The organism is Clavibacter vidaverae (assembly GCF_047529985.1).
Taxonomy (GTDB): Bacteria; Actinomycetota; Actinomycetes; order Actinomycetales; family Microbacteriaceae; genus Clavibacter; species Clavibacter nebraskensis_A.
The window spans coordinates 110,535-166,253 of sequence record NZ_JBLJAM010000002.1; the positions used below are offsets into that span (position 1 = coordinate 110,535).

The 55,719-nt window shown below is 72.9% G+C and carries 54 protein-coding genes (1 of these 54 cut by a window edge); 27 read left to right on the forward strand and 27 right to left on the reverse strand.

The genetic code is table 11. From position 1 onward, the window contains the following. Together ACMT9T_RS13255 and ku are read right to left on the reverse strand one after the other, a co-directional pair. Positions 1-8 carry the beginning of a hypothetical protein gene (locus ACMT9T_RS13255; protein ID WP_414745990.1) on the reverse strand. It extends 196 nt beyond the left edge of the window, so 8 of the gene's 204 nt are visible here — the first part of the coding sequence; the start codon lies at positions 6-8; its stop codon lies beyond the left edge, outside the window. Positions 9-115: 107 nt separating this feature from the next. After that, positions 116-1,141, reverse strand: a complete 1,026-nt coding sequence (gene ku, locus ACMT9T_RS13260) for a non-homologous end joining protein Ku (RefSeq protein ID WP_414745991.1) — start codon at positions 1,139-1,141, stop codon at positions 116-118. A 37-nt stretch (positions 1,142-1,178) separates the two neighbouring features. On the opposite strand from ku, the gene ACMT9T_RS13265 reads away from it, so the two are divergent. The 4 genes from ACMT9T_RS13265 (at position 1,179) to ACMT9T_RS13280 (ending at position 5,879) form a co-directional block, all read left to right on the forward strand. Next, the gene (locus tag ACMT9T_RS13265) at positions 1,179-3,680 is read left to right on the forward strand and encodes an ATP-dependent DNA ligase (protein WP_414745992.1); all 2,502 of its coding nucleotides are present in this window, start codon (positions 1,179-1,181) and stop codon (positions 3,678-3,680) included. A gap of 87 nt (positions 3,681-3,767) precedes the next feature. Beyond that, complete coding sequence (locus ACMT9T_RS13270; RefSeq protein WP_414745993.1) at positions 3,768-4,646, forward strand: fumarylacetoacetate hydrolase family protein; 879 nt, start codon at positions 3,768-3,770, stop codon at positions 4,644-4,646. A 29-nt stretch (positions 4,647-4,675) separates the two neighbouring features. After that, positions 4,676-4,813, forward strand: coding sequence for a hypothetical protein (locus ACMT9T_RS13275; protein WP_414745994.1), 138 nt, complete (start codon positions 4,676-4,678; stop codon positions 4,811-4,813). A 43-nt stretch (positions 4,814-4,856) separates the two neighbouring features. Continuing rightward, positions 4,857-5,879, forward strand: coding sequence for a hypothetical protein (locus ACMT9T_RS13280; protein ID WP_414745995.1), 1,023 nt, complete (start codon positions 4,857-4,859; stop codon positions 5,877-5,879). Positions 5,880-5,952: 73 nt separating this feature from the next. On the opposite strand, the gene ACMT9T_RS13285 is transcribed toward ACMT9T_RS13280, so the two are convergent. Further along, a complete protein-coding gene (locus tag ACMT9T_RS13285) occupies positions 5,953-7,470 on the reverse strand; it encodes an aspartate ammonia-lyase (protein ID WP_116056133.1) in 1,518 nt (505 codons plus the stop codon). 104 nt (positions 7,471-7,574) lie between these two features. Between ACMT9T_RS13285 and ACMT9T_RS13290 the strand changes: the two genes are divergently transcribed. After that, positions 7,575-8,426, forward strand: a complete 852-nt coding sequence (locus tag ACMT9T_RS13290; protein WP_414745996.1) for a DUF429 domain-containing protein — start codon at positions 7,575-7,577, stop codon at positions 8,424-8,426. 30 nt (positions 8,427-8,456) lie between these two features. Here ACMT9T_RS13290 and ACMT9T_RS13295 read toward each other — a convergent pair whose 3' ends face one another. After that, entirely contained in the window at positions 8,457-9,203 is a 747-nt protein-coding gene (locus ACMT9T_RS13295) for a polyprenol monophosphomannose synthase (protein WP_414745997.1), read from the reverse strand. A gap of 196 nt (positions 9,204-9,399) precedes the next feature. Between ACMT9T_RS13295 and ACMT9T_RS13300 the strand changes: the two genes are divergently transcribed. Then, positions 9,400-9,897, forward strand: coding sequence for a GtrA family protein (locus tag ACMT9T_RS13300; RefSeq protein ID WP_414745998.1), 498 nt, complete (start codon positions 9,400-9,402; stop codon positions 9,895-9,897). A 6-nt stretch (positions 9,898-9,903) separates the two neighbouring features. Here ACMT9T_RS13300 and ACMT9T_RS13305 read toward each other — a convergent pair whose 3' ends face one another. From ACMT9T_RS13305 to ACMT9T_RS13330, 6 genes are all read right to left on the reverse strand, one after another. Further along, positions 9,904-11,181 (reverse strand): Nramp family divalent metal transporter, encoded by a 1,278-nt coding sequence (locus tag ACMT9T_RS13305; RefSeq protein ID WP_414745999.1) that lies wholly within the window; start codon positions 11,179-11,181, stop codon positions 9,904-9,906. A gap of 96 nt (positions 11,182-11,277) precedes the next feature. Next, complete coding sequence (locus tag ACMT9T_RS13310) at positions 11,278-12,753, reverse strand: NCS2 family permease (protein WP_414746000.1); 1,476 nt, start codon at positions 12,751-12,753, stop codon at positions 11,278-11,280. Positions 12,754-12,874: 121 nt separating this feature from the next. Continuing rightward, positions 12,875-13,126, reverse strand: a complete 252-nt coding sequence (locus tag ACMT9T_RS13315; protein ID WP_414746001.1) for a hypothetical protein — start codon at positions 13,124-13,126, stop codon at positions 12,875-12,877. Further along, the gene (locus ACMT9T_RS13320; protein ID WP_414746002.1) at positions 13,123-14,304 is read right to left on the reverse strand and encodes an inorganic phosphate transporter; all 1,182 of its coding nucleotides are present in this window, start codon (positions 14,302-14,304) and stop codon (positions 13,123-13,125) included. Before ACMT9T_RS13320 ends, ACMT9T_RS13315 begins: the two co-directional genes overlap by 4 nt. A 118-nt stretch (positions 14,305-14,422) precedes the next feature. Next, on the reverse strand, positions 14,423-16,156 hold the full coding sequence (locus tag ACMT9T_RS13325; RefSeq protein ID WP_414746003.1) for a carboxylesterase/lipase family protein: 1,734 nt from the start codon (positions 16,154-16,156) through the stop codon (positions 14,423-14,425). Between the two features lie 22 nt (positions 16,157-16,178). After that, positions 16,179-17,762 (reverse strand): CYTH and CHAD domain-containing protein, encoded by a 1,584-nt coding sequence (locus ACMT9T_RS13330; protein ID WP_414746004.1) that lies wholly within the window; start codon positions 17,760-17,762, stop codon positions 16,179-16,181. 91 nt (positions 17,763-17,853) lie between these two features. Between ACMT9T_RS13330 and ACMT9T_RS13335 the strand changes: the two genes are divergently transcribed. After that, positions 17,854-19,041 (forward strand): YihY/virulence factor BrkB family protein, encoded by a 1,188-nt coding sequence (locus ACMT9T_RS13335; RefSeq protein ID WP_414746005.1) that lies wholly within the window; start codon positions 17,854-17,856, stop codon positions 19,039-19,041. Here the strand turns inward: ACMT9T_RS13335 and ACMT9T_RS13340 are convergent. The 4 genes from ACMT9T_RS13340 to ACMT9T_RS13355 form a co-directional block, all read right to left on the reverse strand. Continuing rightward, positions 18,986-20,005 carry an NADP-dependent oxidoreductase gene (locus ACMT9T_RS13340; RefSeq protein ID WP_414746006.1) on the reverse strand — a complete coding sequence of 340 codons (1,020 nt, stop codon included), beginning with the start codon at positions 20,003-20,005 and terminating at the stop codon, positions 18,986-18,988. The two genes, ACMT9T_RS13335 and ACMT9T_RS13340, sit on opposite strands and share 56 nt — an antisense overlap. Positions 20,006-20,183: 178 nt before the next feature. Next, on the reverse strand, positions 20,184-21,128 hold the full coding sequence (locus tag ACMT9T_RS13345) for an NmrA family NAD(P)-binding protein (RefSeq protein WP_414746007.1): 945 nt from the start codon (positions 21,126-21,128) through the stop codon (positions 20,184-20,186). Next, on the reverse strand, positions 21,125-21,718 hold the full coding sequence (locus tag ACMT9T_RS13350) for a MarR family winged helix-turn-helix transcriptional regulator (protein ID WP_414746008.1): 594 nt from the start codon (positions 21,716-21,718) through the stop codon (positions 21,125-21,127). The genes ACMT9T_RS13345 and ACMT9T_RS13350 overlap by 4 nt, the downstream gene beginning before the upstream one ends. 114 nt (positions 21,719-21,832) lie before the next feature. Then, positions 21,833-22,525 (reverse strand): SDR family oxidoreductase, encoded by a 693-nt coding sequence (locus tag ACMT9T_RS13355; protein WP_414746009.1) that lies wholly within the window; start codon positions 22,523-22,525, stop codon positions 21,833-21,835. A gap of 129 nt (positions 22,526-22,654) precedes the next feature. On the opposite strand from ACMT9T_RS13355, the gene ACMT9T_RS13360 reads away from it, so the two are divergent. After that, on the forward strand, positions 22,655-23,005 hold the full coding sequence (locus tag ACMT9T_RS13360) for a hypothetical protein (RefSeq protein WP_414746010.1): 351 nt from the start codon (positions 22,655-22,657) through the stop codon (positions 23,003-23,005). Positions 23,006-23,127: 122 nt separating this feature from the next. After that, entirely contained in the window at positions 23,128-23,586 is a 459-nt protein-coding gene (locus ACMT9T_RS13365) for an Hsp20/alpha crystallin family protein (RefSeq protein WP_116056117.1), read from the forward strand. 89 nt (positions 23,587-23,675) lie between these two features. Here the strand turns inward: ACMT9T_RS13365 and ACMT9T_RS13370 are convergent, their stop codons facing one another. Genes ACMT9T_RS13370 through ACMT9T_RS13380 form a run of 3 tightly spaced genes read right to left on the reverse strand, consistent with a single transcriptional unit; the run spans position 23,676 to position 29,121 of the window. Beyond that, the gene (locus ACMT9T_RS13370) at positions 23,676-26,162 is read right to left on the reverse strand and encodes a GNAT family N-acetyltransferase (protein ID WP_414746011.1); all 2,487 of its coding nucleotides are present in this window, start codon (positions 26,160-26,162) and stop codon (positions 23,676-23,678) included. Then, the gene (locus ACMT9T_RS13375) at positions 26,159-27,535 is read right to left on the reverse strand and encodes a lysine N(6)-hydroxylase/L-ornithine N(5)-oxygenase family protein (protein ID WP_414746012.1); all 1,377 of its coding nucleotides are present in this window, start codon (positions 27,533-27,535) and stop codon (positions 26,159-26,161) included. Before ACMT9T_RS13375 ends, ACMT9T_RS13370 begins: the two co-directional genes overlap by 4 nt. Further along, a complete protein-coding gene (locus ACMT9T_RS13380; RefSeq protein WP_414746013.1) occupies positions 27,532-29,121 on the reverse strand; it encodes a pyridoxal phosphate-dependent decarboxylase family protein in 1,590 nt (529 codons plus the stop codon). The genes ACMT9T_RS13375 and ACMT9T_RS13380 overlap by 4 nt, the downstream gene beginning before the upstream one ends. A 211-nt stretch (positions 29,122-29,332) precedes the next feature. Between ACMT9T_RS13380 and ACMT9T_RS13385 the strand changes: the two genes are divergently transcribed. The 5 genes from ACMT9T_RS13385 (at position 29,333) to ACMT9T_RS13405 (ending at position 31,431) form a co-directional block, all read left to right on the forward strand. Continuing rightward, positions 29,333-29,647: a hypothetical protein gene (locus ACMT9T_RS13385; protein ID WP_414746014.1), complete on the forward strand. Its 315-nt coding sequence runs from the start codon at positions 29,333-29,335 to the stop codon at positions 29,645-29,647. 1 nt (position 29,648) lies between these two features. Continuing rightward, positions 29,649-29,804, forward strand: a complete 156-nt coding sequence (locus tag ACMT9T_RS13390; RefSeq protein WP_414746015.1) for a hypothetical protein — start codon at positions 29,649-29,651, stop codon at positions 29,802-29,804. A 102-nt stretch (positions 29,805-29,906) separates the two neighbouring features. Then, positions 29,907-30,191, forward strand: coding sequence for a hypothetical protein (locus ACMT9T_RS13395; protein ID WP_063070610.1), 285 nt, complete (start codon positions 29,907-29,909; stop codon positions 30,189-30,191). Then, on the forward strand, positions 30,188-30,487 hold the full coding sequence (locus ACMT9T_RS13400; RefSeq protein ID WP_414746016.1) for a hypothetical protein: 300 nt from the start codon (positions 30,188-30,190) through the stop codon (positions 30,485-30,487). The genes ACMT9T_RS13395 and ACMT9T_RS13400 overlap by 4 nt, the downstream gene beginning before the upstream one ends. A 47-nt stretch (positions 30,488-30,534) precedes the next feature. Next, on the forward strand, positions 30,535-31,431 hold the full coding sequence (locus ACMT9T_RS13405; protein WP_414746017.1) for a glucose 1-dehydrogenase: 897 nt from the start codon (positions 30,535-30,537) through the stop codon (positions 31,429-31,431). A 51-nt stretch (positions 31,432-31,482) separates the two neighbouring features. On the opposite strand, the gene ACMT9T_RS13410 is transcribed toward ACMT9T_RS13405, so the two are convergent. Next, entirely contained in the window at positions 31,483-32,085 is a 603-nt protein-coding gene (locus ACMT9T_RS13410; RefSeq protein ID WP_414746018.1) for a DUF1453 domain-containing protein, read from the reverse strand. Positions 32,086-32,155: 70 nt separating this feature from the next. Between ACMT9T_RS13410 and ACMT9T_RS13415 the strand changes: the two genes are divergently transcribed. Together ACMT9T_RS13415 and ACMT9T_RS13420 are read left to right on the forward strand one after the other, a co-directional pair. Continuing rightward, complete coding sequence (locus tag ACMT9T_RS13415) at positions 32,156-32,632, forward strand: MarR family winged helix-turn-helix transcriptional regulator (protein ID WP_414746019.1); 477 nt, start codon at positions 32,156-32,158, stop codon at positions 32,630-32,632. A gap of 9 nt (positions 32,633-32,641) precedes the next feature. Beyond that, on the forward strand, positions 32,642-33,373 hold the full coding sequence (locus tag ACMT9T_RS13420) for a hypothetical protein (protein WP_414746020.1): 732 nt from the start codon (positions 32,642-32,644) through the stop codon (positions 33,371-33,373). A gap of 105 nt (positions 33,374-33,478) precedes the next feature. Here the strand turns inward: ACMT9T_RS13420 and ACMT9T_RS13425 are convergent, their stop codons facing one another. The 6 genes from ACMT9T_RS13425 to ACMT9T_RS13450 form a co-directional block, all read right to left on the reverse strand. Beyond that, complete coding sequence (locus ACMT9T_RS13425; protein ID WP_414746021.1) at positions 33,479-33,907, reverse strand: hypothetical protein; 429 nt, start codon at positions 33,905-33,907, stop codon at positions 33,479-33,481. A gap of 299 nt (positions 33,908-34,206) precedes the next feature. After that, entirely contained in the window at positions 34,207-34,638 is a 432-nt protein-coding gene (locus ACMT9T_RS13430) for a hypothetical protein (RefSeq protein ID WP_414746022.1), read from the reverse strand. A gap of 264 nt (positions 34,639-34,902) precedes the next feature. Continuing rightward, positions 34,903-35,334 (reverse strand): hypothetical protein, encoded by a 432-nt coding sequence (locus tag ACMT9T_RS13435; protein ID WP_414746023.1) that lies wholly within the window; start codon positions 35,332-35,334, stop codon positions 34,903-34,905. Positions 35,335-35,504: 170 nt separating this feature from the next. Beyond that, positions 35,505-35,726 (reverse strand): hypothetical protein, encoded by a 222-nt coding sequence (locus ACMT9T_RS13440; protein WP_414746024.1) that lies wholly within the window; start codon positions 35,724-35,726, stop codon positions 35,505-35,507. A gap of 309 nt (positions 35,727-36,035) precedes the next feature. Beyond that, a complete protein-coding gene (locus tag ACMT9T_RS13445) occupies positions 36,036-36,719 on the reverse strand; it encodes a hypothetical protein (protein WP_414746025.1) in 684 nt (227 codons plus the stop codon). Between the two features lie 298 nt (positions 36,720-37,017). Beyond that, positions 37,018-37,740 (reverse strand): hypothetical protein, encoded by a 723-nt coding sequence (locus ACMT9T_RS13450; protein ID WP_414746026.1) that lies wholly within the window; start codon positions 37,738-37,740, stop codon positions 37,018-37,020. Between the two features lie 370 nt (positions 37,741-38,110). On the opposite strand from ACMT9T_RS13450, the gene ACMT9T_RS13455 reads away from it, so the two are divergent. Continuing rightward, positions 38,111-38,992 (forward strand): Rieske (2Fe-2S) protein, encoded by an 882-nt coding sequence (locus ACMT9T_RS13455; protein WP_414746027.1) that lies wholly within the window; start codon positions 38,111-38,113, stop codon positions 38,990-38,992. A gap of 94 nt (positions 38,993-39,086) precedes the next feature. Here ACMT9T_RS13455 and ACMT9T_RS13460 read toward each other — a convergent pair whose 3' ends face one another. From ACMT9T_RS13460 to ACMT9T_RS13470, 3 genes are read right to left on the reverse strand one after another with little or no spacing between them, the layout of a single operon-like run. Then, the gene (locus tag ACMT9T_RS13460) at positions 39,087-40,280 is read right to left on the reverse strand and encodes an MFS transporter (protein ID WP_414746028.1); all 1,194 of its coding nucleotides are present in this window, start codon (positions 40,278-40,280) and stop codon (positions 39,087-39,089) included. Positions 40,281-40,329: 49 nt separating this feature from the next. Continuing rightward, positions 40,330-41,781 carry an SPFH domain-containing protein gene (locus ACMT9T_RS13465; protein WP_414746029.1) on the reverse strand — a complete coding sequence of 484 codons (1,452 nt, stop codon included), beginning with the start codon at positions 41,779-41,781 and terminating at the stop codon, positions 40,330-40,332. 31 nt (positions 41,782-41,812) lie between these two features. Further along, positions 41,813-42,301, reverse strand: coding sequence for an NfeD family protein (locus ACMT9T_RS13470; protein ID WP_414746030.1), 489 nt, complete (start codon positions 42,299-42,301; stop codon positions 41,813-41,815). A gap of 181 nt (positions 42,302-42,482) precedes the next feature. Here ACMT9T_RS13470 and ACMT9T_RS13475 point away from each other — a divergent pair, with 181 nt between their 5' ends. The 10 genes from ACMT9T_RS13475 to ACMT9T_RS13520 all read left to right on the forward strand — a co-directional run bounded on the left by ACMT9T_RS13475 (position 42,483) and on the right by ACMT9T_RS13520 (position 55,672). After that, on the forward strand, positions 42,483-42,743 hold the full coding sequence (locus ACMT9T_RS13475; RefSeq protein WP_116056226.1) for a zinc-ribbon domain-containing protein: 261 nt from the start codon (positions 42,483-42,485) through the stop codon (positions 42,741-42,743). 111 nt (positions 42,744-42,854) lie between these two features. Further along, a complete protein-coding gene (locus ACMT9T_RS13480) occupies positions 42,855-44,207 on the forward strand; it encodes an ABC transporter substrate-binding protein (RefSeq protein ID WP_414746031.1) in 1,353 nt (450 codons plus the stop codon). Then, entirely contained in the window at positions 44,204-45,190 is a 987-nt protein-coding gene (locus ACMT9T_RS13485) for a carbohydrate ABC transporter permease (protein ID WP_414746032.1), read from the forward strand. Before ACMT9T_RS13480 ends, ACMT9T_RS13485 begins: the two co-directional genes overlap by 4 nt. Further along, positions 45,187-46,155: a carbohydrate ABC transporter permease gene (locus ACMT9T_RS13490; protein WP_414746033.1), complete on the forward strand. Its 969-nt coding sequence runs from the start codon at positions 45,187-45,189 to the stop codon at positions 46,153-46,155. Before ACMT9T_RS13485 ends, ACMT9T_RS13490 begins: the two co-directional genes overlap by 4 nt. Before the next feature lie 135 nt (positions 46,156-46,290). After that, positions 46,291-49,359: a glycoside hydrolase family 2 TIM barrel-domain containing protein gene (locus ACMT9T_RS13495; RefSeq protein WP_414746034.1), complete on the forward strand. Its 3,069-nt coding sequence runs from the start codon at positions 46,291-46,293 to the stop codon at positions 49,357-49,359. Between the two features lie 134 nt (positions 49,360-49,493). Beyond that, positions 49,494-50,780 (forward strand): D-arabinono-1,4-lactone oxidase, encoded by a 1,287-nt coding sequence (locus tag ACMT9T_RS13500; RefSeq protein WP_414746035.1) that lies wholly within the window; start codon positions 49,494-49,496, stop codon positions 50,778-50,780. A gap of 112 nt (positions 50,781-50,892) precedes the next feature. Beyond that, complete coding sequence (locus ACMT9T_RS13505) at positions 50,893-51,162, forward strand: mycoredoxin (RefSeq protein WP_012038801.1); 270 nt, start codon at positions 50,893-50,895, stop codon at positions 51,160-51,162. Positions 51,163-51,165: 3 nt separating this feature from the next. Then, the gene (locus ACMT9T_RS13510; RefSeq protein ID WP_414746036.1) at positions 51,166-52,635 is read left to right on the forward strand and encodes a maltokinase N-terminal cap-like domain-containing protein; all 1,470 of its coding nucleotides are present in this window, start codon (positions 51,166-51,168) and stop codon (positions 52,633-52,635) included. A 154-nt stretch (positions 52,636-52,789) separates the two neighbouring features. Continuing rightward, complete coding sequence (locus ACMT9T_RS13515) at positions 52,790-53,152, forward strand: hypothetical protein (RefSeq protein ID WP_147362366.1); 363 nt, start codon at positions 52,790-52,792, stop codon at positions 53,150-53,152. 354 nt (positions 53,153-53,506) lie between these two features. Further along, a complete protein-coding gene (locus tag ACMT9T_RS13520; protein ID WP_414746037.1) occupies positions 53,507-55,672 on the forward strand; it encodes a S9 family peptidase in 2,166 nt (721 codons plus the stop codon). Positions 55,673-55,719: the final 47 nt, after the last annotated feature.

The following is a 55,719-nucleotide window of genomic DNA, read 5'->3' on the forward strand; positions in this document are numbered from 1 at the left end:
TCGGACATGGGGCTCCTGGTGGCGTGGGCGCCGCGGGATGCCGCGGTCCCCTCGAGCGTAGGCGCGCCCGGTCCCGACACCCACCGGATCGCGCGGACGCCGGAGTGCGCTCCGGCTACGCGCTCTTCCGCTCGGCGGCGGGCTTCTTCGCGGCCGTCGACTTCGCGGCCGGCTTCTTCGCCGCGGTCGACTTCGCGGACGCCGACTTCGCCTTCGACGCCGTCTTCGGCTTCGCCGCCGCCTTCTTCGCGGTGCTCGACTTCGCGGGTGCGTCGTCCTCGTCGTCGTCCGCCGCCGCCTTCCCCTTCTTCGCGGCCGGCTTCCGCGCCGTCTTCTTCGCCCCGGATCCCCCGCCCCGGCTCCGCTCGATGCTCCGCTTCAGCGCGTCCATCAGGTCGAGCACCTCGCCGCCCGAGTCCTCGTCGTCGTCGGACTCCCCGAAGGTCGCGTCGGTGTCGAGCGAGTCGCCCTGCGCGAGCTTCGCGTCGATGAGCGTCTTCAGCTGCTCCTGGTACTCGTCGCTGAACTTGGACGGGTCGAAGTCCTCCGCGAACCCCTCCACGAGCTGCGCCGACATCTTCAGCTCCCGCGGCGACACCTTGGGCGCGGCATCCAACGACGGGAAGTCGGCCTCGCGCACCTCGTCGTCCCAGAGGAGCGTCTGCAGCATGAGCACGTCGCCGCGCACGCGGAGCGCCGCGAGCCGGGTGCGCTGGCGGAGGGTCACGTGCACGATCGCCGTGCGGTCGGTCTCCTGCAGCGTCCGGCGGAGGAGCGCGTACGACTTGGGGCTCGACGAGTCCGGCTCGAGGAAGTAGCTGCGGTCGAGCATCACCGGATCGACCTGGTCGCTCGGCACGAACTCGACGACGTCGATCTCGCGGCTCTTCTCCTCGGGGAGGGAGGAGAGGTCCTCCTCCGTGATCACGACGGTGCGGTCGCCGTCGTCGAACGCCTTGTCGATGTGCGCGTAGTCGACGACCTTGCCGCACACCTCGCAACGGCGCTGGTAGCGGATCCGCCCGCCGTCGGCGTCGTGCACCTGGTGCAGCGGGACGTCGTGGTCCTGCGTCGCGCTGTAGACCTTCACGGGCACGTTGACGAGGCCGAAGGTGACGGCGCCCTTCCAGATGGCTCTCATGGATCCAGTGAACACCGGCCCGGGCCATGCTGGAGCGATGGCGGGAGCGAAGCAGCAGGTGGAGGTCGAGGGGCGGCGGATCACGCTGTCGAACCTCGACAAGGTGCTGTACCCGGCGACCGGCACGACCAAGGGCGACGTGATCGCGTACTACGCCGCCATCGCGCCGCACATGATCCCGCACCTCCGCGACCGGCCGGTGACGCGGAAGCGCTGGGTCGACGGCGTCGGCACCGACGAGCACCCGGGGAAGATGTTCTTCCAGAAGGACCTCGACGCCCACACGCCCGAATGGGTGCTCCGCCGCGCGATCCAGCACCGCGACCACGCCAACGACTACCCGCTCGCGAACGACGTCGCGACCCTCACCTGGCTCGGGCAGATCGCCGCGCTGGAGCTGCACGTGCCGCAGTGGCGCTTCGGCCGCACGGGCGACGTGCGCCGGCCCGACCGGCTGGTGCTCGACCTCGACCCGGGACCCGGCGCCGGCCTCCCGGAGTGCGTGGAGGTCGCGAAGGCCGCGCGCGCCATCCTCCGCGACATGGGCCTCGAGCCGTACCCGGTGACGAGCGGATCCAAGGGCATCCACCTCTACGCGGCCCTCGACGGCAGCCACGACGCCGACCAGATCTCCGAGGTCGCGCACGAGCTCGCCCGCGCGCTCGAGGCCGACCACCCCGACCTCGTGGTCAGCGACATGAGGAAGGCCCTGCGGGCCGGCAAGGTGCTCGTCGACTGGAGCCAGAACAACCCCAACAAGACGACGGTCGCGCCGTACTCGCTGCGCGGGCGCTCGCGGCCGACGGTCGCCGTGCCGCGCACCTGGCGCGAGCTCGCGTCGCCGGCCCTCCGGCACCTGGAGATGGACGAGGTGATCGCCCGGATGCGGAAGCGCCAGGATCCGCTCGCCCCCGTCGAGGAGGGCCACCGCGAGAGCCTGGAGCCGACGCCCGAGCGGCTCGCGGGCTTCGCGCGGAAGGACCCGGCCGACGACCGGCTCGCCACCTACCGCTCCAAGCGCGACGCGGCCAAGACCAGCGAGCCGGTGCCGGAGGAGTCCCCCACGCCGTCAGAGGGCCGCTCCTTCGTGATCCAGGAGCACCACGCCCGCGCGCTGCACTGGGACTTCCGGCTCGAGCACGACGGCGTGCTCGTGAGCTGGGCCCTCCCCAAGGGCGTGCCCACCGAGCACGGCACCAACCACCTCGCGGTGCAGACCGAGGACCACCCCGTCGAGTACGGATCCTTCGAGGGCACGATCCCCGCGGGCGAGTACGGCGGCGGCGAGGTCACCATCTGGGACGCGGGCACCTACGAGCTGGAGAAGTGGCGCGACGGCGAGGAGGTCATCGCGACGCTGCACGGCCGCGGCGCGGGCACGGGCATCGACGGGCCGCGCCGGTACGCGCTCATCCATACGGGCGGGCACGGCAAGGCCGACGCGAACTGGCTGATCCACCTGATGGAGCCGGCCGACGCGCCCGCGACGCCCCACGCGAGGCCCGCGCGCCCCGCGGCGCTCGCGAAGGCGGGCGGCCGCACGCGCGTCGGCGCGCGCCGGAAGGGCGGTGCCGCGTCCGCCCCCGCGCCCATGCTCGCGACCGCCGCGACCGGTGCCGGCCTCGACCCCGACGAGGAGTGGGCCGTCGAGATGAAGTGGGACGGCTACCGCGCGATCGTCGTCGTCGCGGACGGCCGGGCGACCATCACGAGCCGCAACGGCGTCGACCTCACGCCCGCCTTCCCCGAGCTCGCCGAGCTGCCCGACTCCCTGGACGTCGACGACGCCGTGCTCGACGGCGAGATCGTGGTGCTGGGCGCCGGCGGCCGCCCCGACTTCGGCCTCCTGCAGACGCGCCTCGGCCTCACGGGCGAGAAGGAGATCGCCCGGGCCCGGAGGGCCGCGCCCGTGCACCTCATGCTGTTCGACGCGCTCGCGATCGGCGACCGCGTCCTCGTCGAGGAGCCGTACCGGGAGCGCCGCGCCGCCCTCCTCGACGCCGTCCGGGCGCCTGGCCGCGGCCGGATCCAGGTGCCGCCCGCGTTCGACGGCGACCTCGACGAGGCGCTCGCCACCAGCCGCGAGCTCGGCCTCGAGGGCGTCGTCGCCAAGCGCGTCGACGCGCCCTACGAGTCGGGACGCCGCTCGAGCGCGTGGCTGAAGGTCAAGCACCACCGGGCGCAGGAGGTCGTGGTCGGCGGCTGGCGTCCCGGATCCGGCAGCCGCGCATCCGGGGTCGGCTCGCTGCTGGTCGGCGTCCCCGGTCCCGACGGCCTGGCGTACGCGGGCCGCGTCGGCACGGGCTTCACCGAGCGCGACCTCGCCGACGCGCTCCGCCGCTTCCGCCCCCTCGCGCGGAAGACCAGCCCGTTCGCCGACGTGCCCGCCGCCGACGCCCGCGACGCGCACTGGATCACGCCCCGCCTCGTCGGCGAGGTCGAGTTCGCCGAGTGGACCTCCACGGACCGCCTCCGCCAGGCGTCGTGGCGCGGCTGGCGGCACGACAAGTCGCCCGACGAGGTCGTGCGCGAGGACTGACGCGCGGTGCTCCCGGTGAGGCGGGCCTTCCCATGCACGTTATGACCGCAACCGCTCCCGGCCGCGCCCGCCCGATACGCTCGTGGCATGAAGTTCGCCCACCTGCTCGCCGACGACGGCGTGACCCCCCGACTGGCCGCGATCGTCTCGGAGGGCCAGGCGCTCTTCCTCGACGAGGTGCTCGACGACTCGCCGCGCGACCTCCAGGACCTCATCGAGCGCGGCGACGACGAGATGGCCCGCGTCCGCGCCACCGTCGAGCGCGCCGTCGCGAGCCGCACCAGCACCACGCCGGTTGACGGCCTCACGCACGCGTCCGCGATCCTCCGCCCGCCGGCCGTCTACGCCGTGGGCCTCAACTACTCCGCGCACGCCGAGGAGCTCAACATCACGAGCGCCTCCGCCCCCACCGTCTTCGCGCTCTGGCCCAACTCGCTCTCGGGCCACGAGGGCACCACGAGCTGGCCGCGCTCGCTCAGCGAGGAGGTCGACTACGAGGTCGAGCTCGGCGTGATCATCGGCACGGCCGCGCGCGACGTGTCCGAGGAGGACGCGCTCGACCACGTCTTCGGCTACACGGTCGTCAACGACATCACGGCCCGCAACCTGCAGTTCTCGGAGCAGCAGTGGAGCCGCTGCAAGAGCTTCGACGGCTTCTCCCCCACGGGTCCCGTCGTCGTCACGCGCGACGAGGTGCCGGATCCGCAGGACCTCCGCATCACGACGGTGCTCGACGGCGAGACGGTGCAGGACGGCCGCACGAGCGGCATGGTCCGCACGGTCGCGCGCCTCGTCTCCTACCTCTCCACCTCCTCCACGCTGCAGCCCGGCACGCTCATCTCCACGGGCACGACGAGCGGCGCCGGTTACTCGCGCGACCCGCAGATCTTCCTCAAGGACGGCAGCACGGTCACCGTCTCGGTCGAGGGCATCGGCTCGCTCACGACGCACACGCGCATCCTCTGACGCACGGGCCCGCGCGTAGGCTCGACGGCATGACCGACCAGCCGCAGGACCCGATCCACGACCACTCCATCCCGGAGGACGCCGACATCTCGGCGCCCGACGCGGCGGATCCCGAGACGGACGAGCTGCACGACGCCACGGGCCGGAAGGACGGCGAGGGCGCCTAGCCCCTCCCGGTCGTCGCACGTCCATCGCGTCTAGGCTGGCGGGATGATCTCCCGTCTCCTCTTCCTGCTCGGCATCGGCACCGGCTACGTCCTCGGCGCGCGCGCCGGGCGCAAGCGCTACGAGCGGATCGTGCGCACCTCGCGCACCGTCTGGTCGAGCGAGCCCGTGCAGCGCGGCGTCCGCGAGGCGCAGGCCGTGCTCGACGAGAAGGGGCCCGTCGTCGTCGAGCGCACGGTCGAGACCGCCCGCGAGGTCGCGGGCTTCGTCGGCCACGCGGTCCAGGGTGCGGCCGTCGCCGTCGGGCGCACTGCGCACAGCGTGGGCGAGCGCATCGGCACCACCACGCAGGACGTCGCGGGTCGCGTCGGCAGCACCACCCAGGACATCGCGGGCCGCGTCGGCGACACCGCCAAGGACCTCGGCACCCGCACGGCGGACCAGACCAAGCACGTCGTCGACCGCGTCGGCCAGCAGGCCACCGAGGTCGGCCACCGCGTCGCGGAGACCTCGCAGGACGTGCGCGACCGCGTCGTCGAGACGGCCGAGGAGGCGCGCACGCGCGTCCAGGCCACGGCCGAGGACCTGCGCGAGCGCGGCGAGGAGGCCGGCCGCCGCGCCGTCTTCACCGCGGCCGAGGCCCGCGACGAGGCGCTCGCGTCGTTCGACGACGAGGACGAGACGGGTCCCGTCGTGATCCCGGACACCGGCGCCGCTCTCGCGGGCGAGCAGGACGCGTCCGCCGACGGATCCGCGGACGACGCGGACGAGGACCTCGACACGCTCGGCCCCGATGACCTGGGCGAGCCCGCCGACGCCGACGAGGAGCAGCCCGGCGCCGAGCAGCCCGCCGAGACCGCACCCGCCCCGGCGCCCGCGAAGCCGAAGGCCGCCGCGAAGAAGCCCGCGCCGAAGCCGAAGGCGTCGAAGCCCGCCGAGGCCGGGCACGTCCCCACCCCGGCCGACATCGCCGGATCCGTGCACCGCGAGGAGCCCGCGCACCCCGCCCCCGCGGACGACGCGACCGGCACCACCGCCGCCCGCACCACGAGCGAGCCGGACGCGTAGCACCCGCTCCCCCGCACGCGACAGCGCGCCGCAGCCCTCGGGCCGCGGCGCGCTGTCGTGTACCCGGCGCGCGTCAGTTGACGGCGCCGCCCTCCTCGGCCGCGTGGGCCGCGAGCATCTCCGGCGTGATCACCGACATGGCCGCCGTCACGGGTTCGAGCCCCGAGAGCCGGTCGGGCGCGAGGATCTTCTCCACCTGCGTCCGCGTCATGAGCCCCGCCTCCACCACGAGGTCGGGGATGGACGCGCTCGTCATGAGCGCGGTCTTCGCGAGGCTCGAGGAGGCGGCGTACCCGATGTAGGGCGTGAGCGCCGTGACGACGCCGACCGACGACTCCACCTGCGCGGCGAGCCGCTCGGTGTTGGCCGTGATCCCGTCGATGCAGTTCACCCGCAGCGTCTTGGCCGCGTTCCGCAGCCAGCTCAGCGACTGCAGCAGCGAGTGCGCGATGACCGGCTCGAACGCGTTGAGCTGCAGCTGCCCGCCCTCGGCCGCCATGGTCACCGTCACGTCGGCGCCGGCGATGGAGAACGCGACCTGGTTGACGACCTCGGGGATCACCGGGTTCACCTTGCCGGGCATGATGCTGGATCCCGCCTGCCGCGGCGGCAGGTTGATCTCGCCGAACCCGGCCTGCGGCCCCGACGACAGCAGCCGCAGGTCGTTGCAGATCTTCGACAGCTTGATGGCGCCGCGTTTGAGCGTCGACGAGAGGGTCATGAACACGCCCGCGTCGCTCGTCGCCTCGATGAGGTCGCTCGCGGTCACGAGCGTGTAGCCCGTGATGGCGCTGAGGTGCCCGCGCACGGCGGCCGCGTAGTTCGGATCCGCGGTGATGCCCGTGCCGATGGCCGTGGCGCCGAGGTTGATCTCCGACAGGAGCGGCACGAGCTCACCGAGCCGCGCGTGGTCCTCCTCGAGCGTGGTGGCGAAGCCGTGGAACTCCTGGCCGAGCGTCATGGGCACGGCGTCCTGCAGCTGCGTGCGGCCGACCTTGAGCACCTGCGAGAACTGCGCGCCCTTGGCGAGGAACGACCGCCGCAGCAGGTCCAGCTCGTCGAGCGTCTGCAGCAGCGAGTGGATGAGCGCGACCTTGAGCGCGGTCGGGTACGTGTCGTTCGTCGACTGGCTGCGGTTCACGTCGTCCAGCGGGTGCATGTGCTGGTAGTCGCCGAGCGCGTGGCCGGCCTTCTCGAGGGCGCGATTCGCGATGACCTCGTTGGTGTTCATGTTGGTGCTCGTGCCGGCGCCGCCCTGGATCACGCCGACCACGAACTGGTCGTGCAGGTGCCCGGCGATGATCTCGGAGCAGACCTCGTCGATCTGCTTGGCCTTCCGCGCGTCGAGCACGCCGATCTGCACGTTGGCGCGCGCCGCGGCCTGCTTCACCTGCGCGAGCGCGACCACGAACTCCGGGTAGACGCTCAACGGCCGCAGGCTGATGGGGAAGTTCTCGAGCGCGCGCGCCGTGTGGATCCCCCAGTAGGCGTCGGCAGGGACCTCGAGGCTCCCCAGGCTGTCGGTCTCGACGCGGACGGGGTGGCCGTCCGGGTGCGGGATGCGGTCGTCGTTCGGGCTCACTGGTGTCATGGGAGGCTCCATCGTCTCGTCGCTCGTGGCAGGAGGATCCCTCGACCCTACTAGCGGCCCCACGCCCGGCCGAGGGCGCCGGGGGCCGCGGATAGGCTCGACGGATGCGCCGCTTCCTGGGGATCGACCTCGCCTGGGCGGAGGGCACGGCCGCCCGTCCGGCGCGCGAGACGGGGCTCGCCTGCATCGACGCGTCGGGGCGCGTGCTGGACCTCGACACCGCCCGCGGCATCGACGCCGTGGTCGCGTGGGTGGACGCCTGGGGCGGCCCGGGCGCGGTCGCCGCGGTCGACGGCCCGCTCGTCGTCGCGAACGCCACGGGCAGCCGCCTCGCCGAGAAGGAGGTCGCGTCGCGGTACGGCCGGCTCGGCATCTCCGCCTACCCGTCGAACCAGGGCCTGCCCGCGCAGGGCGCCGTGGCGCTCCGGCGGCGGCTCGAGGACGCGGGCTGGGAGTACGACGACGGATCCGGCGCCGCGCGCGACGACGACGCCCGCACGATGGTCGAGTGCTACCCGTACACGACGCTCGTGGGCGCCCCCGAGCTCGGCTTCGACGGGATGAAGCCGCGGTACAAGCGCCTCGCGCCGCTCCTGCCCACCGGCGAGCGCCGGCCGGCTCGCGCCGCCGAGTTCCGGCTCGTCCTCGATCGCGTCGCGGCGCTTGCGCACGCGGATCCACCCCTCGACGTGTCCACGCACCCCCGCGCCGCCGCGCTCGTCGCCGACGGCCCCGCCCTCGTCGAGCGGGAGCACAAGCACCTCGAGGACCTGCTCGACGGCCTCGTCTGCGCGTGGACGGCGTCCTACTGGGCCCGCCACGGCACGGCGCGATCGCAGGTGCTCGGCGCGACCGACCCCGTGGTCGACGCGCTCGGGCGCCGCGGCACGATCATCGCGCCGGCCCGGCCGCACCAGCGCGCGCCGGAGGATCCGCTGCACGCTCCCTCCGCCTGAGCGGCGACGGCGCGCCCGCGGTCCCGCGGCTCAGCCCCGGCGCAGCCCGAAGCGCAGCTGGAGCACGAGGAGCAGGTTCTTCACCAGGGTGTCGCTCGGGATCTTCGACTCGCCCTCGGTGCGGTCCATGAACACGATCGCGACCTCCGTCGGCCGCCGCGCCTCCCGGAGCGCGCGCTGCTTCATCTCGATCTGGAATCCGTAGCCCGTCGTCGTGATGGTGGACGGCGTGATCCGGCGCAGCAGCTGCGTCTCGTAGAGGTTGAAGCCGCCCGTGTAGTCGGTGATGCGGGAGCCGAGGAACAGGCGCGTGTAGAGGTTGCCGCCCACGCTGAGGAAGCGGCGCTTGAGGTTCCAGTCGGGCGTCGCGCCGCCGCGGATGTAGCGGGAGGCGACCACGAGGTCGGCGCCCGCGCGCACGCGGCGCAGCATCTCGGTGATGTAGGCGGGGTCGTGGGAGAGGTCCGCGTCCATCTGCAGGATGTGCGTGGGCGGCTCGGCCTCGCCGAGGAGCCTCTCGAACGCCCAGATGTAGGCGGCGCCGAGGCCGGCCTTCTCCGCGCGGGTCTCGACGCGCACGCGGAATCCGTCCGTCTCCACGCCGGGCGCGAGCGACCGGGCGAGGTCGGCGGTGCCGTCGGGCGAGGAGTCGTCGACGATCATCGCGGTGATGCGGAAGTCGGGGTTCTCCGCCGCCATGGCGGCGAGACGGGGCAGCAGCTCCCCGACGTTGCGCGCCTCCTCGTACGTGGGGATGACGATCGTGAGGCTGCTCAAGCTGGTGGTTCCGTCTCCGCATCGGGGGCTGACCCGGTCCGGGCCCTGACGAGTCTAGCCAGCGGGCGTCGATCCGCCCGCGAGGGAGGGGCCGTGCCCGTTATCCGCTTGTTACACTTCGAGAGGCCCGGCGCCCTGACGCCGTGCGCATCCGCCGGATCGACCGGCGACCGCGCCGCGTGCCGGGAGGATCAGCGTGACGAAGCTCCTCGCCGACCGCCGTGTCCGCTTCCTCGTCGCGGGTCTCCTCAACACTGCCCTCGACTTCGTGCTGCTCAACCTGCTGATCCTCGGGGCCCACCTGCCCGTGCTCGCGGCGAACCTCGTCTCGGTGACGGTCGGCATCACCATCTCCTACTTCCTCAACCACTTCTTCGTGTTCCGCCACGGCGAGCCCGTCACGGCGGGGCGCTTCCTCCGCTTCTTCGCGGTCACGGGCTTCAGCTCGCTGCTCCTGCAGAGCGGCGTGATCTGGCTCTTCGAGCGCGGCTTCGACACGACGTTCGGCCGCTCGCTCCTCATGTTCGGCACGAGCGCCGAGCAGGAGTTCCTCGAGATCAACATCGCGAAGGCCACCGCCGTGCTCATCGGCCTCGTCTGGAACTTCACGCTCTACCGGCTCGTCGTGTTCCGCGCCCCGACGGCCGGCGCGGACAGCGAGGCCCCCGTGCGCGCGACCGCCTCCGCCGACTGAGCGCCGCTAGACGAGCTTCCCGACCTCCGTCACGAGCTGCTGCACGCCGAGCACGACGAACAGCAGCGCCGAGATCCCCATCACGGTGTTGCTGAGGGGCCGGTTACGCCAAGCCCGCGGGGTGCGGTCGGTGTTGAGGAGCACGAGCAGCGTGATCGCGAGGAACGGCATGAAGAGCGCGCCCAGCACGCCGTAGGCGATGATCAGGCCGATCGGCTGGTCGAGGAACAGCAGGCCGATGGGCGGGATCGTCAGCCACACAATGAACGCCCGGTAGTAGCTGCCGCCGAGGCGCCGGCGCGGGTCGTCGACGTCGAGGCCGCGGACGTTCCCGAGGAAGTCGGCGAACATGAGCGAGACGCCGTTCCAGACGCCGAGGATCGACGAGAACGACGTGGCGAAGAACCCGAGCAGGAAGAACCACGTCATGAAGGCGCCATAGCGCTCCCCCAGCACGTCGGCGAGCTGCACGAGGCCGCCCTCGCCGTCGGCCAGCGCGATGTCGGCCGAGTACAGGAGCTCGGCGCCCACCACGAGCATCGAGAGCACGAAGACGCCGCTCATCACGTAGGCCACGGAGTTGTCGATGCGCATGACCTTCATCCAGCCGGGCGCCACCCAGCCCTTCTCGCGCAGCCAGTAGCCGTAGGCGGCGAGCGTGATGGTGCCGCCGACGCCGCCCGCGATGCTGAGCGCGACGACGAGGCCGCCCTCGGGGATGGTCGGCACGAGGCCCGTGAGGAGCGCGGGCACGTTCGGCACGGTGACGATGGCGGCGCCCACGACGGTCACGAACATGAGGCCGACGAAGACCGCGATGATCTTCTCGAACGCCGAGTAGCGCCCGAACCAGACCACGACGGCGCCGACGAGGCCGCAGCCGATCGCGAACACCTTGAGGTCGACGCCCGGGAAGAGCGCTGCGAGCGGGAGCGCCGAGGAGCTCATGGCGGCGGCGCCGTAGACGAGGCCCCAGATGAGGATGTAGGGCCCGAAGTACCACGTGGTCCAGCGGCCGACGCTGCGCCAGCCCTCGAAGATCGTGCGGCCCGTCGCGAGCGAGTACCGGCCGGCGCCCTCGACGAGGAAGATCTTGATGATGACGCCGAGGACCGCGGCCCAGAGCAGCGCGTAGCCGAAGCGGGATCCGGCCACCAGGGTCGCGACGAGGTCGCCCGCGCCGATGCCGGTGGCCGCGACCACGAGGCCCGGGCCGATGATGCGCCAGCGCTTGGCCGACTCCTGGGGTTCGCGGACGTCGCCGCGGGCGTCGAGGTCGGTCATGTGCGGGCTCCCGTGCGTCGTCGAAGGGGGGTCCCGTCCCACCTTACGCAGACCTGGGCGTCGCGCGGCCGGTGATGGACGCGCGACGCGCGGGGATCAGACGCCGAGCAGCTGCTCGATGGGCCCGCGCGCGAAGAACACGAGGAACCCGGCGGAGACCGCCCAGAGCAGCGGCGAGACCTCGCGCACGCGGCCCGAGAAGGAGCGCACGAGCACCCAGGAGAGGAAGCCGACGCCGATGCCGTTCGCGATCGAGTACGTGAGCGGCATGACCAGCACGGTGAGGAACACGGGCAGCGCGACCGAGAAGTCGGTCCACACGATGTCCTTGATCTGCGACGCCATCAGCGTGCCGACGATCACCAGCGCGGCGGCCGCGACCTCGAGCGGCACGACCTGCGTGAGCGGCGTGAAGAACATGGCGAGGAGGAAGAGGACGCCCGTGACCATCGACGCGAGGCCCGTGCGCGCGCCCTCGCCGATGCCGGAGGCCGACTCGATGAAGACCGTGTTCGACGAGCTCGACGTGGCGCCGCCCGCGACCGCGCCGAAGCCCTCGACGACCAGCGCGCCCTTGAGGCGGGGGAAGTCGCCGCGCTCGTCGGAGAGGTCGGCCGCCTTCGCGAGGCCCGTCATGGTGCCCATGGCGTCGAAGAAGTTCGTGAACACCAGCGTGAAGACGAGCATGAGGCTGGAGATGATCCCGATGCGGCCGAACGCGCCGAAGTCGAACGCGCCGACGAGGCCGAGGTCGGGCAGCGCGACGGGGACGCCGGGCAGCACGGGTGCGTTGAGGTTCCAGCCGGTGGCGCCCGAGGTGTTCGACGGGCCGATGTGGAAGACCTGCTCCACGACGATGGCGATGAGCGTGGTCGCGACGATGCCGATGAGCAGCGCGCCCGGCACGCGGCGGGCCATGAGCACGCCCATGATCACGAGGCCGAGGATGAAGACGACCGTCGGCAGCGACGCGATGGACCCGTCGATCCCGAGCGCGAGCGGCGACGCCGGCACGCCCGTGCCGCGCACGAAGCCGGAGTCGACGAAGCCGATGAACGCGATGAAGAGGCCGATGCCGACCGTGATGGCGGTCTTGAGCTCACGCGGGACGGCCCGGAAGATCAGCGTGCGGAGGCCCGTGGTGGCGAGCAGCACGATCACCAGGCCGTTGATGACGACCAGGCCCATCGCCTCGGGCCACGTCACCTCGCCGACCACGCTCACCGCGAGGAACGAGTTGATGCCGAGGCCCGCCGCGAACGCGAACGGGAGGCGCGCGACGAGGCCGAAGAGGATCGTCATGACGCCCGCGGTGAGCGCGGTGGCGGCGCCGACCTGCGAGGCGCGCAGCCAGTTGCCCTCGACGTCGAGCGTGGCCGCGTCCTGGCTGAAGCCGCCGAGGATCAGCGGGTTGAGCACGACGATGTAGGCCATCGTCACGAAGGTGAGGACGCCGCCGCGGATCTCGCGCGCGTACGTGGATCCGCGCTTCGTGATCTCGAAGAACCGGTCGAGCGCGCCGCGCCCTCCGGAGGTCTCGGGGGCGGGGGACGACGTGCGCGCTTCGGTCATGGCTTCTTCCGCGAGGGGTCGGGTCGGACGACGAGGGGAGAGAGGAGCCGACGACCTTGTCGGACGGGGTCGAGCCTAGGGGCGGGCGCGCGACCGGGACCAGCCCGGGGCGCTCCGCCCGTCAGGAGTGCAGGGCCGGGATGATGAGGTACACGCCGTACAGCACGGCGAGGCCGCTGAGGGCGAAGCAGACGTAGCCGCCCACGGTCGCGGCCTGCGGGCGGATGCCGGTGACCGAGACCTTGTCGCCCTCGTCGTCGTACTCGGTGCCGACGGCGAGGAGCCGGACCCCGAGCGAGAAGAGGCTGACCACCGCGACGGCGCCCACGAGGGCGGCCACGGCGACGATGAGGAACGCGCTCCAGTCGATCATGCGGCCTCCCTGGCCTTCCGGGCGGCCTTGGTGGCCTTGCGTCCGCGCACGGCGAAGCCCGCGGCGTCCACCTCGACGATGGCGTTGCGGGCGTGCACGGCGTTGCGGCGCGAGCGCCAGAAGATCCAGACGATGACGGCCACGCCGACGACCGCGTCGATGACGAAGCCGACCGTGCCGGTGCTCGCGACGAACGCCGCGACGGCGCCCACGATGGCGGCGGACGGCAGCGTGAGCAGCCAGCCGAGCGCGATCTTGCCCACGGTGTTCCAGCGCACGGACGCACCGCGGCGGCCGAGGCCCGAGCCGATGACGGAGCCCGACGCGACCTGCGTGGTCGAGAGCGCGAAGCCGAGGTGGCTGGAGGCGAGGATCGTGGCCGCGGTCGAGGCCTCGGCGCTGAAGCCCTGCGCGGGCTTGACCTCGGTGAGGCCGGAGCCCATCGTGCGGATGATGCGCCAGCCGCCCATGTAGGTGCCGAGCGCGATGGCGACGGCGCACACCGCGATGACCCAGAACTCGGGACCGGAGCCCGCCGCCTGGAAGCCGCCCGCGATGAGCGTGAGCGTGATGATGCCCATGGTCTTCTGGGCGTCGTTGGTGCCGTGCGCGAGCGCCACGAGCGACGACGTGAAGATCTGGCCGTAGCGGAAGCCGCCGCGCTCGTTCGGGCCGCTCGAGCGGCGCGTGATCGAGTACGCGAGCTTGGTGGTCGTGTAGGCGATGAGGCCCGCGATGACGGGGGCGAGCAGCGCCGGGAGGATGACCTTCGACAGCACGACGCCGAAGTCCACCGAGCCGACGCCCGCACCCACGACGGCCGCGCCGATGAGGCCGCCGAACAGCGCGTGGCTCGAGCTCGACGGGAGGCCGCGGAGCCAGGTGACGAGGTTCCAGACGATGGCGCCCATCAGGCCCGCGAAGATCATGGTCGGGGTGATCTGCACGCCCCCGTCGCCCTCGCGGATGATGCCGCCCGAGACGGTCTTGGCCACCTCGGTGCTGAGGAACGCGCCCACGAGGTTGAGGACCGCGGCGATCGCGACCGCCACCCGCGGCTTCAGCGCACCCGTCGCGATGGGGGTCGCCATCGCGTTCGCCGTGTCGTGGAAGCCGTTGGTGAAGTCGAAGAACAGCGCCAGGGCGATGACCAGGACGACGATGAGGGTGAGATCCACTACCGGATCCCTCGAGCGGATATCACAGTCGTCGATCCTAACGGCCTGCACACGGGCGCTCGGAACGGGCGACCTCCGGATGGCGGTCGGGTGAACATCCGGCGCCGGGCTCCGCGGGTCAGATGTGCGGCACGAAGTCGCGCCAGGCGACGCGGCGGTCGGCGTGCGGGTCGTGCTCGACGCGGTCGACCATGTCGAAGACGAGGGTGGCGCGGCGGCGCGGGCCGCGGTCGCGGATGCCCCCGGGGCGCACGCGCGGCGGGCGGGGGCCGGATCCGGGGCGGGACGGGCCGTGCTCCCCCGCGGCGCCCGTGCCCGCGGTCCGGTCGTCGTCCTCGTCGAGGTCGCGCAGCGCGTCCTCGTCGTCGCCCACGTACGCGGGCCAGGACTCGTCGACCGTGCCGTCCTGCGCGAAGCGGAGCCAGGCGATGCGCATCCGCTCCCCCGCGGCGACGAACGCGCGCCGGCCGCCGAGCAGGGTCATGCCGCGGCCGAGCAGGGAGTCCATCCGGTCGAACAGGGCGAAGAGCTCGAGCCCGTGCGTGGCGTCGAGGCCCATGAGGCGCACGAGGCGCGGCGCGATGTCGAAGCGGTAGAAGTGCACGGGCGCGTAGCGGGCGTGGCGCTCGGCGACCTTGATCGACGGGAACCAGAAGGCGTAGTCGCCGCCGAAGTCGAGCGCGGCCCGGCGCTTCGGGAGGCCCGGGTAGAGCGCGGCGAGCTCGTCGCGGTGCTCCTCGTCGGTCTTCGCGAACACGGCCTCGATGCGCTCGGGGGTCGTCGCGAGGATGTCGAGCCGGCCCGTGAACAGGGATCCCTCGCGCTCGTTGGTGCCGATGATGAGCGGCACGCGCGCCGCCCGGCCGTGCTTGAACGCGTCGAGCGGGCGCTCGGGGAGCACGTCGCCGTCGATGACGGGGCTGAACGTGATCGTGCCGGGCTCCTGGTCGGGCGTGCGCACCATGAGCTCGTTCGCGGCGGTGGCGAGCGTCGACGAGCTCGCGGTGGTGAGGAGGCGGACGGCCTCGGCGTCGTCCGGCGTGCGGCCCGCACGATCCGCGAGGAGGCCGACGAACTGCTCCGCCCAGCGCGCCGTCTGCTCGGCCGGGTACACGGCGTTCGTGGGCGAGCTCTGCGCGATGGCGCGGGCGAAGAGGCCGTGCGCCGAGGGCACGGCCATCAGGGTCGTGACGGCGTTGCCGCCCGCGGACTCACCGAAGACCGTGACGTTGTCGGGATCCCCGCCGAACGCGCGGATGTTGTCGCGCACCCACTGGAGCGCCTGCACCTGGTCGCGCAGCCCCAGGTTCGACTCGATGGGGCGCTCAGGGCTGGAGTAGCGGCTGAAGTCGAGGTAGCCGAGCGCGCCGAGCCGGTAGTTGAAGCTGACGTAGACGATGCCGCCCTGGCGCACGAGGCCCTCGCCCTGCACGGGGACCTCGCGGGAGGATCCGACGACGTAGGCGCCGCCGTGGATGAAGACCATGACCGGCCGCAGCTGCGACTCGCGGTTGACGCGCGCCGCGTCGGGGCTGAGGCCGGACGGCGCGATGACGTTGATGGTGAGGCAGTCCTCGCCCATGGGCGTGCCCTGCGGGGCGCCCATGAACGCGCCGGCGCTCACCTGGGGCGCGACCTTGCCGAAGTGCTGCGCGAAGCGCGCGCCCTCCCAGCCGATGACGGGCTGCGGGGCCCGGAAGCGGAGGTCGCCGCGGGGCGGGGCGGCGAACGGGATCCCGCGCCACGCTTCGACGCCGCGCTCGCGCACGCCGCGCACGGTGCCGCCCGTGACCCGCACGTCGAGCTCCGAGGGGTCGTACGCCGGCATCGGGAGATCGGCGTCGGGGGTCACCCCCCGAGTCTACGAGCCGGTCTCACGCTCCCGGGACGGCGGTGGCGAGCAGGCGCTCCACCGCCTGCTGCGCCCGCCAGAGGGCGGACTCGGTGCGCAGGCGCTCCGCCTCGTGCAGCACGCCGAGCGCGAAGGAGTCCTCGCCGCGGGCCGCGAGGCGCTTGGCCTCCTCGCGCAGGAGGCGCTGCATGGCGAGGCCGTCGCGGTGCTCGCCGAGCTCGTCGTGCACCTCCTCGGCAGCCGTCGCGAGGCGCATCGTCTTCCGGCCGAGGATCGTGACCGTGCGGCCGCTGACCTCCTCGGCCGCGTAGCGGAGGCGCTTCGCGGCCTTGCGGACCTCGTGCAGGGCCTCGGTGCGCGCGGCCTCGCCCACCGCCTCCTGCGCCACCGCGGCGCGGCGGCCGACGCGCTCGGCGTCGCGGCGGAGGGCGGCGTGGAGGGCGGGACCCGCGGGGGCGCTGGCGTCGTGCGCGAGCGGCGGATCCGCGACCAGCCGGTCGAGGTCGTCGAGCAGCGCGACGTAGCGCGCGGACGAGAGCGCGCGGACCACCCGCTCGCGGGCGCGGTGGTAGCGCTCGTCGAGGACGTCGTGCAGGGCGTCGCCCACGTGGTCGGGCACGGTCTCGGCGTCGTGCTCGACCACCGACCAGACGACGCGGTCGCGGAGGACCTCCATGTCGCGGGCGTCGCCGAGGACCGCGCCGAGCGCCGTCAGCTCGGCGCGGACGGGAGCGGTGGCGGCGGGGTCGATCACGTCCTGGTGGGTGCGGAGCGCGCTGCGCAGGCGGCGGACGGCGACGCGCATCCGGTGCACGGCGTCGTGCTCGTCGGCGCGCACGTGCGGGTCGGCGGCGACGAGGTCGCGGACGCCGCGGGCGAGGATCGCGCGGGCGACGTCGGCGGCGGGGCTCTCCTTCGTGAGCGCGGCGGGATCCGGCAGGGCGGGTCCCGCGGGAGCCTGCCGGCCGAGCGCGTCGGCCCCCAGCGCGCGGGCGAGCTTCGAGGCGCTGTCGGAGGGGCGGGCGCCGGCGTCGAGGACGTGCCGCTCGATCCGGTCGAGGAGCGCCGTGCGCTGCTTCCGCTTCGCGGGCGCGTCGGGCAGCAGCTCGACCTCCCACTCGTGCCAGGCGCGCACGGTGCCGCCGCGCACGTCGGATCCGGTGACGCGGTCGTCCGCGAACTCCGCGACCGCGCGGCCGTCGGCGTCGTGCAGGGTGACGATCGTGCGCACGGTCTCGAGGCGCGCGAGCGGCGTGAGCTCGCGGCCGCGGACGTGCACGGCCACCTGGTCGAGCACGGGGCCGGGGATCGCGCCGTCGCCGTCGTCGCCGTCCGCGAGCGGCCAGCCGAGCTCGGTGCGGCCCTCTCCCCCGTCGGCCGGGAGCTTCACGTGCCAGCCGGCGTCGTGCCCGCCCTCACGGCGGCGGAGGATCATGCGGCGGTCGGCGAGCGCGTGGTCCGCGGTGTCGAGGTAGACGGCCACGAGCGTGACCGGATCCGCGGGCCGCGCCTCCGCGATCCCCTCGATCCCGTCGAAGGCCGGGACGGGCACCCCGTCCCGGACGTCGTACTTGCGCTCGATCTCGACGGACTCCGTGTGCACCATCCCCCCTGTGTAGCGCACGCGGCCGACCGCGGCCAGCCGCCGAGGGCCGCGGGGTCCGCCGCCGCGTCGGGCGTGGGTCAGACTGGCGGGCATGCCCCACCGCCCGACCCGCGCCGCTCCCGACGACGACGGGCCGCAGGCGGAGCTCGACGAGGCGGCGCTCCACCGGCGCCAGCGCATCGGCCGCGAGCTCGGCTGGTACGCCTGCCGCCGCGCGGTCTACGGCTTCATGAAGCACCGCGGCATCGACATGGCCGCGAGCCTCACCTTCTACTCCACGCTCTCGCTCGTCCCGGCCGCGGTCGCCGTGCTCAGCCTCATCGGCCTGGTGGGCGACACGCGCGCGGGCGTCGAGGGTGTCCTCCGCGTGCTCACGGCCGTGCTCGGCGACTCCGCCGTGGACGTGATCCGCGACCCCGTCGAGCAGCTCGCCGACGGCCCGCGCTCGGGCATCGCGTTCACGGTCTCGTTCCTCGGCGCGCTCTGGACGTCGGCCGCCTACGTCACGGCCTTCGGGCGCGCGATGAACCGCGTGCAGGAGACGGAGGAGGGCCGGCCGCTCGTGAAGTACCGGGCGCTGATGCTCCTGGTGACGATCGCGCTGCTCGTCGTGAGCGTCGTGATGGTCGGCATGCTGCTGCTCACCGACGAGGGCGCGCGGGCGCTCGGCCAGCACCTGGGGCTCGGCGACACGACGCTCGTGGTGTGGGCCGTCGTGAAGTGGCCGCTGCTCGTGGCGCTGCTCACGGGGATCATCGGGGTGCTGTACGCGGCGACCCCGAACCTGCGCCGCCGCCGGGTCGACCTGCTCACGTGGGGCAGCCTGGTCGCGATCGTCGCCTGGGGCCTCGGCACCGCGGGGTTCGTCGCCTACGTGACGCACATCGCGACCTACGAGTCGACCTACGGGGTGCTCGGCGCGGTGATCGTGCTGCTGCTGTGGCTCTACATCGGGAACCTGTCGCTCGTGCTGGGCGGCGAGCTCGACGTGGAGATCATCCGCGCCCGGCAGCTGCAGGCGGGGATCCCCGCGGAGCACGCGCTGCGCCTGCCCGTGCGCGACACGACGCGCGCCGACCGGCTCGCCCGGCGCCGCGCCCTCCTCGAGGACGAGGGGCGGCGCCTGCGCGAGGCGCGGAACGGCGGCGCCGCAGACGCCGTCGAGGAGCGCCGGGCGGACGCACCGCCGACGCTCCCCGAGGACGACGCCCGGGAGGTGCGGGTCAGGCGGAGGCGCTGGTCCGCACGACCATCTTCCCGACGTTCTCGCCGCGCATGAGCCCGGTGAAGGCCTCGAACGCGCGGTCGATGCCGTCGATCACGGTCTCGTCGGCGGTGATCCGGCCCTCGGCGAGCCACGGGCCCATCTTCGACGCGAACTCGGGCGCGAGGTCCTGGTGGTTGCCGAGGGTGAAGCCGCGGAGCGTGAGCCCGCGCGTGACGATGCGGCCCGTGTTGCGGATCGCGATCTCCTCGCCGGTGGAGTTGTAGGTCGAGATCGAGCCGCAGTTGGCGACGCGGCCGAAGTCCTTCAGGGCGCCGAGCGCGGCGGAGAGGTGGTCGCCGCCGACGTTGTCGAAGTAGAGGTCGATGCCGTCGGGCGCCGCCTCCGCGAGCTTCGCGTCGAGGTCGCCGCCGTGGTAGTCGAACGCGGCGTCGAAGCCGAGGTGCGACGTGAGGCGCTCGACCTTCTCCGCGGATCCGGCGCTGCCGACGACGCGCGAGGCGCCGAGGAGGCGGGCGATCTGGCCGACCATGGAGCCCACGGCCCCGGCCGCGCCCGAGACGAAGACGACGTCGCCCTCCTGGATGGACGCGATGCGCGTGAGACCGACGTAGGCGGTGAGGCCGGTGAGGCCGAGCACGCCGAGGTGGGCGGAGGACGCCACACCGGGGACCTCGGGGACGGGGCGGAACGCGCCCGCCTGGCCCTGGGCGACGTCGCGCCAGCCGAGCATGTGGCTGACGAGCGTGCCGACGGCGAGGTCGTCGGAGCGGGACTCGACGACGCGGCCGACGGCGGATCCGGTCATGGCCTCGTCGAGCTGGAAGGGCGGGACGTAGGACGGGACGTCGTTCATGCGACCGCGCATGTAGGGGTCGACGGAGATGAACTCGTTCTCGACGCGGACCTCGCCGTCCTGCAGGTCGGGGAGGTCGACCTCGACGCGGCGGACGTCGTCGGGGGTGGGCTCGCCGGTGGGGCGCTTCGCCAGCTGCCACTGGATGCTGCGTGCGGTCATGGGACTCCTTGCGTTCTCGGGGTGCGGGCGGTCGGACGGCCGGCCCGCGGCGCTCGTGGCGCGGCCCCACCCAAGCACCGCCCGCTGGATGCGGCACCCAGCCAGCCGTGGCCTCGTGACGGGGCGGCCGGGCGCGTCGTCGCGCGCCCGGCCGCCCCGCCGTCCCGTCGCCGCTCGACTACGCGGCGGCCGCGGCGCCCCGCGCGGCGACGTGCGCGGCGAGCACGTCCTGCACGCCCGTCCACTCGATCGCGCCGAAGCGCTCGCGGTCGACGTGGAGGAGCTCCGCCTCGCCGCTGTACATGCTCACGAGGTACTGCATCCCCTGCCAGGCCGGGAAGGCCTCCTGCTCGTCGCGGCCGACGCGGCGCATGGCCTTGCTGGCCGTGGCGAGCACGCCCGTGGATCCCGCCCACTGCAGCGAGAACGGCGTGCCGGTGACCTCCGTCATGATGCGGGCGAGGTCGCGCGCCGTGACCCGGTCGCCCGCTACCTCGACGGCGCGGGGCGCGTCGTCGTCGAGCGCCACGAGCGCGGTCACGCGTGCCGTGTCGTCCTTGGTCGTGAAGTCGAGCACCTGGTCGGCGGACGACCAGTAGAGGACGCGGCGGCGGTCGAACAGCACGATGGGCGCCTGGCCGGTGAGCATGTCCGCGAAGGCGCCGATGAACACCGAGGTCGCGCGCACGGGCGCCGCGTCGAGGTCGGCCGCGAACTCGCGCCGGAGCTCGAAGTTGCGGTTGCTGCCCGGGGTGACGCGGCGGTAGTCGGCGGAGTAGTCCGAGGGGATGAAGCGCGGGACGCCGGCCGCGACGGTCGCCGCGAGGAGCGCGCGCTGCGCTCCCACGATCACGGCGCGGGCGCCGCTCACGGCGGAGACGACGACGCGGGCCCCGGTGACGGCGCGGATCAGCGCGGCCCGGTCGGTGTACGCGGCCTCGGCGACCTCGACGCGGGGATCGTCGCCCCACGCCTCCGCGGCGGCGGTGCTGCCGGGGCGGGTCAGGACGCGGACGCGGGCGTCCTGGGCGAGCAGCTCGCGGACGATGCGGCGGCCGATGTCGCCGGTGGCGCCGGCCACGACGACAGGGCCGGATGCGGATGCGGGGGAAGAGGTGGTCACGAGTGTTCTCCGTCTCGGGGGGTGCGGCGCGCCGGTCGGCGCGAACGATGGGGGGCGGCGACGGGCTGCTCGAGGCGCGCGGCGTCGGACTGCTCGGCGGCGGGGCCGGCGGGCTCGCCGGTGCCGAGGGCGACGCGGGCGAGGAGCCGCCGGAGCGCCGTGCGCTCGTCGACGGCGAGGTCGCGCATCAGGGCCTCCTCCACGTCGTGGAGGGCCACACGGGCCGACGCGAGGAGCGCCCGGCCGGCGTCCGTGGCCACGACCTGCCGGATCCGCCGGTCGCTCGGGTGCGGCTGCCGCTCGACGTGCCCGCCCTCGGCGAGCGCGTCGATCACGTAGGTCATCTGCGTCTTGTCGATGCCGAGCCGCTGCGCGAGCGCGAGCTGCGACGACGGCTCCTCCGTGGTGATCGCGACGAGCACCTGGTAGCCGCGCGGACCGCCCGGCACGTCGGCCACGGCGGTCTGCGCGGTGCGCACGAAGCCCTGGTAGACGGCCTGGATGGACCAGCCGAACTGCGTCTCGATGCCGCCGGATCCCCAGTCGATGCCGGATCCGTCCGCGTCGGTGTGGTCGCTGCGGGAAGTCATAGGGAGAACATATCGAGAGAAGACCGTCTTGTGCAAATACGATCTCGAAGTCGTAAGGATCGGAGGGCAGCAGCGCGCGGGCGACGGGGCTGCCGCGTCGAGCCGTGCGCCGGATCAGCCCCCGAACGGCCGGAGCGACACCGACTCGAGCGTGCCGTCGCGGGTCTGGTCGACGACGAGACGGACGGCCCGCGCGACCGAGGCCGGCTCCAGGTAGCGCGTCTCGTCGTACTCGCCGCCCTCCTTGGCGCGCAGCTCGCGCTGCATGTCGGTGGCGACGCGGCCCGGGTGCACGCTCGAGACGCGCACGCCGTGCGGGCGCTCCTCCTCGCGCAGGGCGTCGCCGAGGGCGCGGAGGGCGAACTTGGATCCCGCGTAGACGCCGCCCGTGGGGTTGGCCGTGAAGCCGGATCCGGAGTTGACGAGCACCACCTGCCCCTTCGCCGCCCGGAGCGCGGGAAGGAGCGCGCGCGTGACCTCGGCGACCGCGAAGACGTTGACCTCGAAGACGCGGCGCCACTCCTCGACGGGCGTGGTCGCGACGGCGTCGCCGCCGATCACGCCCGCGGAGTGCACGAGCACGTCGAGGCGGTCGAGGTCGGGCACGAGGTCGGCGAGCCCGCCCGCGGCGAGGTCGGCGGCCCAGCCGACGGCGTCCGGGAGGGAGGCAGCGAGCGCGTCGACGGCGTCGCGGTCGCGGCCGTGCACGATCACGCGGTGCGTGCGGGCGAGGTCCTCGGCGACGGCGCGGCCGATGCCGCGGGTGGCTCCCGTGACGAGGGCGACGGGGCGGGCGGTGTCGGTCATGGATCCTCCTGGGTCGCGGTCCTCCAGGCTACCGACGGCATCCGGCCACCCCGTCGGGCGCCGCCGGGGGCATGACGTAGCGTGAAGGGGTCCGCCGCCGAGCGGCCCGCCGCCCGAGAGGATCCGCCCGTGCACGCCCGCTTCCCCGCCAGCCTCGAGGTGCTGCGCCAGGAGGCCCGCGACGAGCTGGACGCCGTGATCGAGCACCGCTGCCGGAACGGCGACGACCCGTGGGAGGTCATCCCGCAGCTGCCCACCGTCGACGAGCACGTCGTCGCGACCCTCCGGCAGGACGCGCTGGAGGCCGACGGCATGGCCGAGGAGCTCGCCCGCGTGCGCCACCCGTCGACCGCGCCGGGCATCGTCGCGCGCTTCGAGTACCGGCTGCTGCGCGGGATCGCGCTCGAGCACCCTGACCTGTCGCGGGCGGTCTGGACGCTCATCGGCCAGATGGAGCGCGACCTCCGCCGACGCTCCTGAAGAGGTGGTCAGAGCTGCATTCGCTGTCGGCGAACGCCTTGGCACTCGCCTGGGTCGAGTGCTAACCTGATCGCAGTTGAGCCGAGGGGGCTCAACCCCGCAGATCATCAGAGGAGTCGAGCATGAACATGACCTTCGATCCGTTCCGCGAGCTGGACCGCGCCATGGGCGCGCTGGCCGAGACCCGCCAGGCGAACCGCCCGATGCCCATCGACCTGCACCGCGAGGGCGACACCTACGTGCTGGCCGCCGACCTCCCGGGCATCGACCCGGGATCCGTCGACATCGACGTCGACGGCCAGCTCCTGACCATCCGCGCCGAGCGCACGCTCGCCGGCGACCAGAACGTGCGGTGGCTGACGCGGGAGCGCGTCGCCGGCACGTTCCTCCGCCAGCTGACGCTCGGCCAGGGCATCGACACGGAGCGCATCTCGGCGCACTACGCCAACGGCGTGCTGAGCGTCACCATCCCGGTGAGCGAGCGGGCGAAGCCGCGCAAGATCGCGGTCACGTCCGACGAGCCGCAGGGCCAGGAGGGCCGCACGCTGACGGTGGAGCAGGGCGCGCCCGCCGCGAGCTGATCCACGCAGGCGCCCGGGGCGCCGCCACCACGAGGAGCCGTCGTCCGCATCCGCGGGCGGCGGCTCCTCGCATGTGCGGGCCGGGAGCGTCAGCCGATGCGCGGCAGGAGACCCCGGTGGATCGCGAGCGGGTTCCGCAGCGAGCCGTGGACCTGCATGACCGGCGCCTGCAGGTCGACCATCCGCCGGTTGTCGCGCAGCTGCAGCCGGTTGAGGCACGAGCGGTCGAACGACGGCGTGAACAGGTCGAACCAGGAGAAGCGCTCCGCGAGCTCCGGGTGCGCGCGCTCGTGGTCGGCGAGCGCCTCGGCCGCCACGCGCCAGAGGCCGTCGGGGCCGAGGTCGTCGCGGTCCTCCACGAGCGCGGCGGCGAAGCGCAGGAAGCCGTCCATCACGTCGGTGAAGACCGTGAGGGTGCGCTCGCCCTCGGGGATGTCCAGCTGGATCCGCCGCACGTCGACCGGCACCTCGCGCTCCAGGTCGAAGAGGGCGACCTCCTCCGCGATGTCCTTCATGAGCACGCGGACGACGACGTGGTCGCGGAGCACGAGGATCACGTTCTCGCCGTGGGGCATGAACGCGAGGTCGTGCGCGATCAGCGCGTGCGCGAGCGGCACGAGGTAGGCGTCGAGCCAGCGGCGGATCCACGCGGCCGCCCCGATCCCGGACGCGTCGATGAGCTCCCCCAGCACCGTCCTCCCGTGCGCGTCGACGTGCAGGAGGCTCGTCATGCTCATCAGCCGCTCGCCCTCCGCGAGGCCGGGGAACGGCGACTCCCGCCAGAGCGCGGACAGCATCTTCCCGTGCGAGTGGCCGGGCGGCAGGGCCGACTCGACCCGCTCGTCGCGCACGCCGACCGCCGCGACCTCGCGGAGGATCCCGAAGCCGAGCCGGGCGAACTCCGCGTCGCCCGTGACGAGCGCGTGCACCCAGTCGTTGATCGCCGGGGTCACCGCCATGTACGCCGGCGAGAGGCCGCGCGTGAATCCCATGTTGAGGATCGACAGCGACGTCTTCACGTAGCAGCGCTCCGGGGTGGTGCGGTTGGCCCACGTGCGGATGGACTGCTGCGCGCCGTACTCGTCGTCGCCCGTGCCGAGCAGCACGATCTCGCGGCGGGCGACGAGGCCCGCGAAGGTCACGGTGACGACGTTCTCCCACTGCCACGGGTGCACCGGCACGAGGATCCGCTCGGCGGGGTCGATGCCGAGCGCCTCCATCCGCGCGCGGAAGCGGGCGCGGGCGGAGGCGCCGAGCTCGGCGTCGAGGAACGCCTCCCGGTCGAGACCGTCGATCGCCGTGAAGCGCGCGAGGCGCGCATTGACGGCGAGCCAGAGGATCCGCACGTCGGCGCCGGCCTCGGGCGCGTACCGGTCGTGGTCGTCGAGGTCGAAGCCGATGCGGCCGTTGGTCGCGACGAAGCACGGGTGGCCCTCGTCCATCGTCGACTCGACCTCGGCGAAGGACGCCGTGAGGAGCCCGCGCGCGTCGGGCACGTCGCGGAGGCGCGAGAACGCGGCGGCCGAGAGCGTGCTCTGGATCTCGTCGAGGTACACGGGCAGCACCTCGTCGGTGATCCCGAGGCGGTCGCGGAGGTCGAGCACGAGGTCGGTCGCGTCGAGCTCCGCGGGCTCGCCGTCGACCGTGCGGCGGATGCTCGCCTCGTCGACGTCCCAGTGGTCGAGCTCGAGGATGCGCGCGCGGTACGTGTGGACGCTCCGGCCGTCGGCGCTCGCGACGCGGTACTCGGCCGGGTCCCTCGGGTCGTGGGGGCGGCGGGGCTCGCCGGGCAGCAGCTCCGGATCCACGCGCTCGGGCGCGATGAGCAGCTCGTGCGCGAACTCGGCGAGCGCCTTCCGCACGAGGTGGCGGGTCGCGGCGGCCCACACGTCGGGGCGGAGGTGCGCGGCGCGGTGGACCTGCGGGTCGGGCTCGGATGCGGGATCGGCGGGCGCCGTGGGCGCGGTCGCCGCGTCGGTCTCCGCCGGGTGCTCGTGGGTGAGGGTCATGTCGTGTCCGTCCGTGGGTGAGGCGTGCAGGAGGGCGTCGGCGCGCGTGGCGACGCTGAGGAGCGCGTGCTTGGTGCCGAGGTCGACGACGCGGAGCGGCCGGAAGCCGACGAGCTCGTTGAGGCGATGGATCGCCGTGTTGCGGACGTCCGGCTCGACGACGAGGCGCCGCACGGCCGGATCCCGCAGCAGGTGCGCGACGACGTGCCGCATGACCGCGGTCGTGAACCCGGGCAGCGGGTCGCCCGACGGCGGGGCGACGAGCAGGTGCATGCCCAGGTCGCCGGGGAGCGGATCCAGGTGCGCGCCGATCGGGTCGTCCGCCGGGTCGTACTCCTCGACGAGGAACGCGGGGACCCCGTCGTGCAGGCCGATCCAGGCCGCGCGCCGGGGATCCGCCGCGATGGACCGGTACTCGGCCCGCACCTCGTCGAGGGTCGCGTGCTCCATCTGCCAGAAGCGGGCGCGCGGCGCGGTCACCCACGCGTGCACGAGGGCGGCGTCGTCGTCCGGGTCGAGCGGGCGGAGCTCGAGGGCGTAGGCGGGCGCGGGCGCGGGCGCGCTCACGCGAGCACCCCCGATCCCGCGGCCGGCACGTCGTCCGGCAGCCCGAACTCCTGGAACGCGATGCGCTCCTCCACCGCGTAGTCCTCGCGTCCCGTGATGGCCCGCAGGATCCGGGAGTTGCGGTGCGCCGTCATCCCGAGGTCGGGCGCGACGAAGCCGTGCGTGTGCACCTCCGCGTTCTGCACGAAGAGCGTGCCCGCGTCGTCGACCGTGTGCTCGCGGGCCACGTCGAGCCGGCCGCGGGCGTCGCGGTGGACGCGGTCGCCGAGCCCGTCGAGGATCCGCGGGGCCTGTGCGTCGTACCCGCTCGCCATGATCACCGCGCCCGTCGGCCACTCCCGCTCGGCGCCCGTCTCCGCGTGCCGGAGCCCGAGGACCGCGCCGCCGCCGGGCGCCGGCCGCGACGACACGACCTCCGCGTTGGTGAGCAGCCGCGTCGGCACGCCGGATCCCGCGTCGCCGCCCGGCGCGAGCCGCCCCTCGGCCCGCAGCGCGTCGAACGCGAGCCGCTTCCGGTACAGCGTGTGGAAGATGTCGTCGATCAGCTCCGAGTCGATCCCCTTGTAGAGGTTCCGCTGCTCGCGCAGCAGCACCTCGCGCGCGTCGGCGGGCAGGCCGAAGAAGTGGTCGCTGTACTCGGGGCTCGTCATCTCGAGCGTCAGGCGCGTGTACTCGAGCGGGAAGAACCGCGGCGAGCGCGTGATCCAGTCGAGCCGGTAGCCGCGGGAGTCCACGTCCTCGAGGAGGTCGCGGTAGATCTCCGCCGCGCTCTGCCCGCTGCCGACCACCGTGATCGCGTCCCGCTCCTGCAGCGCGTCCTTGGCGCCGAGGTAGCCGGAGCTGTGCACGACGCCCGGCAGGTCGCGCACGGCCGCGGGCAGCCACGGCGGCGTGCCCACGCCGACCACCAGGTTCCGCCCGCGGTGCACGTGCGTGCCGCCCGCGGAGTCGACCGACTCGACGACGTACGCGCCCGCGAACTCGTCGAAGGAGATCGCCCGCACGTCCCGGTCCATCTCGATGCCCCGCGCGCGCTCGGCCGCCCATCGGCAGTAGGCGACGTACTCGCTGCGCAGCACGAAGAAGTCCTCGCGGATGTAGAAGGAGTACAGCCGCCCGGTGTCCTTGAGGTACGCGAGGAACGAGAAGCGGGAGGTCGGATCCGCGAGCGTCACCAGGTCGGCGAGGAACGGCGTCTGCAGGTGCGCGGTCGGCAGCATCATGCCGGGGTGCCAGTCGAAGCGCGGCTTCCGCTCGAGCACGACGACATCGAGGTCGTCGAGCGGATCCGCGAGGCACGCGAGCCCGAGGTTCGCGGGGCCGAGACCCACGGCCACGACGTCGCGGATGCGGTCGGGTGCGGCGGCGCTCATCGGGCGACCTCCGCGGCGGTCGTGCGCGCCGCCTCGTCCAGGCCGGCGTCGAGCGCATCGCCCGCCTCCACCACCATCCGCAGGATCGCCGCGATGTGCGCGTCCGTCGTCGCGGGGTTCAGCAGCGTGAGCTTCAGGTGCGCGCGTCCGTCCACGCGGGTCGCGGCGACCATCGCCCTGCCTGAGTCCTGGATCGCCTTTCGGATGCCGCGGTTCACGGCGTCCGAGCGGACGCCCGCATCAGGACCCGCGGATCCGTCCCGCTCCCCCGCCGGCACGTACCGGAACACGAGCGCGCTGATCTCCGGCCGCACCACCACGTCGAGCGCCGGATCCCGCCGCAGCGCCGACCACGTGCGGTCGGCGAGCGCGATGACGTCGTCGAGCATCCTCCCGACCCCGTCGGCGCCGACCGTCCGCAGCGTGAGCCACAGCTTCAGCGCGTCGAAGCGCCGGGTGGTCTGCAGCGACTTGTCGACCTGGTTCGGGATCTCCTCGTGCGCGCGATCCGCCGGGTTCAGGTAGTCGGCGTGCAGCGTCGCGTGCCGGAGCGTGCGGCCGTCGCGGACGATCAGCGCGCTGGAGCTCACCGGCTGGAAGAAGGTCTTGTGGTAGTCGACGGTCACGGAGTCGGCCCGCTCGATCCCGTCGAGCAGTCGCCGGTGCCGGAGCGACGCGAGGAGGCCGCCGCCGTAGGCCGCGTCGACGTGCAGCCAGATCCCCTCGCGCCGGCACACGTTGCCGATCGCGGGCAGCGGATCGACGCTGCCGAAGTCGGTGGTGCCCGCGGTCGCGACCACGGCGATGGGCAGCAGGCCGGCCGCGTAGCAGCGCGCGAGCTCCCGCTCGAGGGCGTCGACGCGCATGCGCATGGCGTCGTCGGCGGGGACGCGCACGACGGCGTCGGGCGCGAGGCCGAGGATCCGCGCGCTCTTCTCCACGCTGAAGTGCCCGACCTCGCTCACCAGGATCCGCATCCGCTGCCGGTCGGCCATCGACAGCCCGTGCACGGCCGCCGCCTCGTCGCGGGCGAGCAGCAGCGCCTGGAGGTTCGACTGGCTGCCGCCGCTCGTGAAGACGCCGTCCGCCTCGTCGCCGAGGCCGATGCGGCCGGCCGTCCAGTCGATGAGCGCGCGCTCGATGAGGGTCGCGCCCGCGCTCTGGTCCCAGGTGTCCATCGACGTGTTGACGCTCGAGAGGATGAGCTCGCCCGCGATGGCCGGGATGAGGATCGGGCAGTTGAGGTGCGCGACGTACGACGGGTCGTGGAACCACACCGCGTCGCGCAGGTACAGGTCGTCGAGCTCGTCGAGGGCGTCGTCGAGGGCGCCGAGCGGGCGGTCGAGGTCGAGGCCCGCGAAGGATCCGCGGAGGCGCTCGGGCGTGATCCCCGTGAAGGGTCCGTCGGCGCGGCCGGCGGCGGCGCGCACCCGGGAGGCGGCGGAGCGGAGGGCGGCGTCCCAGCCGGGGAGGGAGCGGTCGGAGAACAGCTCGGCGGCGGGATCGGCGACGGTCGCAAGCGGATCGGCGCGGGGGTCGTCGAGCGTCGGATCGGACGGGCGGGAGGCGTGCGGGGAGAGGGTCATGGGTCCTTCGTCGGTTCGATGGGGAGCCGTGTCCGGGTCACGAGCACCGTGCTCACTTAGGCAAGGCTCACCTAATATGAAGGGCCTCGGACGGGAACGCAACCCGGCCGACGACGACTCGCGGGGCCCCTCCGCGAGGCGGTCTCGCGACCCCGTTTCGGGGGCGCCGACGCCCAGGTCGCGCCGCCGGGGCGCTCGTAGGGTGGGGAGCATGAGCGACCGAGACGACCAGGCAGACGGCATCCGCACCGGGCGCGGCCCCGGCGATCCCGACGGGCTCGTGACCGTGGACGACGTGGTCGCCGACGAGGCGGATGCACTCGCCGGCGTCGGCGACGCGGTCCGCGAGCCCGAGGGCACGACGTACGGCCACGCGGAGGAGGACACCCTCGAGGTGGAGGATGCGGATCCCGCGAGCGCCGAGTACCCCGAGGTCCCCGACAACCGCGCCGTCACGGCCGCCGACTCGCACATGAGCGCGCCGGCCGACGACGCCGCCGGGCACGTCGACCCCGAGGGCCGCTGACATGACGGATCCCGCTGCCGCCGACGCCCCGCGCCACCCGCTCGCCGAGCCCGCGCCCATCGACGCCGACTCGGTGGCGGAGCAGGCCGAGGCCGCGGAGGAGGACGCTCGCGAGGCCGCGCCCGACCCGTTCGGCGAGGGTCCCGACGACCAGTGATCCGACTAGCCGCGTGCCGCCGTGACGGGCAAGGGACGCCGCACATGCGCGTTGCCTGAACGCCGCCACACGCTGCTGGAGGCCGAGCGTAGCGTCGAAGGCATGGACACCGACGACCCGCGCCTCCAGCCCGCGGACACCTCAGACACCAATCAGGACAAGGACTTCATCTCGCCCAGCGAGGACGACACGCAGGTCAAGCAGGAGCAGCAGATCGTGGAGAGCGAGGGCGTCTCCGACGACGTCCCCGCCGCCGCGGACGACGTGCAGGTGCTCCCTGGATCCGGCGGACCCGACGACGTCGGCGAGATCGACGTCGATCCCGACGAGCTCAACCTCAGCGGCGACTCGATCCCCGGCCACCCCAAGCCCGAGGCGGGTGAGTGACGGTGACCGACGCCACCTCCACCACCCCCGATGACGACTCCACCGGAGACGACACCGCCCTCGACGCGGTCGGCATGGACAAGGAGACGGTCGTGAACGACGCCGTCGCCGGCGAGACCGTCCTCCCCGACACCGACGAGCCCGTCGAGCAGATCGACGAGGACGATGCCGTCGCGGCGGCCGACGCCGAGCCCGAGGCCGACGCCCTGGGCGTCGACGGCGAGGCCGAGCCGGTGCTCGCCGAGAACGATCTCGCCGGCCAGGACATCGACCTGGACGACACCCCGCCGAGCTGATCCGCACCCCTTCCTTCCCGCACGCACATCCAGCACGAGGAGAGCACATGAGCACCGACCAGTACACGTTCCAGGACCCGACCAAGATGTACGCCGACATCGACCCGACCGCGCAGCAGCAGGACGGGCCCGGCCTCGACGCGGACCTGAACGAGACCGCGGACCGCGGCGAGAGGACCTACCGCGGATCCAGCCGCCTCGAGGGACGCAAGGCCCTCATCACCGGCGCGGACTCCGGCATCGGCGCCGCCGTCGCGATCGCCTACGCCCGCGAGGGCGCGGACGTCGCGCTCTCCTACCTCCCCGAGGAGGAGGAGGACGCGAAGAAGGTCGTCGCGCTCATCGAGGAGGCGGGACGGAAGGCCGTCGCGATCCCCGGCGACATCTCGACCGCCGAGTTCAGCCGCGAGCTCGTCGCGAAGGCGGTCGAGGGCCTCGGCGGCCTCGACATCCTCGTGAACAACGCCGGCAAGCAGCAGAACGTCGACGCGCTCGAGGACATCTCGGACGAGGAGTTCGACCTCACCTTCAAGACCAACGTCTACGCGATGTTCTGGATCACGAAGGCCGCGCTGCCGCACCTCAAGCCCGGCTCGACGATCATCAACACGTCGTCGATCCAGGCGTACCAGCCGTCGCCGAACCTCATCCACTACGCGACCACGAAGGCGTCGATCAACACGTTCTCGAAGGGCCTCGCGCAGCAGCTGGCGCCCAAGGGGATCCGCGTGAACGTCGTCGCGCCCGGCCCGATCTGGACCCCGCTGCAGACCGCCGGCGGCCAGCCCGCGGAGGCGCTGCCGGAGTTCGGCGAGCAGACCCCGCTCGGCCGCGCCGGCCAGCCCGCCGAGCTCGCGCCCGCCTACGTGTACCTCGCCTCGAACGAGTCGAGCTACGTGATCGGCGAGACGCTGCACGTCAACGGCGGCATGCCGACGCCGTAGCGGGACGCGCCCCGGCGTGAGCCGGAGGCATGATGCGAGGGCCGGAGGGGATCACACCTCCGGCCCTCCGTGGTTCGCGGCGCCGGAGGCGATGCGGTGTGTGACCCCACGGTGCCGGGCGGCGAGCACGCCGGTCCGCGCCACCACCTCCGCGAGGGCCATCGTGATGAGCCCGGTGGACCACGTCGAAGCCGCGTGAAGGTCGAGGCGGACGCTCGCGTCCGCGATGATCCGCTCGCCACCGTGAAGGGCGAGCAGCCCGAAGGCGAGGCGCCCGCCCATCCCCGCGACCCATGCGGCGGCCGCGAGCCACGAGGCCCGCGCCACGACCACTCCGGCCCGGGCCTCGACGCGGGTGAGGCACCCGCATGCCAGCCCGAGTCCGGCACCCACCGCGCCGAGGCCCGCGACCAGCGCGCGGTCGGAGACGTACGGCGGCACGGCGCCGAGGTACTCGACACCCGCCCAGGCCACGAGCAGCACCGGCCAGAGCAGGCTGAGGAGCGCCAGGCGCTTCCCACGGATTTGACGGATCACGAGCAGCATCAGGGCGATCGAGACGAGCGCGTCCGTGACGTCCATCTTGGATGCTCCCTCCCGTGCGGGCTCCGCCTGCGGCTGCGAGCAGATCGATTGCATCTGTTCCAGATGCATCTGCCGCAGATGATATTATGCGGACGACGACCGACGCAAGGGCGGGCGTCGATGACGAGGGAGGTGGCGCATGTCCGCTCGGAGACCGGCGATCGGCGTCGTCGCGCTGAGCCGGCTCGCGCGGATCCTGCGCGAGGTCGCCCTCGACGCCAGCCAGGGCGGCCGCGCCCTCCCGATAACGGGCGGCGAGCTGACGCTGATCGAGGCCGTCGCCCGGCAGCCCGGCAGCACCATCCGCGAGCTGTGCCAGGCGACCGGGCTCACGCAGAGCTGGGTCTCGACGCTCGCGCGGCAGCTCTCCGACAAGGGCGTGGTGCGGCTCGAGGCGGATCCGGCCGACCGGCGGCGCACCCGCGTGCGGCTCGATCCCGAGACCGCCCGGCGCGCCCTCCACGAGGAGGGGCGCCGGCCGGTCGGCGACGCCCTGACGCGCGCGCTACCCCATCTCGACGCGAGCGACGCGGCGGAGCTCGAGCGGCTCCTCGCGCGGGTGCACGCCCTGGTGGCGCCCGGATGCGAGCGGGACGCCGGGAGCGCACCGGAATAGGGTCGGGAGATGACCGGCACCCCGGCCCGCATCGGCGGGAACGTCCTCGCGGGGCTCGTCGCCGCCGTCCGCCTCGTCCGGCAGCCGCGGCCGCTGCATCCGCACGGCGTCGCGCTCACGGGGACGCTGACGCCCGTCGCGGGGCGCGCCGCGTCCGGGCTCGCGTGGCTCGACGGGCTCGACGCGCCGCTCGCCATGGACGCCCGCTTCTCGCGCGGCGGCGGACTCCCGCCGGCGCTCCCCGACGTGCTCGGGCTCGCGCTGCGGATCCCGGGCGAGAGCGGCACGACGGTCGACGTGCTGCTCGCGTCCACCGGCCTCTCGCCTGTGGGCCGCTTCCTGCTCGGGCCGCGGCGCGCGTTCTCCGGAGCGCGGCTGACGACGCTCATGCCCTACCGCGGAACCGCGGGGCCCGTGCTCGTCGGCGTGCTGGTGGACGTGGATCCGCCGCTGCCGGCCGGCGCCGCCGACCTCGGACGCGCGCTCGCGACGCGGGCCGCCCGGATGCGGCTCGTGCACGCGACGCCGGGCGGGCGGTGGCACGTGGCGGCGCGGATCGAGCTGACGCACGACGCCGCGGGCCCGCTCGACACGGCGACGCGCGCGGATCCCGTGCTCGCCGCCCCGCCCGGGGACACGACGTATCCCTGGACGCGCCGGCTCCGGGCGCCGGGCTACCGGGCGGCCCGGCGCGGCCGCCCCGTCGCGTCCCGGCACGCCGCCCAGGATCCGGACGCCTGACCGGGAGGGGACGGCCGGAGCGAGCATGCCGACTGGTTCGGACGCAGGACTCGGAGACGACGGGACGGGCCGGAGGTGTCCCGGCCCGGGCGTGCTGCGCGACCGTCAGCCGCAGTGCGACTGGAAGAGATCGGGGAACACGACGGTGTATCCGCCGGTGATGTTGCAGGTGCGCCAGTTCGCCGGACCCTGTCCGCCCCGGAGGACGTAGGAGACGATCTGCACGCAGGCCTTCCCCGAGTGGTTCGCCGTGCAGATCTGCGCCGCGAGCTTGTAGGAGTCGGTCTGCCCGAAGGAGAGTCGCGCGAGGTCGTACGGCGTGACGAAGAAGGAGCGGTTGACGAGTCCCGCCTGGCTCGCCGCGATCGAGCCGGCGTCCGCGGTGGAGGACGAGGTCGGCGCGGCGGGGGCCGCGGACGCCGATCCGGTCGGGGTGGACACCGAGACGCCGAGACCGACGACCGCCGCAAGGACGGCCGTCGCGAGGAGGCGCCGGGCGGTGGCTCGCGGGGTGGGTGCGAGGCGAGAGGACATGGGGACTCCTTGTGGTCCGCGGCGACCGTCGCCGGGGAGCGATCGAACCGTAGCGACGCGCTGGCCCCCACCGGACCGCCTGTGGACGAGTGCCGTCGTATCTGTAGCACCGGAGCGGGGATGGACGTCGGGAAAGGGCCCCGTCCGCGTCGCCGCGCGCGGAACGGGCCCGGAGGAGATCCTCCGGCCCGTTCCCTCCGTCATCCCAGGCAGCGTGAGCGCCGGATCCAGCGAATGGTGGCACCCGCGCCGCGGACCCGTCGGTCGTCGTGGTCCGGCACCGGCCGGATGCGCCTCGGTCAGCCGCCGCAGCGCGACTGGTACGTGTTGGGGTACGCCACGATGAAGCCCTCACCGCGAGCGCATGTGCGCGGGTCCGTCACCCCCGGGTAGCCCTGGAGCACGTAGGTGACCAGCTTCGCGCAGGCGATGCCCGAGTGGAACTGGGTGCAGATCAGCCCCGCGAGAGCCTGGGGGCTGAGAGTCCCCGCCGCGAGCCTCGCAACCGTTCGAGAACTGATGTGGAACTCGCGATTGACGATCCCCGCCTGACTCGCGGCGATCGGGTCCGCCTGCGCTGCGGAATGAGAGGTCGGTGCGGCGGGGGCCGCGGATGCGGCGCCGGCCGGAGCGGACATCGAGACACCGAAAGCGAGGACCGCCGCCAGGGCGGCCGTCGCGAGCAGGCGGCGGGCGCTGGACGGCGGGGTGGTCGTGAGGCGAGAGGACATGGGACTCCTTGTGGTCCGCGGCGACGATCGCCGCGGAGCAGTCGAACCGTAGCGACGCGCCGCCTCCCCCGTGCTGCCTGTGCACGTGCGAGCGAGCGCGCGCCACGGATGACGGGTGCGTGCCCCGCGCACCCGCCGGGAGCGCCCTCGACTCCGCCCCGTTCGGCATGCGGCACCCGAGGCGGAGGCACCGCTCCGCTCAGGAGTGGCCGGAGCGGCCGGAGGGGCCGGAGCGGCTCCGTGCAGGGGCTCGGCGCGCGTGCATCAGCGGCCGCAGTGCGATCTCCAGATGGAGGGGACGACCACGGTGTAGCCGCTGAAGCCCCCACAGGTGAACACGGTCACCCGACCGAGGAGGCGCAGGCCGTCCTCCAGGAGCGGCACGCACGTCCTCCCCGAGCCATGTGCCGTGCAGGTCTTCACCGCGAGTCCCGCGAGGGAGATCTGGTGGCTTGCCAGCAGGGAGAGGTCGGGCGAACCGACGAAGTAGGTGCGGGAGGAGATGTGCAGCCATTCGCTCGCCGCGATCGGATCGGCTACCGGGGATGAGGATGAGGAGGCCGCGACGGGCGCCGCGGTCGCCGAACCGGCCGGCGTGGCGACCGAGACGCCGAGAGCGATGACCGCCGCGAGGGCGGCCGTCGCCAGCAGGCGCCGTGGAGAGAGACGCGCGGCGGCGCCGAGGGAAGAGGACATGAGGACTCCTGGTGGTCCGCGGCGACCATCGCCGGGGAGCAGTCGAACCGTATTGACGCGCCGCGATCCGTGCCGGGCCTCCACAGGAGCGGACATGAACGCCAGACGGACGACGGGGGTGGGCCTCTCGCACCCATCGCGTCAGCAGGTCCGCTGGCCGGGCCTCGTCGTCAGCCGCTGCAGCGCGACGCGAACGTGTCGGGGTGCACCACGGTGAAGCCCGCACCGCAGACGCACGAGCGCAAGTCCTCCAGCCCCTGGCCGCCTCGGAGCACGGAGGAGACCGACTGCGCGCAGCCCTCGCCCGAGTGATGCCGGGTGCAGATCAGACCTGCGAGCGCGCGGGGGCCGAGCGTCCCCGCGATGAGCTGCACGACCGCTCGCGGACCCACGTGGGATCCGCGGAAGCGGAGGGCCGGCCGCCGCAGGCGTCGGGTCGTGGATGGCGGGGTGATGCCGAGGCGAGAGGACGTGGGACTCCTTGTGGTCCGCAGCGACCATCATCGCGGAGCAGTCGAACCGCGACGACACGCCGCGCCATCGCATGCCGCTCGCGCACGAGTGGGCGCGGCACGGGACCGTCGACGACCGCAGCGGCGTCGGCCGGACGGCGCATCGTCCGTGCGCGCACCGACGCGTCCCGGGCGGGGATCCCCGCCCGGGACGCGTCCTGCAGCGCGACGCTCAGCCGCGATCCGTCCTCAGCACCATGTCCTCCAGAGGTACGGGACGTCGATGTGCACGCCGTGCCTGGCGCACGACGTGTTCTTCAGGAGCTCGACGGCCCCCGCGATGAAGCCGGCGATCGGGATGCACAGGGCCCCGGCCAGGCCGAAGAAGGTGCAGACCGTCGAGGAGATGACGCCGATGGTGGCGGCGACGAGGACCTTGAACCACGTGCCGTTGATGTAGAACCAGTGGTTGCTCCACCAGTACTTGCTCTCGGCGATGCTCGGGGCCCCCGTGGTGCCGGATGTGGGAGCGGAGGCGCCCGGGTCGAGGCTCGCGGACCCCTTGCCGGAGGCGGGGGTCCCGCTGGACGGCCGTGCGAGCGATCCCGCGCCGCCCTCGCCACGCTGCATGTGGGCGGCGATCCGGGCGCCCTCAGCCGCCTCCGCCGCGGTCGGGGCCGTCAGGGCGAGATGGTGACCGGCGATGTCGAGCCCCGTCGCCATCGCGGGCGCGAGATCGGCCTCGGTCAGCTTCCCGGAGCGGACCTGATCGATGAGCGTGCCGTCCTTCCACGCCTGGGCGAGCCGGGCCGAGATGGCGGCGGATGCCGCCGAGGCCGCGGCCGCGGGGCGCGTGTCCGCGCGTGCGGCGTCCTGAGGGGAGGAGACGGCTATGCCGAGCGCCGCGACGGCGACGAGGACCAGAGCGGACATCGCCCGGCGGGGTGCGTGGGTTCGGGCTGCGCTGTGATGGATGGACATTTCGAGTACCGCCTCCTGAATGTGAGGCGAATGTCGCCTCGGGATAAGGATCGCGGTTCGCCGAGCTATTCCCGAGGCTTCCTCGGAATACATCAGGGGAACAGCGGGAGCGCGAATGCGTCCATTCGGGGTCGATATTCGGGGAGATCGGTCAGCTCGATTCCCGATATCACCGGGAAGGCGCGCGGAAAGGGCCGCGGGAATTCCCACGGCCCTTCTGTGATGCGCTTCGAGAATGAGATCCCGCCGCCTACTGCTTGTCGTTGTTGCAGTGCGACTTGCCGATGTAGGGCAGGTCCACCCACGCCCCGCGCCGTCCGCACAGCGACTGGTGAAGGAGGCCCATGCCCGCCCAGGCCAAGATCACGGCGAGGCTGCAGAACGCGAGCGTCGGGAGGCTCCGGGCGATGGCGCTGCAGAAGCTCGACCAGACCGCACCCAGGGAGGCACCGGCCATCCACTGGATCCACGTGCCGTTGACGTAGAACCAGTGGTCGCGCTTGGCGAACTCGATGACGTCGTGGACGTGGCTCCAGATGCTCTTGCTCTCCGCGATGCCGGACCCGGACTGGCGCGAAGTGCCCGGGATCGTACGGACGGCCGGAGCCGAGAGGGAGGGAGCGACGCGGGCATCCGCCCCTTCCGTCAGGATCGGAGGCGCCGTGCGAGCCTCGGCCCGGTCCGCGTCGGTGATGTCGCCCCATGCTGGAACGTGCTGCCCCTGGTACTCGAAGCCGACGTGGGAGACCGACTCCACGTCCGCCGGCGAGAGCTTCCCGACGCGCAGGTCCTCGGCCAGCGTGCCGTGCGCCGCGGATGCCTCGAATCGGGACAGCGGGGTGTTCATCTCGGCGAACGCCGCGCTCTCGGGGACGGCGACGGATATCCCGATCGCGGCGATGGCGGTCAACGCGAATGCGGTGACGAGGATCCTCGGCGAGAGGAGCCGGGTGATGCGGCGACGGCTGGACATCGGAATTGCCTCCTTGATGATGGAAGGCGTATCCGCCTCGGTGCGAGAGTATGGCCGGGCGTCCGGCACCGGGGGCACGGGAGGCCCCCGAGAGACCAACTCCAGACGGTCGTCTAGCGTCCGTCCGGTATTACCCATCGGGAGCAATGGACGCATTTCCGGCGCATTACGGGCCCGCACGGCACGACGCTGCCTACTCCATGAAAGCTCACGCATTCTTCGTCCGCGCCGCCCGCACGGCGAGGAGACGACATGACGGTCCAGGTGCACGGGGTACCGGATACGCCCGCCCGGCCTTGTCACTGCCCGCCCCGAGGCGTTGCCTGGGAGGAGAGCGCCGACGGCGGCGCCGGAACCGGCAGGAGACCCCATGAGGGAGCTGAAGCTCGTCGCGGCCATCGCGAAGATCGAGGACGCCGAGGCGCTCGACCCCATCGTCGGGCGCGTGAAGGGCGTCGTCACGGCGCTGCTCAAGCCGCGCGCCCTGGCCGACCTGCTGCACGGAGTGCCGTTCGGGCACCCGCTGCACCCGGTGGCCGTGCTGATCCCCACCGGCGCGTGGGTCTCGTCCGCCGTGCTGGACTTCCTGCCCGGCAACGAGAAGGCCAGCCGGGCGCTCGTGGGCGTCGGGATCCTGAGCGCGGCGCCGTCCATCGTCTCCGGCTACGCCGACTGGTCGCAGCTGCACGAGCAGCAGATGCGCGTCGGCATCGTGCACTCCGCCGCCAACGCGCTCGCGACGGGCCTGTACGGCCTCTCCTGGATCCAGCGCGCCCGCGGCAAGCACACCAGCGGCAGGGTCCTCGGGCTCGCGGGCCTCGGCCTCGTCTCCGCTGGCGGGTTCCTCGGCGGCCACCTCGCGTACCGCCAGGCGGCGGGCGCGAACCACGCGGAGGACGTGCCGCACCGCTTCCCCACGGGCTGGCAGGAGCTGGGCCAGCTCGACGACCTCCCCGACGGCCGCCTGGCGAAGCGCGACGTCGCGGGCCTCCCGGTGCTCGTGCGCCGCCACGGCATGACGGTCGACGCGCTGAGCAACACCTGCAGCCACCTGTCCGCGCCGCTCGACGAGGGGACGCTCGGCACGGATCCGAAGACCGGCGAGGCGTGCGTCACCTGCCCGTGGCACGACAGCGTGTTCAGCCTGAAGACGGGCGAGGTGATCCACGGCCCGGCGACCGCGCCGCAGCCCCGCTTCGAGACGCGCGTCACCGCGGGGCTCGTGGAGGTGCGGCTGCCGAACGCGGGCTGATCCGCGTCGCACGTGCGAGCCGGCGCCTCCCTCGGGGGGGCGCCGGCTCCGTCGCGTCCGGGCGGGCGGCGCGGGGCGTGCGACGGGCGGCACCTCAGGCGTCGACGGATCCGCGCAGCGTCGCGACCGCGAGCACCGCGCATCCCGCGAACACGATCGCGCCGGCCGCGGTCGGCACGGCGATGCCGCCCGTGGCGAGGGCGCCGCCCAGAGCGGACCCGATCGCGAGGCCGAGCAGGCTGACGACGCGACCCGCGGCGCCGACGCGCCCGAGGAGGTCCGCGGGGACGAGCCGCTGCCGCAGCGAGGTGGCGCAGATGCTCCAGACCACGGCGTGCAGGATGTAGAGCGCGAGCAGGATCCCGGCGACGATCGGATCCCGCGTGACGGCCAGGCCCGCGAGGCTCGCGGCGCCGAGCGCGAGGGCGGCCGTGATGGTCCACCGGGAGCCGAGGCGGGCGCGCAGGGGCGCGGCGATGGCGGATCCGGCCAGGCCGCCGAGCGCGCTGGCCGCGAGCAGCACGCCGTAGCCGGCGGCGTCCAGCCCGAGCCGATCGCGCGCGAAGAGCACGAGCACCGAGAACGGGAGCATGTAGCCGACGCTCGCCAGGCCGCCGATGAGCGCCAGGGATCCGACGACGCGGTGCCCGGCGAGCCAGCGGACGCCCGCGGCGGCCTCGCGGAGCACGGATGAAGGCGGCCCCGCGGCAGGGGGCGCCGGATCCACGCGCCGCGGCAGCGCGAGCGCCACGGCTCCGGCCGCGACCCACAGCCCGCCGGTCGAGTACACGGGCACCGCGGCGGCGAGCGCGAACAGGATCCCGCCGAGCGGCGGCCCGATGAACTCGTCGGCCACGAGCTGGGTGCCCGTGATGCGCGCGTTCGCCCGATCGAGCCGGCCCTCCGGCACGATCGACGGCAGCACCGCCACCGCCGCACCGTCGGCCGCGCTCTCGAGCACGCCGACCACGGCCATCACGACGTAGAGGACGACGAGCGAGGCGACGCCCGCCTGGATCGAGACGGCCAGCGCCAGCACCGCGGCACCCCGGAGGACGTTCGCGGCCACGAGCAGCGTCCGCCGGTCGAGCCGGTCGACGTAGACGCCCACGGGCAGCGCGACCAGGAGCCGCACGAGCGCGTACGCGGTCGCGAGGCCGGCGACGGCGCGCGGGTCGTCGCTGAGCCCCGCCGCCACGAGCGGCATGGTGACGAAGACGAGCCCGTCCGCGAGGTTGGAGAGCGCGTTCGCGCCCCACAACGCCCGGAACGGGCTCGTGGATCTCACGCCGTGCTCCCCGGGGCGGCGTGCGCCCCGAGGAGCTCCGGCATCGGGATCAGATCCCGGCGCCCTCGGACGCGGCCGTCTTCGGGCCGACGTCCGTGGTGGCGGAACCGGCGCTGGCGGAGGCGCCCGCGGCGGTCGACCCGAGGAACGAGCTCAGCGCCGTGGCGACGTCGATGCCCGTGGTGTCCTTGAGCAGCTTCGGCAGCGTGGCCATGTTCTCGGCCACCGAGCGGTTGAGCGCGTTCGCGCCGTCCGCGGAGATGATCGTCATGTTGTCGACGTTGGCGAGCGGCGCCGCCATCTCGCGCGCGATCTCCGGCATCGACGCGATGATGCGCGCCTGCAGCGCCTCGCGCGACAGCTTGTTCTGCGCCTCGGCGAGCGCGGCGGCCGCCTCGGCCTCGGCCTGGCCGCGCGCCTGGATCGCGTCGGCGTTCGCCTTCCCGAGCGCGGTGATGGACGCGGCCTCGTTCACGGCCGCGGTCTTCGCCGCCTCGGCGTTCTGCGTGCGCTGGTAGACCTCCACGTCGACCTTCGCCTTCTCGGCGTCGCGGGCCGCCTGCGCGTCCTGGACGGTCGCGTACTTGCGGGCCTCGGCGGGGAGCTCCACGTCGATGCGCAGGCGCTCCTTCGAGACCTCGGCCTGCGCGGCGACGGCGGTGCGCTCCTGGTCGGCGACCAGGCGGTCCTGCTCGGCCTTCGCGAGCTCGCCGGCCGCGTGCGCGGTGGCGTTGGCCCGGTCGGTGTCGGCCTTGATGGCCGCGCGGCGCAGGTCGAGCTCGAGCTGGCGCTCGGCGGTCTGCTGGTCGTTCTCGATGGCGGCGAGCGCGGAGATCCGCTTGTTCTCGGCCTCCGCGACCTCGGCGATCTGGCGGGCGCGCGCGGCGTTCGAGCGGGCCCGGTCGTCGAGGTAGGTGCTGCCGGGCGTCGTGATCTCGCGGACGTTGAGCGTCTCGATCTGGAGGCCGAGCTCCGCGAGGTCGTTCTTCGTCTGGTTCACGGCCTCCTGCGCCACGACGGAGAAGCTCTTGACGAGCTCGTCCACGGGCCGGTCGCCGATGAGCCCGCGGATCGCGCCCTCGAGCGACTGGCGCACGATCTCCGGCAGGGCGTCCTGCTGGAGGAGGTAGCGCTGCACGGCGCGGCGGACGCCGTCCTCCGTACCCGTCACCTTGAAGTTGACGGTCGCGACGACGGCGGTGTTGATGAAGTTCGCGTCGCGCGCCTCGGCCGTGACGCTCGTCTGGTACTGCTCGAGGGAGAGCGTGAAGCCCTCCTGGAAGATCGGCCAGATGAAGGTCCGGCCGCCGATGATCACCTTCTGGGGGCTGGAGAAGCCGGCCCCGCCCTCGCTCCGCTCGGCGTTGCGGCCGACGATGACGAGCGCCTGGTTCGGCGGCACGCGGCGGACGCGGGAGGCGATGAAGCCGACCAGCGCCACCAGGATGACGATGACGACGATGACGGCGATGGCGGTCGTGCCGCCGGATGCCAGGTCCACGGGATGGTTCCTCTCGTTGGGACGGGTGCTGCTAGGTGCGGGGGTCGGCGTCGGGGTCGGGCTCCACGCGCACGCGGAAGCCGTCCTCCGAGACGACGCGGATGCGGGTGCCGACGACGAGCGGCTCCTCGCTCATGGCGAGGCGGCGCTCCAGCTCGCGGATGTGCTTGAGCCGGACCTCGCCGCCCGTGGGCGAGGTGGGCGACGTGACGACGCCGACCATCCCGACGGGCGAGTACGAGCCGCCGCTCTCCTGCTTCGCGACGAAGCGGACGGCCAGCTGCACGACGACGAGCGCGACGATCGCGAGGGCCACGGCGATCGCGATGGCGCCGCCGGATCCCACGCCGGCCTGGTCGGCGAGCACGCCGCCGACGCCGTAGATGGCGAGGGCCGCGCCGAGCGCGACGCCCGAGACGAGCCCGTCGCCGCCGCCTAACGCGTCGAGGAGGTCGCCGAGCAGGATGCTGGAGAGGAGGAGCAGGAGGCCCACGGCGCCGACGATCAGGAAGACGGTCACGCGGATCCTCCCGGGCAGGCCGCCGCGGGCGAGACGTGCGCGCCGTCGTGGTGCGTGGTCATGCGGGGCCGATCTTCGAGGTGTGTCCTTCGAAGGTATCGGGTGATCCGCTCCGCGTCGCGTCCTCGTCCGGGGGCCGTCCGACCCCCTATGCTCCCCGGCCGCGCGTAGGTTCGGAGAGGTGATCCTCCTCTTCGGCACGCGTGCGCGCGACGCCCTCCTCGTCGTCGTGACCTTCGCCTGCCTCGTCTGCGGCGTGACCGCCCCGCAGCGCGTCCTCCACCGCACCCTCCGGTTCACCCTCTTCTTCGTCCCGCTCATCCCCCTCCGCTCCACCTACCGCGTGGAGTGCACGAACTGCGGCGCCGAGACCCGCCTGACCAAGGACCAGGCGATGCACGGCCTCGAGTGGGCCGTCCGGAACCGGGGCGCGCGCCGCTGAGCCCGGCTCTCCGCAATCCCGACCACGGGTTGGGATAACTTTCGCTCCCCGCCTAGAGTGGTCGCGGCGCCATGCGCCGATTCCATCGACGACGACGGAGGGGATGCGACGATGCATTCGATCAGCAGGAGACAGGCGCTGGGGGTGGGAGCCGCTGCCGCCGGGACGCTGGCTCTCGCGTCCTGCTCGGCACCGGGCGGGAGGCTGGTCAACTCCGACCCCGCCATCCCCGCGGCCGCGCCGGGCGAGAAGGTCACGCTCACGTACTGGGCGTGGCTGAAGGACCTCCAGAAGGTCGCGGACGTCTGGAACGCGCAGAACCCGGACATCCAGGTCGAGGCGGTCTGGATCCCCGGCGGCAACCAGGGCGGCTACAACAAGATGTACTCCGCCATCACGGCGGGCGGCGGCCCCGACATCGGCCAGGTCGAGCTGCGGCAGCTGCCCGAGTTCCTCCTCGCCAACGCCCTCGTCGACCTCACCCGCTACGGCGTCGAGGAGTACCGCGACCGGTACGACGAGGCGCTGTGGAAGCAGGTCAGCTTCCAGGACGGCGTCTTCGGGATCCCGCAGGACTCCGGTCCCCTGGCCTTCTACTACCAGCCGGAGCTCCTCGACCAGGTGGGCGGCCAGCCGCCCGCGACCTGGGACGACTGGGCGACGCTCAGCGCCGAGGTGCGGAAGACCGGGGCCGGCAACTACCTCGACTGCTTCCCCGTCTCCGACGCCAGCGTCTTCACCTCCTACGCGACGCAGGCCGGGGCGAACTGGTTCCGGATCGACGGCGACCGCTGGGTCGTCGACATGCTCGACGACCGCACCAAGGAGGTCGCCGCGTTCTTCGACAAGGCGATCGACGACGACGTCGTCAACACCGGCTTCACCGCGTTCTCGCCGCCCTGGTACGCGGCCGCGGCCGACGCGAAGATCTTCGGCGTCACGAGCGCGAGCTGGGGCGACGCCCTCATCCAGTCGGTCTCCGGCGGCGAGGGCAAGTGGCGCGTGGCGCCCATGCAGACGTGGTCCTTCGACGGGGCGTACGGGTCGAGCTACCTCGGCGGATCCACCGCGGCCGTGCTCGCGAACAGCAAGCACCCGGTCGAGGCGCTGAAGTTCATGACCTGGATGACCACGTCGCCCGAGGGCATCGACGCGATGATCGCGAGCTCCGGCATCGGCTGGTCGCCGGCCACCGACTACATCGGCGTCGAGCGCGAGAAGCCGAGCGAGTGGTTCGGCGGGCAGAGCTACAACGAGGAGGTCTTCGTCCCCGCGGCGAAGGAGCAGAACCTCGACTGGACCTGGTGCCCGCTCACGCAGTTCACGCTCAACACGCTGCAGGACGAGTTCCGCCGCAAGCTCACGAGCGGCCAGACGCTCGTCGAGTCGCTGCCGCTCGCGCAGGAGGCCGTGATCGAGGCCTTCCGCAACAAGGGGCTCACGGTCGAGGCGGCGTCCGCATGAGCGCCGTGACGAAGGCGCCCCGGGCGGCGCGGACGGGCGTCACGAAGGGCCAGCTGAAGAAGTCCCAGACGATCGCCCCGTGGGTGATGCTCGCGCCGTTCCTCGCGGTCTTCCTGCTGACCTTCCTGCTCCCGATCGTCTACGCCGTGTTCCAGTCGTTCACGACCGTCCGGCGCGAGGGCCTCTTCGGCGAGCAGGGCGTGACCACCGCGTTCGCCGGCTTCGAGAACTACGCGCTCGCGCTCCAGAACGACGCCTTCACGGCGTCCATCGGCCGGGTGCTGCTGTTCGGCATCGTGCAGGTGCCCGTGATGATCATCCTCTGCACGATCCTCGCGCTCCTGCTCGAGTCGGCGTCGGCGAAGTGGCCCCAGTTCTTCCGCGCGGCGTACTTCATGCCGTACGGCGTGCCGGGCGTCATCGCGACGATCCTGTGGGGCTTCCTCTACATCCCGGGCCTGTCGCCCATCATCGACATCGGCGAGATGTTCGGGATCCAGCTCGACTTCCTCGGCGCGGGCACCGTGCTCTGGTCCATCGCGAACATCGTGACCTGGACCTACACGGGCTACAACATGCTCATCATCATCGCCCAGCTGAAGTCGATCCCCGGGGACGTCTACGAGGCCGCGCGCATCGACGGCGCGGGCGCATGGCGGACGGCCCTCTCGATCCAGCTGCCGCTCATCCGGCCCGCGCTCGTGCTCGCGACCGTGTTCTCGATCATCGGGACGCTGCAGCTGTTCGCGGAGCCGCAGGTGCTGGCCGTCTCCGCCCCCGCGATCGACTCGCAGTACACGCCGAACCTGTCGGCCTACACGACCGCGTTCGCGTACAACGACTACGGCGTGGCCGCGGCGCAGGCGGTCATCATCGCCCTCGCCGCGTTCGTGCTGTCGTTCGTGTTCCTCGGGATCACGAACAGGAAGCCCAAGGAGGAGCGGGAAGCCGCCGCCGCGAGGAAGAAGGAGGCGCGCGCATGACCGCCACGGAGACCAGGCCGACCACCGGCGAGTCCGGCGCCGAGAAGGCGGAGCACAAGCGCGCCGCGCAGGCGGCCCAGGCGAAGGTGAGCCGGCCGTCGAAGGCCGGGAGCACGCCGGGTGCGGGCACGAAGCCCGCGACCCGGATCCTCGTCACGGCGATCCTCACGCTCGTCGCCCTGTACTTCCTCGTCCCCGTCTACTACGTCGTGGTCGCGGCCACGAAGACGACGGCCGACCTGTTCAGCACCAACGGGTTCCTGTTCGCGAACATGAACCTCTGGCAGAACCTCACGATGGTGTTCACCTACGACGACGGCATCTTCGTGCGCTGGTTCCTCAACTCGGTGCTCTACGCCGGGGTTGGCGCGCTCATCGCGACGTACTTCGCCGCCGCCGGCGGGTACGCGCTCGCGAAGTACCGGTTCCGGGGGTCGAACATCGTGTTCGGCACGATCCTCGGCGGGGTGCTCGTGCCGGGCACCGCCACCGCGCTGCCGCTGTTCCTGCTCTTCAGCACCATGGGGATCGCGAACACGTACTGGTCGGTGCTCATCCCGTCGCTCGTCTCGCCGTTCGGCCTGTTCCTCTGCCGGATCTACGCGCAGGCGTCGGTGGAGGACGCGGTCATCGAGTCGGGCCGGATCGACGGGGCGAGGGAGCTGCGGATCTTCCACACGCTCGCGCTCCGCTCCATGACGCCCGCGCTCGTGACGGTGTTCCTCTTCCAGCTCGTCGGCATCTGGAACAACTACTTCCTGCCGCTGATCATGCTGGCCGACACGAAGCTGTACCCGATCACGCTCGGCCTCAACAACTGGCGCAGCCAGGTCGACCGGCTGCCGGAGTTCTACCAGCTGACCACCGGCGGCGTGCTCGTCTCGATCATCCCGCTCATCGCCGCGATGATCGTGCTGCAGAAGTTCTGGCGGGGCGGCCTGACGGACGGAGCGGTCAAGGGCTGACCCGTCCGCGCGCGGATCCCCGACGGCCGGGCAGGGCGACCTGCCCGGCTGTCGGCGCATTCGGCGCGTCCCCTCCCGACCCACGATGATGGGATCGCGGCACGTCGCCGCACCCGCCCACGCGCAAGGAAGCCCATGACGCACGCCCTCCCCTACTTCGAGGACTTCGCCCCCACGACGGGCCCGGCCCGCCGCCCCCGTTCCTGCCTGCACTCGGATGCCCCGCGCATCGTGCTGAACGGCGACTGGCGGTTCCGCCTCTCCCCCACCCCCCGCGGCCTGTCCGACGAGATGGCCGACCCCGCGTTCGACGACTCCGGCTGGGACGAGATCCCCGTGCCGAGCCACTGGGTGCTCGGCCAGGACGGCCGCTTCGGCCTCCCCGCCTACACGAACGTGCAGTACCCGTTCCCCGTCGAGCCGCCCTACGTGCCCGACGAGAACCCCACGGGCGACTACCGCGTCGAGCTCGACGTGCCGACGGACTGGCAGTCGCTCGAGCGCGTCGTGCTCCGCTTCGAGGGCGTCGAGTCGGCGTTCAAGGTGTGGCTGAACGGCGCCGAGGTCGGCACCGCGATGGGGTCGCGCCTCTCGCACGAGTTCGACGTCACGGCGTCGCTGAGGCCCGGATCCAACGTGCTCGCCGTGCGCGTGCACCAGTGGTCGATCGCCAGCTACCTCGAGGACCAGGACCAGTGGTGGATGCCCGGCATCTTCCGCGACGTCACCCTCCTCGGCCGTCCGCAGGGCGGCATCGACGACGCGTGGACCCGCGCCGAGTACGACCACGAGACGGGCGCCGGCACGGTGCACGTCGAGGTCGACGCCGAGCCCGCCGCGTTCCCCGTGACCCTCGAGGTCGAGGACCTCGGGATCCACGTCACCTGGGCCACCCCCGACGACGTCGCGCCCGTGCACGTCGACCGCGTCGAGCCGTGGAGCGCCGAGAGCCCCACGCAGTACCAGGGCTTCCTCCGCACGAACGTCGAGGCGCTCTCCATCCGCCTCGGCTTCCGCACCGTGCGCATCGAGGGCGACCGGTTCCTCGTCAACGGCCGCCGCGTGGTCTTCCACGGCGTCAACCGGCACGAGGCCCACCCCGAGCGCGGCCGCGTCTTCGACGAGGAGCACGCGCGCGCCGACATGCTGCTGATGAAGCAGCACAACGTCAACGCGATCCGCACCAGCCACTACCCGCCGCACCCCCGCGTGCTCGACCTCGCGGACGAGCTCGGCTTCTGGGTCATCGACGAGTGCGACCTCGAGACGCACGGCTTCGAGTTCGGCGGCTGGGTCGGCAACCCCAGCGACGACCCGCGGTTCGCCGACCACTACCTCGACCGGATCGAGCGCACCGTCGAGCGCGACAAGAACCACCCCTCCATCGTCATGTGGTCGCTCGGCAACGAGTCGGGCACCGGACGCAACCTCGCCGCCATGTCCGCGTGGGTCCACCGCCGCGACCCGGGCCGGCCCGTGCACTACGAGGGCGACTACACGGGCGAGTACACCGACGTCTACTCGCGCATGTACTCGAACCTGCAGGAGACCGAGTCCATCGGCAGCGACGTGATCCCGGGCGACCTGCTCGGCTGCACGCCCGGCGAGGGCATGCGCCAGCGCACCAAGCCCTTCATCCTGTGCGAGTACGTGCACGCCATGGGCAACGGCCCCGGCCAGATCGGCGAGTACGAGGACCTCGTGCTCCGCTACCCGCGCCTGCACGGCGGGTTCGTCTGGGAGTGGCGCGACCACGGCATCCTCACCGAGACCGCGGACGGCGAGGCGTTCTACGCCTACGGCGGCGACTTCGGCGAGGTCGTGCACGACGGCAACTTCGTGATGGACGGCATGGTCCTGCCCGACGACACCCCCACGCCCGGCCTCGCCGAGTACAAGGCCGTCGTGCAGCCGATCGCGTTCGGGCTCGCGCGCGACGGCGGATCCGCGTCCCTCGTCGTCGAGAACCGCTACCACTCCGTCTCCACCGCGCTCACGAGCCTCGTCTGGGTGCTCGCGGTCGACGGCGACGACATCGCGACCGGCGTCCTCGAGGCCGAGCCCGTCGCGGCCGGCGACACCGTGCGGATCCCGATGCCCGCCGACGCGCTCGACGCGGGCGAGCTCGCCGCCGCCGGCGAGCGCGGCCCCGCCCCCGAGGTGTGGCTCACCGTGCAGGCGATCCTCCGCGACGACGAGCCGTGGGCCGAGGCCGGCCACGTGGTCGCCGTGCAGCAGTTCGACCTCACGCCCGCGCCGCGGCCCGCCGTGCCCGCCCGCTGGCTCGACGCCGACGAGGAGACCTACCCGGACGCCGGCGCCACGCGCCTCGTCCTCGGCGACGGCGAGTTCGACCTGGCCACCGGCCGCCTCGTGCGCCTCGGCGGCCTCGAGGTCGACGGCCCGCGCCTCGAGCTCTGGCGCGCGCCCACCGACAACGACCGCAGCGACAGCAGCGGCTCCTACGAGCTGGCGGATCCGCGCCTCACCTTCGGCCGGGGCGTCCCCGGCCCGTCGAGCGAGGCGCGCTGGCGCGAGGCGGGCCTCGACCGGCTGACCCACCGGGTCCGGTCGGTGAAGGTCGGCTCCGGCTCGCTCACGGTCGTCGTGCGTACGAGCGCGGCGCAGTCCTTCGACTCGGTCGATACGACGTACTGCTGGACCGAGGGCGTCGACGGCGACCTCGACCTGCGCGTCGACATCGTGCCGAGCGCCGGGTGGGCCATCACGTGGCCGCGCGTGGGGATCCGCATCGACCTCCCCGCGAGCGTCACCAACGCGGAGTGGTTCGGCACAGGGCCGTTCGAGTCGTACCCCGACTCGCGCCGCGCGGCCCTCGTCGGCCGGTTCTCGTCGCTCGTCGACGACCTCGGCGCCGTGTACTCGACGCCGCAGGAGACCGGCCACCGCAGCGACCTGCGCGAGCTCGAGCTCGGCACGTTCGACGGCGAGCACGGCATCGTGGTCGAGGCCCGGCCGGACACCGCAGGCCGCCGCCCCGGCTTCACGGCCTCGCGCCACACGCCGCAGGAGCTCGACCGCGCGGCCCACCCGCACGAGCTGCCCGCGAGCGAGGCGGTGCACCTGTACATCGACGCCGCGCAGCACGGGCTGGGCTCCCGCGCGTGCGGCCTCGACGTGCTGCCGGAGCACCAGCTCTGGCCGTCGGCCCGCACGCTGGAGCTGACGATCCGGAGCCGCTGACGACCGCGGCGGCGGGCCCTCCGGGGTCGGCCGCCGCATCCGACGCGGCCCGACCGCACGACACTCTCGCCCTCCGGCCGGAGGGCGAGCAAGCTGGAGACGACGGCGTCCGATGGCGGGCGCGAGGAGGACGCATGACCGACACCATCGAGCAGGGCACCGCGGGCACCAACTGGGCCGGCAACTACGCGTACAAGGCCCGCGAGGTCCACGCGCCGACGAGCGTCGAGGAGCTGCGCGCGATCGTGCGCGACGCTCCCCGCATCCGCGTCCTCGGATCCCGCCACTCGTTCAACGACATCGCCGACTCGGACGTGCTGGTCTCGCTCGCCGAGCTGCCCGCCGACCTCGTGATCGACCGCGACGCCAGCACCGCCACCTTCTCCGCGGGCCTCGCCTACGGGAAGCTCGCGGAGCTCCTCGGCGACGAGGGCCTCGCGATCCACAACCTCGCGTCGCTGCCGCACATCTCGGTCGCGGGCGCCATCGCGACGGCGACCCACGGATCCGGCATCGGCAACGGCAACCTCGGCACCGCGGTCGCCGCCCTCGAGCTGATCACCGCCGACGGCGAGACCGTCACCTACCGCCGCGGGGACGACGACTTCGACGGCGTGGTCGTGGGCCTCGGCGCGCTCGGCGTCGTCACGCGCGTGACCCTCGACGTCGAGCCCGCGTACCTCGTGCGCCAGCGCGTCTTCGAGGGCCTCAGCTGGGACGCCTTCGACGAGAACCTCGAGGACGTGTTCGGCGGCGCCTACAGCGTCAGCGTCTTCACCCGCTTCGGCGAGGCCACCGACCAGGTGTGGCTGAAGAGCCGCGTGCAGCTCGGCGTCGACGGCCAGCCCGAGGACGAGGTCGTCGTGGCCGACTACTTCGGCGCGCCGGCCGCGACCGAGGAGCGCCACCCCATCCTCGGCATCGACCCCGTGAACAGCACCTCGCAGCTCGGCGTCGTCGGCCTCTGGTCCGACCGCCTCTCGCACTTCAAGATGGGCTTCACGCCGAGCGACGGCGAGGAGATCCAGTCGGAGTTCCACGTGCCGCTCGACCGGGCCGTCGAGGCCGTGCGGGCGCTGCGGGAGATGGGCGACCGGATCCGGCCGATCCTCCTCGTCTGCGAGCTGCGCGCCGTCGCCGAGGACCGCCTCTGGCTGAGCCCCCAGTACGGGCAGACGACCATCGGCCTGCACTTCACGTGGAAGCGCGACCAGGAGGCCGTCGAGGCGCTGCTCGTCGAGCTCGAGGCGGCCATCCGCCCGTTCGGCGCGCGCCCGCACTGGGGCAAGGTGTTCACCGTCCGGGCGGCCGACATCGCGCCGCTGTACCCGCGGTCGGGCGACTTCCTGGAGCTCGCCGAGCGCCTGGATCCCGCGGGCAAGTTCCGCAACGCCTGGTTCGAGCGCTCGCTCCGCGGCTGATCCGCATCCGCCGCTGACCGGGACCGCATCGGGATCCGCGACACGCAGGGGCACGCCCTCGCGCTCCGCGGATCCCGGGTCGGCGCGGCCCTCGGCGCGTAGGGTGAGGACCATGGCGCCCGAGACCTCCTCCTACGTACCTGCCCCCGGGCGGATCACGATGTTCTCCACCACCTGGTGCGGCTACTGCCGCCGGCTGAAGGCGCAGCTCGACCGCGCGGGCATCGGCTACGACGAGGTGGACATCGAGCAGGTGCCCGGCACCGCCGAGCTCGTGGAGGCCATCAACGGCGGCAACCAGACCGTCCCGACCGTCCTCTTCCCCGACGGCTCGTCCGCCACCAACCCGTCGCTCGCCGACGTGACCGCGAAGGTGGCCTGAGCCATGCAGCACCACGACCTCAGCGAGATCCCCGACTTCCTCGCCGCCTGGATGCGCGAGCAGCGCTGGTTCGCCTCGAAGGGCACCGAGCCCCGCCTCGAGCGCATCGGCGGCTGGAGCTTCAGCGACGAGGGCTGGTTCGCCCGCATCGAGACGCACCTGATCATCGACCACGGCAGCGCGAAGCCCGTGCTGTACCAGGTGCCGCTCACCTACCGGCAGGCGCCGCTGGAGGAGCTGAAGCCCTTCCACATCGGCACGACCGTCGAGGACGACGGCGTCGAGCTGCACGTCTACGACGGCCCGCACGACCCCGCGTACGCGTGGGCGCTCATCCGCACGATCCTCGACGACCGCGAGGCCGACGTCGACGAGACCTCGCTCGGCGCGACCGCCCGCGGCCAGCGCCAGCCGGGCGTGGAGATCGCGACCGTCGTCGGATCCCACGTGCTCTCGGGCGAGCAGTCGAACACGTCGATCATCTACGACATGGTCTCCGCCGACGGCCAGGCCATCAACCCGATGATCGTCAAGGTCTTCCGCGCGCTGCACCACGGCGAGAACCCCGACGTCGTGCTCCAGTCCGCGATCGCGGGCGCCGGGTCCCGCCTGGTCCCGCAGACCATGGGCAGCGTGCTCGCCGAGTGGAGCGACTCCGGCCGCGAGGAGGGGCGCGCCATCGGGCACGTCGCCTTCGCGCAGGAGTTCCTGCCCGGCGTCACCGACGCCTGGCGGGTCGCGCTCCGCGCCGCCGAGGCCGACGAGGACTTCCAGGCGCAGGCCCGCGCGCTCGGCGAGGCCACGGCCGACGTGCACGCCACGCTCGCCGCCGCGCTCCCCACCGTCGAGGCGACCCCCGACGTCATCGAGGGGATCATGGTCAGCTTCCGCCGCCGTCACGCGACGGCCGAGCGCGAGGTCCCCGAGATCGCCGCGTTCCACGACGCCATCGCGAGCGTGTACGACGCCGCCGAGAAGGGCGAGTGGCCCAAGCTGCAGCGGATCCACGGCGACTACCACCTCGGCCAGGTGCTCTCGGTGCCGAACCGCGGCTGGGTGCTCCTCGACTTCGAGGGCGAGCCGCTCCGGCCCATGCACGAGCGCTCGCTGCCCGACGTCACGCTCCGCGACGTCGCCGGCATGCTCCGCTCGTTCGACTACGTCGCCGGGTCCTACGCGCTCGCGCACCCCGGCAAGTCGGCCGCCACGTGGGCGTCCGCCGCCCGCCGCGCGTTCGTCGACGGCTACATCGCCCGCTCCGGCACCGACCTCCGGGCGAACCGGGCGCTGCTCGACGCGTTCGAGATCGACAAGGCCGTGTACGAGGCGATCTACGAGGTCCGCAACCGGCCCGGCTGGCTGTCGATCCCGCTGCAGGCCGTCGCACGCCTCGCCACCCGCTCGAGCACGCTCGGCGCGGCGACGACGCCGGGCGCGACCGGTCCGCGCGAGGCCGGGCCCGTCACCTCCTGAGCGGGATGAGGGAAATGGCGCATCACGAGCGGGATGACGCTCCGGGCCATTCCCGTGGACCCTTGCGAGGGCGCGCATCGCGCTAGTACCGTTGACCCATCGAACGAATCCGAATACGTCATGGCTTCACCGCCACGAATGCGAGGAGACGCAGATGAGAAACGTCAAGGCCCTGTCCACGGCCGCCATCGCGGGGGCCATCCTCCTCGGTACGGCAGCGCCGGCGCACGCCCAATGGGGCCAGCAGCCGAATCCGGGTTACTGCTCGTCGTCCACGGGCTGCTACATGGAGAACGGGCGACCCGTGCAGACCACGGTGGGTCCGGACCTGACGCAGCGGGAGAAGGACCTCCAGCTCCAGTGCAACCTCCGACTCGCCGGCACCGCATTCGCGGGAGCCGGAGGGGTGATGTCCCGGAACGTCTTCGCCATCCTGGGCGCCGCGTTCAACGGCGGGGCGGCCCTCCAGGGACCGTGCAAGGAGTTCTGGGACTCGACGTCCCGATTCCGCGGCTGACGTCTGCACACGCACATGAACAGGGCACTCGCCATATCGGGCGTCCTCCTCGGGATCCTGTCGTTCTCGTATGTGACGCAGGACGTCATCTCGGGATCGGTGGGAATCGCCGGGAGCGCATTGATCATCGTAGGTGCGATCCGCGGCGGGGCACGAGAGCGTCGCGGAGACCGCTCCCGCGGATGAGGAGATGACCGGGGAATCCGGATATCCGGATATCCGGTCCCCCGATATCCGGATATGCAGATATGCGGATATCCGGCTCGATGGACCCATCCCCTGCACGAGAGGACACGAACGCGCACCGTGCGGCCGCGCTCCGGGCCTCGCCGGGTGCGTCGGTAGGCTGACGGGATGACCGACCCCGCCGTCCCGGCCGTCTCCTCCCCCGCATCCGACTCCCCCTCCACCCCTCCCGTCGCGGATCAGCGCCCGATCGAGCGCACCTTCCACGGCGACACGTTCGTGGACCGGTACGAGTGGCTGCGCGACAAGGACGATGCCGACGTCATCGCGCACCTCGAGGCCGAGAACGCGTACACGGAAGGCGCCACCGCGCACCTGGAGCCCGTGCGCGAGCGGATCTTCACGGAGATCAAGGACCGCACGCAGGAGACCGACCTCTCGGTCCCCGTCCGCGAGGGCGACTGGTGGTACTACGCCCGCACGGTCGAGGGGTCGCAGTACGCGATCCGCTGCCGCCGTCCCGTGGCCGGCCCGGACGACTGGACCCCGCCCGTCATCGAGCCCGCGGCCGACGGCGGCGCGACGCCCGGCGAGCAGATCCTGCTCGACTCCAACGCCGAGGCGGAGGGCCACGAGTTCTTCTCGCTCGGCGCGTTCGAGGTCAGCCCCGACGGATCCCTCCTCGCCTACTCGACCGACGTCGAGGGCGACGAGCGGTTCACGCTCCGGATCCGCGACCTCGCGACGGGCGAGGACCTCGCCGACGAGATCCCCGGCACGAGCCACGGCGCCACCTTCTCGGCGCACGGCGACCACCTCTTCTACGTCACGGTCGACGACGCCTGGCGCCCCGACACCGTGTGGCGCCACCGCGTCGGCACGCCCGCCTCGCAGGACGTGAAGGTGTTCACCGAGCCCGACGAGAGCTACTTCGTGGGCTTCGGCATGACCCGCAGCCGTCAGTACCTCATGGTCTACGTGGGCTCCAAGATCACGACCGAGGTGCTGCTGCTCGACGCCGGCGACCCCACGGGCACGTTCCGCTCGGTGTGGCCGCGCCGCCACGGCGTCGAGTACGACGTCGACCACGCGGTCATCGACGGATCCGACCGGCTCCTCATCCTGCACAACGACGGCGCCACGAACTTCGAGCTCGTCGACGTGCCGGCCGACGACCCCATGTCCACGACCGACCGCCAGGTGGTGATCCCCCACGACGACGAGGTGCGCCTCGAGGACGCCAGCGCGTTCGCCGACCACGTCGTGGTCTCCTACCGCCGCGAGGGCCTCACCCGCGTCGGCGTGATCCCCTTCGACCGGGTCCTCGACGGCGAGCAGCTGCACGAGATCGCCTTCGACGAGCCGATCTACACGGTCGGCACGGCGGGCAACCCCGAGTTCGCGCAGCCCACGATCCGCCTCGGCTACACGAGCCTCGCGACGCCGGCCACGACCTACGACTACGTGCTCGCGACCCGCGAGCTCCGCCTCCTCAAGCAGCAGCCGGTGCGCGGCGGCTACGACCCGGACGACTACGTGCAGACCCGCGAGTGGGCGACCGCGGAGGACGGCACCGAGATCCCGCTCTCGGTCGTCTACAAGCGCGGCCTCGTGCACCCGGGCACGCCCGCGCCGCTCCTGCTGTACGGCTACGGCTCGTACGAGGCCAGCATCGACCCGTCGTTCTCCATCGCGCGGCTGTCGCTGCTCGACCGGGGCATGGCGTTCGTCGTCGCGCACGTGCGCGGCGGCGGCGAGATGGGCCGGCGCTGGTACGACGAGGGCAAGACGCTCACGAAGCGCAACACGTTCACCGACTTCGTGGCGGCGGCCGACCACCTCATCGCGCGCGGCTGGACGAGCCCCGACCGGCTCGTGGCCGAGGGCCGCAGCGCCGGCGGCCTGCTGATGGGCGCGGTCGCGAACATCGCGCCCGACCGCTTCGCCGGGATCCTCGCGGGCGTGCCGTTCGTGGACGCGCTCACCAGCATCCTCGACCCGTCGCTGCCGCTCACCGTGATCGAGTGGGACGAGTGGGGCGACCCGCTGCACGACCCCGAGGTGTACGCGTACATGAAGTCGTACACGCCGTACGAGAACGTGCGCGAGGGCGTCGAGTACCCGCGGATCCTCGCGGTCACGAGCCTCAACGACACGCGCGTGCTCTACGTCGAGCCCGCCAAGTGGACGGCCCGCCTCCGCGAGGTCGGCGCGCCCGTGCTGCTGCGCACCGAGATGCAGGCCGGCCACGGCGGCAAGTCGGGCCGCTACGACGCGTGGCGCGAGCGCGCCTTCGACTACGCGTGGGTGCTCGACGTGGCGGGGCTGGCGTAGCGCCCGCCGATCACCGCCGCCGGTCGAACCGACAGGTGCGACGCGTC

Bases quoted from the DNA above. Each gene is read 5' to 3' on its own strand.
- ku (WP_414745991.1), bottom strand. From the start codon at position 1,141: ATGAGAGCCATCTGGAAGGGCGCCGTCACCTTCGGCCTCGTCAACGTG.
- ACMT9T_RS13265 (WP_414745992.1), top strand. From the start codon at position 1,179: ATGGCGGGAGCGAAGCAGCAGGTGGAGGTCGAGGGGCGGCGGATCACG.
- ACMT9T_RS13270 (WP_414745993.1), top strand. From the start codon at position 3,768: ATGAAGTTCGCCCACCTGCTCGCCGACGACGGCGTGACCCCCCGACTG.
- ACMT9T_RS13275 (WP_414745994.1), top strand. From the start codon at position 4,676: ATGACCGACCAGCCGCAGGACCCGATCCACGACCACTCCATCCCGGAG.
- ACMT9T_RS13280 (WP_414745995.1), top strand. From the start codon at position 4,857: ATGATCTCCCGTCTCCTCTTCCTGCTCGGCATCGGCACCGGCTACGTC.
- ACMT9T_RS13285 (WP_116056133.1), bottom strand. From the start codon at position 7,470: ATGACACCAGTGAGCCCGAACGACGACCGCATCCCGCACCCGGACGGC.
- ACMT9T_RS13290 (WP_414745996.1), top strand. From the start codon at position 7,575: ATGCGCCGCTTCCTGGGGATCGACCTCGCCTGGGCGGAGGGCACGGCC.
- ACMT9T_RS13305 (WP_414745999.1), bottom strand. From the start codon at position 11,181: ATGACCGACCTCGACGCCCGCGGCGACGTCCGCGAACCCCAGGAGTCG.
- ACMT9T_RS13310 (WP_414746000.1), bottom strand. From the start codon at position 12,753: ATGACCGAAGCGCGCACGTCGTCCCCCGCCCCCGAGACCTCCGGAGGG.
- ACMT9T_RS13315 (WP_414746001.1), bottom strand. From the start codon at position 13,126: ATGATCGACTGGAGCGCGTTCCTCATCGTCGCCGTGGCCGCCCTCGTG.
- ACMT9T_RS13330 (WP_414746004.1), bottom strand. From the start codon at position 17,762: ATGGTGCACACGGAGTCCGTCGAGATCGAGCGCAAGTACGACGTCCGG.
- ACMT9T_RS13335 (WP_414746005.1), top strand. From the start codon at position 17,854: ATGCCCCACCGCCCGACCCGCGCCGCTCCCGACGACGACGGGCCGCAG.
- ACMT9T_RS13340 (WP_414746006.1), bottom strand. From the start codon at position 20,005: ATGACCGCACGCAGCATCCAGTGGCAGCTGGCGAAGCGCCCCACCGGC.
- ACMT9T_RS13350 (WP_414746008.1), bottom strand. From the start codon at position 21,718: ATGACTTCCCGCAGCGACCACACCGACGCGGACGGATCCGGCATCGAC.
- ACMT9T_RS13355 (WP_414746009.1), bottom strand. From the start codon at position 22,525: ATGACCGACACCGCCCGCCCCGTCGCCCTCGTCACGGGAGCCACCCGC.
- ACMT9T_RS13365 (WP_116056117.1), top strand. From the start codon at position 23,128: ATGAACATGACCTTCGATCCGTTCCGCGAGCTGGACCGCGCCATGGGC.
- ACMT9T_RS13375 (WP_414746012.1), bottom strand. From the start codon at position 27,535: ATGAGCGCCGCCGCACCCGACCGCATCCGCGACGTCGTGGCCGTGGGT.
- ACMT9T_RS13380 (WP_414746013.1), bottom strand. From the start codon at position 29,121: ATGACCCTCTCCCCGCACGCCTCCCGCCCGTCCGATCCGACGCTCGAC.
- ACMT9T_RS13385 (WP_414746014.1), top strand. From the start codon at position 29,333: ATGAGCGACCGAGACGACCAGGCAGACGGCATCCGCACCGGGCGCGGC.
- ACMT9T_RS13390 (WP_414746015.1), top strand. From the start codon at position 29,649: ATGACGGATCCCGCTGCCGCCGACGCCCCGCGCCACCCGCTCGCCGAG.
- ACMT9T_RS13395 (WP_063070610.1), top strand. From the start codon at position 29,907: ATGGACACCGACGACCCGCGCCTCCAGCCCGCGGACACCTCAGACACC.
- ACMT9T_RS13405 (WP_414746017.1), top strand. From the start codon at position 30,535: ATGAGCACCGACCAGTACACGTTCCAGGACCCGACCAAGATGTACGCC.
- ACMT9T_RS13410 (WP_414746018.1), bottom strand. From the start codon at position 32,085: ATGCATCTGGAACAGATGCAATCGATCTGCTCGCAGCCGCAGGCGGAG.
- ACMT9T_RS13415 (WP_414746019.1), top strand. From the start codon at position 32,156: ATGTCCGCTCGGAGACCGGCGATCGGCGTCGTCGCGCTGAGCCGGCTC.
- ACMT9T_RS13420 (WP_414746020.1), top strand. From the start codon at position 32,642: ATGACCGGCACCCCGGCCCGCATCGGCGGGAACGTCCTCGCGGGGCTC.
- ACMT9T_RS13425 (WP_414746021.1), bottom strand. From the start codon at position 33,907: ATGTCCTCTCGCCTCGCACCCACCCCGCGAGCCACCGCCCGGCGCCTC.
- ACMT9T_RS13430 (WP_414746022.1), bottom strand. From the start codon at position 34,638: ATGTCCTCTCGCCTCACGACCACCCCGCCGTCCAGCGCCCGCCGCCTG.
- ACMT9T_RS13435 (WP_414746023.1), bottom strand. From the start codon at position 35,334: ATGTCCTCTTCCCTCGGCGCCGCCGCGCGTCTCTCTCCACGGCGCCTG.
- ACMT9T_RS13445 (WP_414746025.1), bottom strand. From the start codon at position 36,719: ATGTCCGCTCTGGTCCTCGTCGCCGTCGCGGCGCTCGGCATAGCCGTC.
- ACMT9T_RS13450 (WP_414746026.1), bottom strand. From the start codon at position 37,740: ATGTCCAGCCGTCGCCGCATCACCCGGCTCCTCTCGCCGAGGATCCTC.
- ACMT9T_RS13455 (WP_414746027.1), top strand. From the start codon at position 38,111: ATGAGGGAGCTGAAGCTCGTCGCGGCCATCGCGAAGATCGAGGACGCC.
- ACMT9T_RS13480 (WP_414746031.1), top strand. From the start codon at position 42,855: ATGCATTCGATCAGCAGGAGACAGGCGCTGGGGGTGGGAGCCGCTGCC.
- ACMT9T_RS13485 (WP_414746032.1), top strand. From the start codon at position 44,204: ATGAGCGCCGTGACGAAGGCGCCCCGGGCGGCGCGGACGGGCGTCACG.
- ACMT9T_RS13490 (WP_414746033.1), top strand. From the start codon at position 45,187: ATGACCGCCACGGAGACCAGGCCGACCACCGGCGAGTCCGGCGCCGAG.
- ACMT9T_RS13495 (WP_414746034.1), top strand. From the start codon at position 46,291: ATGACGCACGCCCTCCCCTACTTCGAGGACTTCGCCCCCACGACGGGC.
- ACMT9T_RS13500 (WP_414746035.1), top strand. From the start codon at position 49,494: ATGACCGACACCATCGAGCAGGGCACCGCGGGCACCAACTGGGCCGGC.
- ACMT9T_RS13505 (WP_012038801.1), top strand. From the start codon at position 50,893: ATGGCGCCCGAGACCTCCTCCTACGTACCTGCCCCCGGGCGGATCACG.
- ACMT9T_RS13510 (WP_414746036.1), top strand. From the start codon at position 51,166: ATGCAGCACCACGACCTCAGCGAGATCCCCGACTTCCTCGCCGCCTGG.
- ACMT9T_RS13515 (WP_147362366.1), top strand. From the start codon at position 52,790: ATGAGAAACGTCAAGGCCCTGTCCACGGCCGCCATCGCGGGGGCCATC.
- ACMT9T_RS13520 (WP_414746037.1), top strand. From the start codon at position 53,507: ATGACCGACCCCGCCGTCCCGGCCGTCTCCTCCCCCGCATCCGACTCC.